General features: G+C 61.0%; 59 protein-coding genes (1 of these 59 running past the window's edge). 34 read left to right on the top strand and 25 right to left on the bottom strand.

The window, feature by feature from the left end; all coding sequences use genetic code 11:
* The 11 genes in view from AC1D2P_RS12510 to AC1D2P_RS12460 are tightly spaced (at most 52 nt apart) and all read right to left on the bottom strand, a layout consistent with a single transcriptional unit that may run on beyond the window.
* Positions 1-249 carry the 5' end (the start) of a cytochrome D1 domain-containing protein gene (locus tag AC1D2P_RS12510; protein WP_477757579.1) on the bottom strand. It extends 1,257 nt beyond the left edge of the window, so the window shows 249 of its 1,506 coding nt (coding positions 1-249); it begins with the start codon at positions 247-249; its stop codon lies off the left edge, out of view.
* Positions 246-1,085, bottom strand: coding sequence for a uroporphyrinogen-III C-methyltransferase (gene cobA, locus AC1D2P_RS12505; protein WP_477757578.1), 840 nt, complete (start codon positions 1,083-1,085; stop codon positions 246-248). Before cobA ends, AC1D2P_RS12510 begins: the two co-directional genes overlap by 4 nt.
* A gap of 52 nt (positions 1,086-1,137) precedes the next feature.
* A complete protein-coding gene (nirJ, locus tag AC1D2P_RS12500; RefSeq protein WP_477757577.1) occupies positions 1,138-2,316 on the bottom strand; it encodes a heme d1 biosynthesis radical SAM protein NirJ in 1,179 nt (392 codons plus the stop codon).
* 26 nt (positions 2,317-2,342) lie between these two features.
* Positions 2,343-2,846 carry a siroheme decarboxylase subunit beta gene (gene ahbB, locus AC1D2P_RS12495; protein ID WP_109787028.1) on the bottom strand — a complete coding sequence of 168 codons (504 nt, stop codon included), beginning with the start codon at positions 2,844-2,846 and terminating at the stop codon, positions 2,343-2,345.
* Complete coding sequence (locus AC1D2P_RS12490; RefSeq protein ID WP_109787027.1) at positions 2,821-3,264, bottom strand: Lrp/AsnC family transcriptional regulator; 444 nt, start codon at positions 3,262-3,264, stop codon at positions 2,821-2,823. The genes ahbB (AC1D2P_RS12495) and AC1D2P_RS12490 overlap by 26 nt, the downstream gene beginning before the upstream one ends.
* Complete coding sequence (gene ahbB, locus AC1D2P_RS12485; RefSeq protein WP_109787026.1) at positions 3,257-3,772, bottom strand: siroheme decarboxylase subunit beta; 516 nt, start codon at positions 3,770-3,772, stop codon at positions 3,257-3,259. The genes AC1D2P_RS12490 and ahbB (AC1D2P_RS12485) overlap by 8 nt, the downstream gene beginning before the upstream one ends.
* On the bottom strand, positions 3,757-4,227 hold the full coding sequence (locus AC1D2P_RS12480; RefSeq protein WP_477757576.1) for an Lrp/AsnC family transcriptional regulator: 471 nt from the start codon (positions 4,225-4,227) through the stop codon (positions 3,757-3,759). Before AC1D2P_RS12480 ends, ahbB (AC1D2P_RS12485) begins: the two co-directional genes overlap by 16 nt.
* 1 nt (position 4,228) lies before the next feature.
* Complete coding sequence (locus AC1D2P_RS12475; RefSeq protein WP_477757575.1) at positions 4,229-5,407, bottom strand: cytochrome D1 domain-containing protein; 1,179 nt, start codon at positions 5,405-5,407, stop codon at positions 4,229-4,231.
* The gene (locus AC1D2P_RS12470; RefSeq protein ID WP_046028104.1) at positions 5,404-5,730 is read right to left on the bottom strand and encodes a c-type cytochrome; all 327 of its coding nucleotides are present in this window, start codon (positions 5,728-5,730) and stop codon (positions 5,404-5,406) included. Before AC1D2P_RS12470 ends, AC1D2P_RS12475 begins: the two co-directional genes overlap by 4 nt.
* 16 nt (positions 5,731-5,746) lie before the next feature.
* Positions 5,747-6,061 (bottom strand): c-type cytochrome, encoded by a 315-nt coding sequence (locus AC1D2P_RS12465; RefSeq protein ID WP_046028102.1) that lies wholly within the window; start codon positions 6,059-6,061, stop codon positions 5,747-5,749.
* Between the two features lie 24 nt (positions 6,062-6,085).
* Entirely contained in the window at positions 6,086-7,777 is a 1,692-nt protein-coding gene (locus AC1D2P_RS12460; RefSeq protein ID WP_477757574.1) for a cytochrome D1 domain-containing protein, read from the bottom strand.
* Positions 7,778-7,976: 199 nt separating this feature from the next.
* Between AC1D2P_RS12460 and AC1D2P_RS12455 the strand changes: the two genes are divergently transcribed.
* From AC1D2P_RS12455 to AC1D2P_RS12430, 6 genes are all read left to right on the top strand, one after another.
* Positions 7,977-8,780 carry a CbbQ/NirQ/NorQ/GpvN family protein gene (locus AC1D2P_RS12455; protein ID WP_046028099.1) on the top strand — a complete coding sequence of 268 codons (804 nt, stop codon included), beginning with the start codon at positions 7,977-7,979 and terminating at the stop codon, positions 8,778-8,780.
* Positions 8,764-9,351, top strand: coding sequence for a cytochrome c oxidase subunit 3 family protein (locus tag AC1D2P_RS12450; RefSeq protein WP_046028098.1), 588 nt, complete (start codon positions 8,764-8,766; stop codon positions 9,349-9,351). The genes AC1D2P_RS12455 and AC1D2P_RS12450 overlap by 17 nt, the downstream gene beginning before the upstream one ends.
* A gap of 10 nt (positions 9,352-9,361) precedes the next feature.
* Entirely contained in the window at positions 9,362-9,619 is a 258-nt protein-coding gene (locus AC1D2P_RS12445; RefSeq protein ID WP_223523390.1) for a cytochrome C oxidase subunit IV family protein, read from the top strand.
* A 242-nt stretch (positions 9,620-9,861) separates the two neighbouring features.
* Positions 9,862-10,302, top strand: coding sequence for a c-type cytochrome (locus AC1D2P_RS12440; protein WP_046028094.1), 441 nt, complete (start codon positions 9,862-9,864; stop codon positions 10,300-10,302).
* A gap of 3 nt (positions 10,303-10,305) precedes the next feature.
* On the top strand, positions 10,306-11,733 hold the full coding sequence (locus AC1D2P_RS12435; RefSeq protein WP_046028092.1) for a cbb3-type cytochrome c oxidase subunit I: 1,428 nt from the start codon (positions 10,306-10,308) through the stop codon (positions 11,731-11,733).
* A gap of 78 nt (positions 11,734-11,811) precedes the next feature.
* Positions 11,812-13,653, top strand: coding sequence for a nitric oxide reductase activation protein NorD (locus AC1D2P_RS12430; RefSeq protein WP_109787021.1), 1,842 nt, complete (start codon positions 11,812-11,814; stop codon positions 13,651-13,653).
* 23 nt (positions 13,654-13,676) lie between these two features.
* On the opposite strand, the gene AC1D2P_RS12425 is transcribed toward AC1D2P_RS12430, so the two are convergent.
* Complete coding sequence (locus tag AC1D2P_RS12425; RefSeq protein ID WP_046028089.1) at positions 13,677-13,868, bottom strand: hypothetical protein; 192 nt, start codon at positions 13,866-13,868, stop codon at positions 13,677-13,679.
* 5 nt (positions 13,869-13,873) lie between these two features.
* Positions 13,874-14,557: a Crp/Fnr family transcriptional regulator gene (locus tag AC1D2P_RS12420; protein ID WP_046028087.1), complete on the bottom strand. Its 684-nt coding sequence runs from the start codon at positions 14,555-14,557 to the stop codon at positions 13,874-13,876.
* Positions 14,558-15,025: 468 nt separating this feature from the next.
* Here AC1D2P_RS12420 and AC1D2P_RS12415 point away from each other — a divergent pair, with 468 nt between their 5' ends.
* Both AC1D2P_RS12415 and AC1D2P_RS12410 read left to right on the top strand, forming a co-directional pair.
* On the top strand, positions 15,026-16,216 hold the full coding sequence (locus AC1D2P_RS12415; RefSeq protein ID WP_046028086.1) for an NnrS family protein: 1,191 nt from the start codon (positions 15,026-15,028) through the stop codon (positions 16,214-16,216).
* Positions 16,217-16,244: 28 nt separating this feature from the next.
* Entirely contained in the window at positions 16,245-16,679 is a 435-nt protein-coding gene (locus AC1D2P_RS12410; RefSeq protein ID WP_046028085.1) for a membrane protein, read from the top strand.
* A gap of 77 nt (positions 16,680-16,756) precedes the next feature.
* On the opposite strand, the gene ytfE is transcribed toward AC1D2P_RS12410, so the two are convergent.
* Positions 16,757-17,431: an iron-sulfur cluster repair protein YtfE gene (gene ytfE / locus AC1D2P_RS12405; protein ID WP_046028084.1), complete on the bottom strand. Its 675-nt coding sequence runs from the start codon at positions 17,429-17,431 to the stop codon at positions 16,757-16,759.
* Between the two features lie 155 nt (positions 17,432-17,586).
* Here ytfE and norR point away from each other — a divergent pair, with 155 nt between their 5' ends.
* The 7 genes from norR to ubiT all read left to right on the top strand — a co-directional run bounded on the left by norR (position 17,587) and on the right by ubiT (position 24,262).
* Complete coding sequence (norR, locus tag AC1D2P_RS12400; protein ID WP_223523414.1) at positions 17,587-19,116, top strand: nitric oxide reductase transcriptional regulator NorR; 1,530 nt, start codon at positions 17,587-17,589, stop codon at positions 19,114-19,116.
* A 99-nt stretch (positions 19,117-19,215) separates the two neighbouring features.
* Positions 19,216-19,863 (top strand): pyridoxamine 5'-phosphate oxidase, encoded by a 648-nt coding sequence (gene pdxH / locus AC1D2P_RS12395; protein ID WP_223523384.1) that lies wholly within the window; start codon positions 19,216-19,218, stop codon positions 19,861-19,863.
* 127 nt (positions 19,864-19,990) lie between these two features.
* Positions 19,991-20,545, top strand: a complete 555-nt coding sequence (gene moaB, locus AC1D2P_RS12390) for a molybdenum cofactor biosynthesis protein B (protein ID WP_046028081.1) — start codon at positions 19,991-19,993, stop codon at positions 20,543-20,545.
* Entirely contained in the window at positions 20,542-21,777 is a 1,236-nt protein-coding gene (locus AC1D2P_RS12385; protein WP_077430428.1) for a molybdopterin molybdotransferase MoeA, read from the top strand. Before moaB ends, AC1D2P_RS12385 begins: the two co-directional genes overlap by 4 nt.
* A 124-nt stretch (positions 21,778-21,901) precedes the next feature.
* Positions 21,902-22,897, top strand: coding sequence for a ubiquinone anaerobic biosynthesis protein UbiU (gene ubiU, locus AC1D2P_RS12380; protein ID WP_046028079.1), 996 nt, complete (start codon positions 21,902-21,904; stop codon positions 22,895-22,897).
* A 10-nt stretch (positions 22,898-22,907) separates the two neighbouring features.
* Entirely contained in the window at positions 22,908-23,798 is an 891-nt protein-coding gene (locus tag AC1D2P_RS12375) for a U32 family peptidase (RefSeq protein ID WP_477757573.1), read from the top strand.
* Complete coding sequence (ubiT, locus tag AC1D2P_RS12370; RefSeq protein ID WP_477811449.1) at positions 23,792-24,262, top strand: ubiquinone anaerobic biosynthesis accessory factor UbiT; 471 nt, start codon at positions 23,792-23,794, stop codon at positions 24,260-24,262. Before AC1D2P_RS12375 ends, ubiT begins: the two co-directional genes overlap by 7 nt.
* Before the next feature lie 67 nt (positions 24,263-24,329).
* On the opposite strand, the gene AC1D2P_RS12365 is transcribed toward ubiT, so the two are convergent.
* The 4 genes from AC1D2P_RS12365 to AC1D2P_RS12350 form a co-directional block, all read right to left on the bottom strand.
* Positions 24,330-24,728, bottom strand: a complete 399-nt coding sequence (locus AC1D2P_RS12365) for a putative zinc-binding protein (protein ID WP_046028075.1) — start codon at positions 24,726-24,728, stop codon at positions 24,330-24,332.
* 82 nt (positions 24,729-24,810) lie between these two features.
* The gene (locus tag AC1D2P_RS12360; protein ID WP_046028074.1) at positions 24,811-25,488 is read right to left on the bottom strand and encodes a Crp/Fnr family transcriptional regulator; all 678 of its coding nucleotides are present in this window, start codon (positions 25,486-25,488) and stop codon (positions 24,811-24,813) included.
* Positions 25,489-25,574: 86 nt separating this feature from the next.
* The gene (narL, locus tag AC1D2P_RS12355; RefSeq protein WP_109787015.1) at positions 25,575-26,222 is read right to left on the bottom strand and encodes a two-component system response regulator NarL; all 648 of its coding nucleotides are present in this window, start codon (positions 26,220-26,222) and stop codon (positions 25,575-25,577) included.
* Positions 26,219-28,021: a HAMP domain-containing protein gene (locus tag AC1D2P_RS12350; RefSeq protein ID WP_477757572.1), complete on the bottom strand. Its 1,803-nt coding sequence runs from the start codon at positions 28,019-28,021 to the stop codon at positions 26,219-26,221. The genes narL and AC1D2P_RS12350 overlap by 4 nt, the downstream gene beginning before the upstream one ends.
* A gap of 313 nt (positions 28,022-28,334) precedes the next feature.
* Here AC1D2P_RS12350 and AC1D2P_RS12345 point away from each other — a divergent pair, with 313 nt between their 5' ends.
* From AC1D2P_RS12345 to AC1D2P_RS12295, 11 genes are all read left to right on the top strand, one after another.
* Entirely contained in the window at positions 28,335-29,639 is a 1,305-nt protein-coding gene (locus tag AC1D2P_RS12345) for an MFS transporter (RefSeq protein WP_477811448.1), read from the top strand.
* Positions 29,617-31,014: a NarK family nitrate/nitrite MFS transporter gene (locus AC1D2P_RS12340; protein ID WP_046028069.1), complete on the top strand. Its 1,398-nt coding sequence runs from the start codon at positions 29,617-29,619 to the stop codon at positions 31,012-31,014. The genes AC1D2P_RS12345 and AC1D2P_RS12340 overlap by 23 nt, the downstream gene beginning before the upstream one ends.
* Before the next feature lie 69 nt (positions 31,015-31,083).
* Positions 31,084-34,851 carry a nitrate reductase subunit alpha gene (locus AC1D2P_RS12335; protein WP_477811447.1) on the top strand — a complete coding sequence of 1,256 codons (3,768 nt, stop codon included), beginning with the start codon at positions 31,084-31,086 and terminating at the stop codon, positions 34,849-34,851.
* A gap of 9 nt (positions 34,852-34,860) precedes the next feature.
* Positions 34,861-36,399 carry a nitrate reductase subunit beta gene (narH, locus tag AC1D2P_RS12330; RefSeq protein WP_046028064.1) on the top strand — a complete coding sequence of 513 codons (1,539 nt, stop codon included), beginning with the start codon at positions 34,861-34,863 and terminating at the stop codon, positions 36,397-36,399.
* 2 nt (positions 36,400-36,401) lie between these two features.
* A complete protein-coding gene (gene narJ / locus AC1D2P_RS12325; RefSeq protein ID WP_109787012.1) occupies positions 36,402-37,157 on the top strand; it encodes a nitrate reductase molybdenum cofactor assembly chaperone in 756 nt (251 codons plus the stop codon).
* Positions 37,150-37,830 carry a respiratory nitrate reductase subunit gamma gene (gene narI, locus AC1D2P_RS12320; RefSeq protein WP_046028062.1) on the top strand — a complete coding sequence of 227 codons (681 nt, stop codon included), beginning with the start codon at positions 37,150-37,152 and terminating at the stop codon, positions 37,828-37,830. The genes narJ and narI overlap by 8 nt, the downstream gene beginning before the upstream one ends.
* A 10-nt stretch (positions 37,831-37,840) precedes the next feature.
* Positions 37,841-38,803: a peptidylprolyl isomerase gene (locus tag AC1D2P_RS12315; protein WP_477757571.1), complete on the top strand. Its 963-nt coding sequence runs from the start codon at positions 37,841-37,843 to the stop codon at positions 38,801-38,803.
* Between the two features lie 22 nt (positions 38,804-38,825).
* Positions 38,826-39,818, top strand: a complete 993-nt coding sequence (moaA, locus tag AC1D2P_RS12310) for a GTP 3',8-cyclase MoaA (protein ID WP_109787011.1) — start codon at positions 38,826-38,828, stop codon at positions 39,816-39,818.
* Positions 39,819-39,981: 163 nt separating this feature from the next.
* Entirely contained in the window at positions 39,982-41,994 is a 2,013-nt protein-coding gene (locus tag AC1D2P_RS12305; RefSeq protein ID WP_477757570.1) for a ribonucleoside triphosphate reductase, read from the top strand.
* A gap of 32 nt (positions 41,995-42,026) precedes the next feature.
* The gene (gene nrdD, locus AC1D2P_RS12300) at positions 42,027-42,194 is read left to right on the top strand and encodes an anaerobic ribonucleoside-triphosphate reductase (RefSeq protein ID WP_046028058.1); all 168 of its coding nucleotides are present in this window, start codon (positions 42,027-42,029) and stop codon (positions 42,192-42,194) included.
* Positions 42,191-42,886, top strand: coding sequence for an anaerobic ribonucleoside-triphosphate reductase activating protein (locus tag AC1D2P_RS12295; RefSeq protein WP_477757569.1), 696 nt, complete (start codon positions 42,191-42,193; stop codon positions 42,884-42,886). The genes nrdD and AC1D2P_RS12295 overlap by 4 nt, the downstream gene beginning before the upstream one ends.
* Before the next feature lie 113 nt (positions 42,887-42,999).
* Here AC1D2P_RS12295 and AC1D2P_RS12290 read toward each other — a convergent pair whose 3' ends face one another.
* From AC1D2P_RS12290 to AC1D2P_RS12275, 4 genes are read right to left on the bottom strand one after another with little or no spacing between them, the layout of a single operon-like run.
* Positions 43,000-44,379: a 4Fe-4S binding protein gene (locus AC1D2P_RS12290; RefSeq protein ID WP_460163716.1), complete on the bottom strand. Its 1,380-nt coding sequence runs from the start codon at positions 44,377-44,379 to the stop codon at positions 43,000-43,002.
* Complete coding sequence (locus tag AC1D2P_RS12285; RefSeq protein WP_077430420.1) at positions 44,367-45,221, bottom strand: FTR1 family iron permease; 855 nt, start codon at positions 45,219-45,221, stop codon at positions 44,367-44,369. The genes AC1D2P_RS12290 and AC1D2P_RS12285 overlap by 13 nt, the downstream gene beginning before the upstream one ends.
* A 22-nt stretch (positions 45,222-45,243) precedes the next feature.
* Positions 45,244-45,621, bottom strand: coding sequence for a cupredoxin domain-containing protein (locus AC1D2P_RS12280; RefSeq protein WP_046028052.1), 378 nt, complete (start codon positions 45,619-45,621; stop codon positions 45,244-45,246).
* Positions 45,622-46,152, bottom strand: a complete 531-nt coding sequence (locus AC1D2P_RS12275) for an iron transporter (protein ID WP_046028051.1) — start codon at positions 46,150-46,152, stop codon at positions 45,622-45,624.
* Positions 46,153-46,373: 221 nt separating this feature from the next.
* On the opposite strand from AC1D2P_RS12275, the gene AC1D2P_RS12270 reads away from it, so the two are divergent.
* The 8 genes from AC1D2P_RS12270 (at position 46,374) to AC1D2P_RS12235 (ending at position 53,144) form a co-directional block, all read left to right on the top strand.
* On the top strand, positions 46,374-46,607 hold the full coding sequence (locus AC1D2P_RS12270) for a DUF3079 domain-containing protein (protein ID WP_477757568.1): 234 nt from the start codon (positions 46,374-46,376) through the stop codon (positions 46,605-46,607).
* A 142-nt stretch (positions 46,608-46,749) separates the two neighbouring features.
* Positions 46,750-47,730, top strand: coding sequence for a quinone oxidoreductase family protein (locus AC1D2P_RS12265; RefSeq protein WP_046028049.1), 981 nt, complete (start codon positions 46,750-46,752; stop codon positions 47,728-47,730).
* A 13-nt stretch (positions 47,731-47,743) separates the two neighbouring features.
* Entirely contained in the window at positions 47,744-48,592 is an 849-nt protein-coding gene (locus AC1D2P_RS12260; RefSeq protein WP_077430419.1) for a TauD/TfdA dioxygenase family protein, read from the top strand.
* An 81-nt stretch (positions 48,593-48,673) separates the two neighbouring features.
* A complete protein-coding gene (locus AC1D2P_RS12255) occupies positions 48,674-49,726 on the top strand; it encodes a beta-keto acid cleavage family enzyme (protein WP_477757567.1) in 1,053 nt (350 codons plus the stop codon).
* Positions 49,727-49,817: 91 nt separating this feature from the next.
* Entirely contained in the window at positions 49,818-51,152 is a 1,335-nt protein-coding gene (locus AC1D2P_RS12250; protein WP_077430418.1) for an MFS transporter, read from the top strand.
* The gene (locus AC1D2P_RS12245; protein ID WP_046028044.1) at positions 51,149-51,814 is read left to right on the top strand and encodes a DsbA family oxidoreductase; all 666 of its coding nucleotides are present in this window, start codon (positions 51,149-51,151) and stop codon (positions 51,812-51,814) included. Before AC1D2P_RS12250 ends, AC1D2P_RS12245 begins: the two co-directional genes overlap by 4 nt.
* Positions 51,811-52,137 (top strand): Rieske (2Fe-2S) protein, encoded by a 327-nt coding sequence (locus AC1D2P_RS12240; protein WP_046028042.1) that lies wholly within the window; start codon positions 51,811-51,813, stop codon positions 52,135-52,137. Before AC1D2P_RS12245 ends, AC1D2P_RS12240 begins: the two co-directional genes overlap by 4 nt.
* Positions 52,134-53,144 (top strand): YeiH family protein, encoded by a 1,011-nt coding sequence (locus tag AC1D2P_RS12235; protein WP_046028040.1) that lies wholly within the window; start codon positions 52,134-52,136, stop codon positions 53,142-53,144. Before AC1D2P_RS12240 ends, AC1D2P_RS12235 begins: the two co-directional genes overlap by 4 nt.
* Positions 53,145-53,297: 153 nt before the next feature.
* Here the strand turns inward: AC1D2P_RS12235 and AC1D2P_RS12230 are convergent, their stop codons facing one another.
* The 3 genes from AC1D2P_RS12230 to AC1D2P_RS12220 form a co-directional block, all read right to left on the bottom strand.
* Positions 53,298-53,552, bottom strand: a complete 255-nt coding sequence (locus tag AC1D2P_RS12230) for a colicin E3-like toxin immunity protein (RefSeq protein ID WP_109787005.1) — start codon at positions 53,550-53,552, stop codon at positions 53,298-53,300.
* Positions 53,553-53,803: 251 nt separating this feature from the next.
* On the bottom strand, positions 53,804-54,052 hold the full coding sequence (locus tag AC1D2P_RS12225) for a pyocin S6 family toxin immunity protein (protein WP_109787004.1): 249 nt from the start codon (positions 54,050-54,052) through the stop codon (positions 53,804-53,806).
* A 15-nt stretch (positions 54,053-54,067) separates the two neighbouring features.
* The coding region (locus tag AC1D2P_RS12220; protein ID WP_477811446.1) for an S-type pyocin domain-containing protein at positions 54,068-54,725 on the bottom strand (658 nt) is incomplete at its 5' end.

The raw sequence follows: 54,725 nt of genomic DNA, 5'->3' as shown, positions 1-54,725 counted from the left end.
CCCGGCCATTTGGCTGGCGGGGCGACCGTCGCGGATCACGTTGCGGATTTCGTCGGGTTTGATCCGGCTCAGACTCTCCGGTAGCAACGCCGGCCCCGTCGCGCCGAAACGGTTGGCGCCATGACAGCCTTGGCAATGCTGTTGGTAGTGGTCGGCGGCCTGTTCCAGTGTCCCCTCGACGGGCGCCACCGTAGCGCCTGCGTAAGCGGCGCCTGCCCACAACAACGGGACGAACAACGCGCGCCTCATACCGTCACCCTGGCATGGCGTTTCAGCGCTTGAACGGGGTAAAAACGCGCCGGATAGTCCCGTCGTTGGGTGGCGAACAAGTCGACGACCTGGCCAATGACGGTCAAAGTCGGAACACCCGGCGGGCAGTCCAGTGCCAGCGTCGGCAAGTGTTTCAGCACGCCTCGCGCGACATGCTGGTCGGGCCGCGTGCCATTGCTGATCAGCGCGGCGGGTGTGTCGGCTGCCATCCCGGCATTAATCAAGCGCTCGGCGATAATCCCGAGGTTCGATAACCCCATGTAAAACACCAAGGTCTGGCTGGTATCGGCCAGGTCGTGCCAGGGCAATATCAACTCGCCGTCGTGTTGCAGGTGGCCGGTGATGAACCGACAGGAGTTGACCAGGTTGCGGTGGGTCAGCGGGATGCCGGCGTAAGCGCTGCACCCGGACGCGGCGGTAATGCCCGGGACTACCTGGCAATCAATGTTGCGTTGCAACAGATACTCCAGCTCCTCGGCGCCGCGACCAAAAATGAACGGGTCACCTCCCTTCAGCCGCGCCACGCGCAGCCCTTGATCGGCGAGGTCGGCGAGCAGTTCGTTGATCTGGTCCTGGGGCAGGCTGTGGCAACCGCTGGCCTTGCCGACGTAATGCCGGGCGCAGTCGAGGGGGATCAGCGTCAGCAGTTCGGGGCTGATCAGGCGGTCATAGACGACGGCGTCGGCCTGCATCAACAGGCTCCAGGCACGCAGGGTCAGCAGGCGGGGATCGCCGGGACCCGCGCCGACCAGGGCCACTTCGCCCGGTCTGAAGGTGGACTCAAGTGCAGCCGGTAAAACAATCGAGGGGTGCATGGGACGTCCTTGGTTCTTCATCAGGTTGGCCGGGGCTGGCCAGGTGGATGCTTCAGTGCATGACGCAAGGGATTGTCGGTAAGGGCGGCACACCGATTTCTTCGTCGCTGAGGTGGCAACCGGGGTCCTGGCCCCAGAGATCGCCTTCGGCCCAGGCGCGAGTGCGGGTGTTGCCGTTGCAGATGTCCAGCCAGCGGCATTGGCCGCAGCGGCCACCGACGGCGCGCGGATGCTCGCGCAGTTGCTGCAATAAGGCGTCCGGGCGGTCCAGCCAGAGGGTGCGAAATGGCGTGTACCGCACGTTGCCTACCGAGTGCTGCCACCAATAAGTGTCCGGGTGGACGTCGCCGGTGTTGTCGATATTGGCGATGCCGCTGCCCGAAGCGTTGCCGCCCCAGGCGCGGAGCATGCGTTCCAGGCGCGAGGCGTGCTCGGGCAGGTGAAGGCTCACCCACTGCAGCAGCAGAATCGCGTCGGCGTCGTTGTTGCCACTGACAAAGTCGCTGTCGCGGCCCTGCGCGATATCGTCCCAGGCCTGTTCGAAGATCAACGTCATCGCCTCACGGCTCATCTGTTGCCGGGCGTCGAGCGTGCGACTGCGTTTGCCGCGACCGCTGTAGTTGAGGTGCGACAGGTAAAACTTCTGCACGTCGTACTCACGCATCAGCGTCAGCAGCTGAGGCAGTTGCCCATGGTTTTCCTGGGTGAGCGTGGTGCGCAAGCCAACACGAATACCCTGTTCGCGACAGAGCCGGATCGCGTGCATGGAACGGGCAAAACTGCCCTTGAGTTGGCGGAAGGCGTCATGGGTGGCTTGCAGGCCATCGATGCTGATACCGACATAGTCGAACTGCGCCGCGTGGATCTGCCCGATGTTGTGCTCAGTAATCAGCGTGCCGTTGGTGGACAACGCCACAAAGAACCCCTTGGCGCGGGCGTAGGCGCTGAGCACAAACAGGTCGTCGCGCAACAGGGGCTCACCGCCAGACAGAATCAGCACCTTCACGCCGGCGTCATGCAGGTCGTCGATCACCGTGAGTGCGGCCGGGGTATCCAGTTCATCGCGAAAGACACTGTCAGCGGACGTGGCGTAACAGTGTTTGCAGGTCAGGTTGCAACGCCTGAGCAGGTTCCAGATCACCACGGGTGGCCGTTGGCTGCCCGATGCGCCGGTTTTGGGGGCGGGCGCCTGGCCGGCCAGTGCGCGCAGGTATTGGCTGATCCTTAACATGCAACTCTCCTTGAGTCGGCGCGTGTTCAGTGCGAAGCGGGTGGCAGGCGCAGACCGGTTTTTTTCAGGATTCGGCTGCTCACCAACATCTCGTCGGCGGCGCAGGCATCTCCCAGCAAGTAGCGCAGGTGCTCGCGGTAGCTGTCGATTTCCTCACTGCTGCGACCGTGCACCATGGCAAACAGGTTGTAGCGCCACGCGGTACGGCGCGGGCGTCGATAACAATGGCTGACGAAGGGTTGCGCACCGATCAGCGCGCCGAGGCGGGGCATGTCTGCATCACGCACATCCCACACCGTCATGCCGTTGTGGCGGTAGCCCAGGCGATAGTGATTGGGGACGGCGGCGATGCGGCGGATGGCACCCTCTGCCTGTAATCGCTTGAGCAAGTCCAGGGTGGACTCGATGCTGAGGTCGAGCTGTTCGGCGAGCCAGGCCCAAGGGTCATCCAGCAGCGGCAAGCCGGCCTGGGTCAGCTCGATCAAGCGGTGAGCCAGGGTGTCTTCAGACCGGGAAATACAGACCGACATGGTAGGTCTCCTCTTTGGGCAGGTTGAGCAGCGACAGGCCGGTCAGGGTTTCGATGTGATGCAGGGTGTCGCTCAGTCGTTGTTGCGTGGCGCAACCGAGCACGAACCACATGTTCCAGGGGTGTTCGCGTCGATAGTTGTGCGCCACTTCAGGCAGGGCCTGTAGTTGTTCCGCGACGTCTTCGAAACGATCTTCCGGCACCGTCAGCGCCGCGAGGGTGAACGCGCCGCCCAAGCGCTCGATGTCGAACATCGGGCCGAAGCGCGTGAGCACGCCGTCTTCCAGCAAAAGGTGGAGGCGATCGAGCAATTCGTCGCTGCTGCTCTCCAGTTCCTCGGCCAGTACTTTCCAGGGTTGGCGCACCAGCGGCAGGCCCAGTTGCAAGCGATTGATCAGTCGACGGTCGAGGTCATCCACGGGGGGGAGCTCCTGTTGGCAGCGGGGCAAAGCGCCCGCCGCATTGTTTGAAGGCGTGGGTGCTGAACAGCAATTCGTGGGGCAGGTCGTCCAGCAAATGCTCCTTCAGCAGCGCCTGAATCTGCGCCTCGACCTGATCCCGTTGACGCCCGTGAACCATGCAGAACAGGTTGTAGTGCCATTGCGGCAAGCGTCGTGGTCGCTGATAGCAGAGCGTGATGCCGGGCGCCCGGCCCAGGCGCTGGCCGACTTCGTCGATCAACGCGTCCGGAACATCCAGCACCAGCATGGCGTTGGCGGTAAAACCCAGTGCGCGGTGGTTGAGCACCAGGCCGATGCGCCGGAACAGCCCTTGTTCGTGCCACTGATGCATTTGCGCGAGCACCTGGTTTTCGTCGGCGTTTATCCGTTCGGCGAGGGACTGATAGGGGCGCGGTACTCGCGGCAGGCCGCCTTCCAGGTGTCGACGCAGGGCCAGTGCCTGTTTAGCGTTCAATCCGGGTTGCATGGGCTTTCTCCCAGGGCAAAACCGAGGTCAATGCGGTAGGCAGTCAACATCGGCAGGTCCAGTGGTGTGAGACCGGTATCGTTCTCCAGCTCTTCGAGCACTCGCTCAATGTGCTGGCGATCGGGACCGGTCAACACAAACCACAGGTTGTAGTGATGCTCGCGCGCGTAGTTGTGATTGACCTCGGGGTATTGGCTGACGCGTTCGGCGACCTGATGCAGGCGCTCGGGAGGCACGGCAAGGGCGGCGAGGGTGCTGGCCCCGGCGCGGCTGTGTTCAAACACCGGGCCAACGCGCGACAAGGCGCCGGCCAATTGCAGGCGATGCAGACAGGCCATCACTTGCGGCTCGGTGCAACCCAGGATCCGGGCCATCTCTTGATAGGGTTCCGCGCACAGCGGCATGCCGTGCTGGAAGCGGTCGATCAACTGGCGGCTGAGCAGGTCGAGGTTCATTTCAATAGCCCATTTTTTGCGCGCGGCTGCTGAAGAAGATGCCGCTTGGCGCGGCAGCGGCAAGGGTGCTCAGTTGCTTCAGGCTGTACGGGTCCCAGACTTGAACCTGATCGCCATCGCGTAATGACAGCCATAGCTGATCACCGCGCGCGGTGAACTCCATGTGCAGCACCGCTGGCCCCGGTCGCAAATCGGCGACCACGGCGTGGGTTTCGGTGTCGATGACCTGAACCCGGTCATTGTCCGGGTAGGCGAAATTGACCCACAGTTGCCGACCGTCCGGGCGCGAGGTGACGAACACCGGTTGGCCGGCAACGGGAATGACGGCGGTTTGCTCCCAGGTGCGCGAATCCATCACCAGCACCTGGTGCCGGCCAACCGCAGGCACGAACGCCTGGTTGTCGGCGACGGCCCAGCCCTCCAGGTGCGGCATCTTGTAGACCGGCAGTTTCGCCTGGCCGCGTCCATAATCGCCGAGCACTCGCCGCACTCCGCGTTCGGGGTGCCAAAGGTCGAGTTGGGCCATGCCGTCTTCGCCGAACAACCCGGCCATGTAGTAGCGACCGTCCGGGGTAATCAGCGCGTCGTAGGGTTGCTGGCCGATGGCGGTGAAGCGGCTGATCTTCGGCGACGTTCCCTGGCTGAAGTCGGCCGTCCAGATCTCGCCGCTATCGAACAGGCTGAACACAAAGCGCTGGCCGGGTGCGTCGACCAGGCCGACCACCCGCGAGCGCTTGCTGCCATCGGCCAATGGGGTGGCAGGGATGTCAGCCACCAGTTGCAAGGTGACGGCATCGAAGACCTTGACCCCGCCGGGCACATAGTTGGACACGGCGATCAATTTGCCGTCCTGGCTGATGGCGCCACCGATACTGTTGCCGCCTTGTATCAGTCGATGGTCGATGCGCCGGGTCAGCAAGTCGATCTTGCTCAGGCCGCCGTCGCGACCGAACACATAGGCGTAGCGCTGGTCGCGGGAGAACACCACCGAGGCGTGGGACAGGTCACCCAGACCATCGAGTCGGGCCAGTGCCGAGCGGGTATCGCTTTCAATGATTTGCACACTGCCGCTGGCGCGCTCCACGACTACGCCGAGATCACCGGTGCCGCGCAACGGCGGTTGAGCACACGCGGACAACAACAGCCCGGTCGCCGCTGACAGCAGGATTGAACGGATCATGGTGCGGGGTATCCCTTGAGAAGAAGGTCGACCAGCCAACGAATATCGTCCGGGCCAAGCAGCGGGGCCCAGCCGGGCATCGCGGTGCCGGGTCGGCCTTGGGAGACGGTGGCAATCAGGCTGTCCCGGGACTTGCCGGCCAGTGCGGTGCGAGTAAGTTCGGGACCCAGCCCGCCGGTCATGTGCAGCCCATGGCAGGCGCCACAGTCCTGGGCCAGCAGGTGTTCGAGTTGTGCCTGACGCTTGGCGTCAGGGGTGGCAACTGCCGTTGCGCAAATGAGGAGGAGGGCCGTCAGAACTGCAGCGTGTCCATACACCATCATGACGCCCTCCGATTGGCTATTTCAGACTCAGGACCCAGGTCGCGAGTGTCTTGGCTTCTTCATCGGTCACCGGGTTGGCCGGCATCGGCATCGGGCCCCAGTTACCTTGCGTACCGTTTTTGATGTGACTGGCCAGGGTGTCCACCGCCCCGGCCACCCCCGCGTTCTTGGCCGCTACATCCTTGAGCGCCGGGCCGACAATCTTGGCGTCGATGGAGTGGCAGGCAGCGCAAGGTTTGCTTTTGAACAGTTCCAGCGCGTCTTGGGCCATGGCCGGTTGCACGCTCAGTGCAGCGGTCAGGGCAAACAGTGAAAGCAGCGTATTTTTCATGGTGTTTCCTTGCATTGATAACGCTCAATAAATGTCGTGTTGGGTGTTGTAGACGTTGAATTTTCCGGTGGGTGTGATCAGTCGTTTGTCCTTGATGACCGATTTGAGCTTCAGGGTTTTGTCGTCGATCACCACCAGCGCCGATTCGTCTGCCTGGCCGCTCCACACGGAGAACCAGACTTCATCGCCCGCCTTGTTGTATTCCGGCTGCACGACGCGCATCGCCCCTTGCTTGATTCCCGCGTACTCGGCAATGGGCAACACGGTGTAGCCGGCGTCGAGCTTGTCGATGTTGAACACCGCCACTGACTGACTGAGTTTCGCGTCGGGGTTGAGGGTGGTGTCGACATACAAATGACGGGAATTGGGGTGGGTTTTGATGAACAGAGAACCGCCGCCCTGGCCCTTGATCGAGGTGACCTGTTTCCAGGCGTATTGCGGGTGATTGACCGGGTCGGTGCCGATCAGCGAAATCCCCTCGTCGCCCAGGTGGCTGGTGGCCCAGACCGGTCCGTAGGTGGGGTGGTCAAAGTTGGCGCCGCGACCCGGGTGAGGGGTTTTGCCGACGTCCACCAGCGCGGTCAATTTGCGCTCTTTGGAGTCGATCACGGCGACTTTGTTGGAGTTGTTGGCGGCGGTCATGAAGTAACGGTGGGAGCTGTCCCAGCCACCGTCGTGCAGGAACGGAGCGGCATCGATATAAGTGATGGAGAGGTTTTTGATGTCCTGGTAATTGACCAGCATGACTTTGCCGGTTTCCTTGACGTTGACGATGAACTCCGGCCATTCGTGGGAAGCGATGATGGCCGCGACGCGGGGCTCGGGGTGATATTCCTGTTTGTCGACGGTCATGCCACGGGTCGAAACGATCTGTTTGGGCTCCAGGGTTTCGCCATCCATGAGGGTGAACTGTGGCGGCCAGTAGGAGCCGGCGATGGTGTATTTGTCTTCGTAGCCCTTGAACTTGGAGGTCTCCACCGAGCGCGCTTCGATCCCCACTTTGACTTCAGCAACCTTGGTGGGCTCCACCGGCCACAGGTCGATCATGTCGATCCGTGCGTCTCGGCCAATCACCAGCAAGTACCGGCCCGAGGCGGAAATACGCGAGATGTGCACCGCATAACCGGTCTCGATCAGCTTGACGATTTTCTTGCTGTCACCGTCGATCAGGGCGATCTTGCCGTCGTCGCGCAACGTCACCGAAAACAGGTTCGGCAGGTTGAGTTTGCTCAGCTGTTTCTTCGGCCGATCCTCGGGTTTGACCAGCACTTTCCAGGTTTTCAGCGTCTCGGCCATGCCCCATTCCGGCGGCGTTGGCGGTGTGTGCTGGATAAACCTGGCCATGGTCGTGATCTGATCCTTGGTCAACGCATTGGACGTCCCCCAGTTTGGCATCCCCGCCGGCGAGCCGTAGGTGATCAACGCTTCCAGATACGGTTGCCCGCGAGACTGGGTGATGTCCGGCGTCAGCGGTTTGCCGGTGGCACCTTTGCGCAACACACCGTGGCAACCGGCGCAGCGCTGGAAGTAAATTTCCTTGGACGCGTCGAAGTCGGCCTGGCTCATGTCGGGAGCGCCGGCCGTTTTGACCATGGACGGATTGGCCGCAGTGGCGGCGGGTGCCTCGGCACTGGTCGCTTGAGTCCCCGCGGCGGCCAGTGCCGAATACAGTGCGGCGACAGTCAGAGCAAACGTTTTTCTATTGCTGATCAGCATTCCATTTCTCCTCAGGCAAGACCTTTGCGATGCGCTGAAACCGCAGCGCAGGACGCAGGTTCTAAGTGCGCTGCAAGGCTATGCCCGAGCAGGCCAATGCTTGCTTGACGGCGATCAAGTTTGCCGGTCATCTCGCTTGCCAGGTTGTCGCAGGGACCCTTAGCGTGTTCCATGAATCCGCTGTTGAATCAGGTGCCCCATGGACCATATCCCGTCTCGCGAAAACAAGGTCGAACCCTTCTACCAACCGCTCAATAATGAGGAGGCGCTGTTCGAACAAGCCTGGCGACACGGCATGCCGGTGCTGATCAAAGGCCCCACGGGCTGTGGCAAGACCCGTTTCGTTCAGCACATGGCCCATCGATTGAACCTGCCGCTGCACACCGTGGCGTGCCATGACGACCTGAGTGCCGCCGACTTGATCGGCCGTCATCTGATTGGTGCGCAGGGCACCTGGTGGCAGGACGGACCGCTGACCCGCGCAGTGCGCGAAGGCGGCATCTGTTACCTCGACGAAGTGGTCGAGGCGCGCCAGGACACGGTGGTGGTCCTGCACCCGTTGGCCGATGATCGTCGGGAGTTGTTTCTGGAACGCACCGGCGAAGTGTTGCAGGCGCCACCGTCATTCATGTTGGTGGTGTCGTACAACCCCGGTTACCAGAACCTGCTCAAAGGCATGAAGCCGAGCACCCGTCAGCGCTTTGTGGCGATGCGTTTCGGCTATCCGCCCGTGGCTGAGGAAGAGCGCATTGTCGCCCGGGAAGCGCAGGTGGACAGTGCGCTGGCGGCGCAAGTGGTCAGGCTGGGGCAGGCCCTGCGCCGGCTCGATCAGCATGATCTGGAGGAGGTGGCCTCGACGCGGCTGCTGATTTTTACCGCGCGAATGATCCGCTCCGGGATGAGCCCGCGTGAGGCCTGCATGGCGTGCCTGGCCGAACCGTTGAGCGATGATCCGATGACGGTGGCCGCGTTGATGGGCGTGGTTGATGTCCACTTCGGCTGAGTCCGCAAACGCTTCGCCTGGCCACTTGCCGGGCGATCTGGCGATGTGGTTTTTTATCCTCGCCGAGCTCTCGGTGTTCGCCATTCTGATACTGGTGTTCGCCGTCACCCAAGCCATCAAGCCGCAGATGTTTGGCGAAAGCCGACTGTTGCTCAACACCTCAACCGGTCTGGCGATGACCCTGAGTCTGCTCACTGCCGGGCTGTTCGCCGCCCTGGCACAGGAGCAGGTCCGGCACTCGCGGTCACGCCGTGGCGCGATCTATCTGCTGGCCGCGTTGCTTGCCGCCAGTGTCTATGTGGTGTTGAAAGTCACCGAGTACCGGCACTTGCTGGCCTCGGGGCTGGGCCTTGAGCACAACACGTTTTTTACCCTCTACTGGATTCTCACCGGTTTTCATTTTCTCCATGTCCTGCTCGGCATGTTGATCCTTGGATGGCTGGCCGAGCGGTGCCGTCGTGGCCGCTATGACGCCAGCAACCGCAGTGGATTCGAATCCGGCGTGTTGTATTGGCACATGGTCGACCTGATCTGGGTCGTGCTGTTTCCGCTGGTCTACGTGCTGGGTTGATGAGGTGCCAATGTCTGCTACCAGGTGGTTGTTTGTCTGCTGGGTCGCACTGACCGCGTTAAGCCTGTGCACGGTGTTGCTGGCGCAGTCCGCGGCGGCGTGGTGGCTGTCCCTTGCGATTTTGCTGGTGGCTGTCGCCAAGGCGTGGCTGATTACGAATGGCTTCATGGAGATGCGCCACGCGCCGCGATTGTGGCGGCGATTGATGATGAGCTGGGCGTTGGTGCTGGCGTTGTTGGTGGGATTGACCTTGCTGGCCATCGTGTAACTCATGTAGCAGCTCGCGCAGCCTGCGTTCGGCTGCGCAGCCGTCGTAAATCCTGCCCCCCGCCTTTAACCTGAATCACTGCAGTGTCACCTCTCACGACTGCTTCGCAGCCGAACGCAGGCTGCGCCAGCTGCTACAGGTGTAATACCTGAGCAAAACCATCGGAGTTTCTTGATCGCCATCAAGCAGATTTCGACCCCTCGCTTCCTAAAATGGACGGGCCAAGCAAAGAGGAAGCGACCATGTCAGAGACCTTCACCAAAGGCATGGCCAGGAATATCTACTTCGGGGGAAGCGTTTTCTTCTTCCTGATATTCCTGGCCTTGACCTACCACACGGAACAAACCTTTCCAGCGCGCAGCAATGAAGCGCAACTCACTGAATCAGTGATCCGCGGCAAGACAGTCTGGGAGCAAAACAACTGCATCGGCTGCCACACGCTGCTGGGCGAGGGCGCCTACTTTGCGCCTGAGCTGGGCAATGTGTTCCAGCGACGCGGCGGGGAGGAGGGCTTCAAACCCTTCCTGCATGCCTGGATGAAAATGCAGCCGCTGAATGTGCCGGGCCGGCGAGCGATGCCGCAGTTCAAGTTGAGTGAGCAGGAGGTGGATGACATCGCCGAGTTCCTCAAATGGAGCTCGAAAATCAACACCAATGGCTGGCCGCCAAACAAGGAGGGCTAAGCGATGAGCATTGCTAATCCACATCTGAAATTCGCCTCGCAAGCCGTGGCCAAACCGTACTTCGTGTTTGCCCTGATGCTGTTTCTCGGTCAGGTGCTGTTCGGTTTGATCATGGGCCTGCAATACGTGGTAGGGGACTTTCTGTTCCCGATCATTCCCTTCAACGTGGCGCGGATGGTGCACACCAACCTGCTGATCGTCTGGCTGCTGTTCGGTTTCATGGGCGCGGCGTACTACCTGATACCGGAGGAGGCCGACCGCGAGCTGCACAGTCCGAAGCTGGCGATCATTCTGTTCTGGGTCTTCGCGGCGGCGGGTGTGCTGACGATTCTCGGCTACCTGCTGGTGCCCTATGCCGGCCTGGCCCGGCTGACCCACAACGAACTGCTGCCCACCATGGGCCGGGAGTTCCTGGAGCAACCGACCATCACCAAGATGGGCATTGTGGTGGTGTGCCTGGGGTTCCTCTACAACATCGGCATGACCCTGCTCAAAGGTCGCAAGACCACCGTCAGCATGGTCATGATGACGGGGTTGATCGGGCTCGCGGTGTTCTTCCTGTTCTCCTTCTACAACCCCGGTAACCTGGCCCGCGACAAGTTCTACTGGTGGTGGGTGGTGCATCTTTGGGTGGAAGGTGTGTGGGAATTGATCATGGGATCGATGCTCGCGTTTGTCCTGATCAAGATCACCGGGGTCGACCGCGAAGTCGTGGAGAAATGGCTCTATGTGATCATCGCCATGGCGCTGATTACCGGGATCATCGGCACCGGTCACCACTTCTTCTGGATTGGTGCGCCCGAGGTCTGGCTGTGGGTCGGTTCAATCTTCTCCGCCATGGAACCGCTGCCGTTCCTGGCCATGGTGGTCTTCGCCTTCAGCATGGTGAAGAACCGTCGCCGGCAACACCCGAATCGTGCCGCCACGTTGTGGGCCAAGGGCACCACGGTCACGGCGTTCTTCGGTGCGGGCGTCTGGGGTTTTCTGCACACCCTGGCACCGGTCAACTTCTACACCCACGGTTCGCAACTGACGGCCGCTCACGGTCACCTGGCCTTCTACGGTGCTTACGCCATGATCGTGATGACCTTGATCAGCTACGCCATGCCGCGCTTGCGCGGGTTGGGTGAAGCGGGCGACGAGCGTTCGCAGACACTTGAGATCTGGGGTTTCTGGTTGATGACCCTGTCGATGGTGATGATCACGCTGTTCCTCACCGCAGCGGGTGTCGTACAGGTCTACCTGCAACGCTGGCAGGCCGACGGGATTGCCTTGCCATTCATGGCCACCGTCGAACATCTGCAAGTGCTGTTCTGGGCACGTCTGGGTGCCGGTCTGGGGTTCTTCGCCGGGTTGCTCTGCTACTTGCTCAGCTTCAAGCAACGGGGCCGTGCCGCTTTGCGCGCTCCAGCAGCGGTCGTGCCTTCATGAGCCGGGGCAATCGCTAGAAAAGGTCGGCCCGGCTGATACAGCGGGCCGTTTTTTTTGTGTTCAAGAAGGGCAGCAATCATGGCCTTTACCGTCGAACTGGAAGAGTGGGCCGGCAGTGTCTGGCACCGTTTCATCACCCGGCACGCCAGCCCGGATTTCCCTGAAGCGCGCGTCGAACTGGATACCCGGCAACGCCCGCTGGCCCTGTTGTTTCGCGCCATGGGCGGCGCCAGTGGCATGGGGGTCGAGGCCGCCAGCGACCGCGACCTGCTGCTGCGGCGCAACTTGCTGCAACAGATCGCCGGCACCTGCAAGCAAGTGCCGTTGGCGTGGTGCGATGAGACACACCTTCGCCTGCCGTCGAGCCTCGCTGTCTTCCCGGATGCCGCACTGAACGAGGAACTCTATCGTTGGCTCACGTTGCTGGCGGCGCAGGCCGGTCGCATGCGGCATTGGGGGCGGGACAATCAACGCTGGACGCGATTGCTGTTGCAGCGCTACCCGGCGTTGCGCGCCCGGTACAAGCGACTGGTCGATGCGCACCTGCAATTGCGCCCCGATCCGGCGTCCTTGAACCGCAGCGAAGCGGCGCTGGAACGGGCGTTATGCCAGGCGCTACGCGAGCCGGGCAGTGTCGAGCATTTTCCTCGCAGCGAACGGGCCGCGTGGCCGCTGCCCCTGTGGTTGTACCCGCCACAGCATCTCGCCAGTCCACAGACTGCCGAGCTGGGCGATGAATCCGAAGAGTTCCTGGCGACCCCTCCCGGTGAGCAGAAAAGCGGACGCAAGCGCGCCACACGAATCGATGAAAACACCCGTGATGGCGGGCTGTTGATCGTCCGTCTGGAGAACCTGTTCAGCTGGACCGAACACGTTGACCTGGATCGCTGGTCGGACGACAGCGAAGACCCGGATGCGGCCCGAGTGGCGGACGATCTGGACGAATTGACCCTGTCGCGCACACGCCTGCGCAAGGGCGGTGGTCTCAAGCTGCACCTGGATTTGCCGCCGGCCGATGTCGACGATATTCCCCTGGGCGAGGGGATCCGGTTGCCGGAGTGGGACTACCGGAAAAAACGCCTGCAGGACGACTTCGTCAGCCTGCAAATGATGATCCCCCGCGACTGCGAAGCTCAACCGCTGCCGCCACGGCTCAAGGCCTCGGCGCATCGTTTGCGGCGCCAGTTCGAGCATCTGCGCAACGATCGCCAATGGTTGCGCCAGCAACCCCAGGGCTCGGAACTGGACATGCAGGCCTGGCTGGATTTTCACGTTGAGCGCGCCCATGGCCAGTGCGCCGAACGGGGGCTGTTCATGGAACACCGTCAAACCCGTCGCGACCTCGCGTGTCTGTTACTGGCCGATGTGTCGATGTCGACCGACGCTCATTTGAACGATGAACATCGCGTCATCGACGTGATCCGCGACAGCCTGCTGTTGTTCGGCGAAACCTTGTCGGCGTTGGGTGATGACTTTGCCCTGTACGGGTTTTCCTCGCTGCGTCGTCAGCAGGTGCGCATGCAGGAACTCAAGTCCTTCACACAACGCTATGACGACACCAGCCGGGGGCGCATTCAAGGGCTCAAACCGGGTTACTACACACGCATGGGCGCGGCGATTCGCCAGGCCACGCAGTTGCTCGGCAGCAGCAAGCGGCGCAGCAAACTGTTACTGCTGCTGACAGATGGCAAGCCCAATGATCTGGATTTGTATGAGGGGCGCTACGGTGTCGAAGACACCCGCGAGGCGGTGATGGAGGCGCGGCGCCAAGGGTTGACGCCGTTCTGTATCACGATTGACCGCGAGGCCGGGGATTACCTGCCGTACATGTTTGGTGCCAATGGCTACACCCTGATCCGCCAGCCCGAACAGCTGCCGCTGCGGTTACCGCAGTTGTATCGCCAACTGACTCAGGGTTGAAAGGGGGCCTGGACAGCGCAGCATCAAACGATGCTGCGCGGCAGCCAGAAAAACATCGTCACGCAAAAGAGTGTCAGGGCGATGCAGAACCACAGGAATCGACGCTGACGCCGCTCCCCGGCACGCTCGGCCAGTGCAGGCAGAGGCATGCCACATTGGCGGCAATCACTCTGGTGGGGTGGGTTGCCATGTTGGCAATACAGGCAGGCGGGCATGGCGTTTACTCGAACTGTTCCAGGCGCAGGCGATCAAGAATGGCGATATGGCGGCCGTCCTGAGCAATGATGTTTTCATCAATCAAGCGGCGGATAATCCGCGAAAACGTTTCTGGCTGGATCGAGAGATGACCGGCAATCAGTTGCTTGGCCATCGGCAGCTCGAATTGACTGTCAACGGTTTGCTGGCGCACCAGTTGTGTCAGCAGATAACGCACGACCCGGTGGGTGGCATTCTTCAGTGACAGGGTTTCGATTTCATTGACCCGTTGATGCAGGCGCACGCAGAGCTTGCCGAGCAGCGCAAACGTCAGCCGGCTGTTGCTCTGAAGCAGGCGCATGTAGGTGCTGTTGGATAACCGGTAGAGCTGGGTGGGGCAAACCGCTTCGGCCGAGGCCACATAATTCGGCGTGTCCATCAGCATCATCGCCTCGGCGAAGGTCTGCCGATCGCCGAGGACCTCAAACACTTTTTCCTGCCCGTCAGGTGTCAGGCGGTAGATCTTTACCGCCCCTGCAATCACAAAATAGAACGAGTCGGCCGGCTCGCCCTGACGAAACAACGGTTCGCCTTTGTCGATGCTCAGCAATTGGCTGGTACTCATCAATTCATCCAGCTGTTCTTCATTCAACGGCTCGAACAAATGATGACTGCGCAAAATCTGGTGGTGGACGCGATGAAGCACCATAAAAATTCATCCTGAAGGTTGTGCAGGGGTTGGCGAAAAAATCAGACGAGACCCAAAGACACGCCACTGGCGACGGCCACGACGGAGGTCAACACCACGAACCAGGCCAGTGGCTGGAGGATCTTTTTCATGAGGGCTCCCGGGGATCGAGCTTTCTTGGACTTGCTGGGGCTAGAGCAAGACGCGGGCCATCTCTGCGGGCCCTGATTTAGAGGGGTTTTTATGAGGCGGGGTATAAATGACCCTGAGCGTTAGGGTTATAAAAACCATTTAAGGGTTATTTTTACCCTATTGCTGATCCTTTTATGGTGAGGGCGCTTGCTCCGTCCCCGCAGGAACGGCGTTCGGACCTTGAACGGTACGCCCCTTGCACACTTGATCTGCGACAAAGGCAATTGATTAGTGATACCCGATGATGGCCCCCAGGATTGACCTCGCGGGCCAGCAACAAGGTAGAGGAGTGGCTTTATGCAAGTGCTTGACCGCCGTAAAGCGATGGCAATCGCGCCGCTGTTACGTCTGGCCTTTCGGCCATTTTTCCTCGCCGGTTGCGGCTTGGCAGTGCTGGTCATACCGCTCTGGCTGGCAGCCTTTAGCGGTTCGATTGCTGATTGGCAGCCGGCCGGTGGGTGGTTGGGCTGGCATCGCCATGAGTTGCTGTTCGGGTTTGGGCTGGCGATTATCGCGGGCTTTTTGCTGACTGCCGTGCAGACCTGGACCAGTCGCCCCGGTATCAGCGGCAAACCGCTGGCGGCTCTGGCGTTGTTGTGGTTGCTGGCGCGCGTGGCCTGGTTGGCCAATGCGCCGTGGCCATTACTGGCCGTGCTGGAAATGGCGTTTCCGTTAGCAGTGGCGGCACTCATGGGGTTCACCCTGTGGAAGGTGCGGCAGAAGCGCAATTACCCGATTGTCGTGGTCCTGTTGTTGCTGGCCGTGGCTGACGGATTGTCCCTGCTCGGACTGCTCGAAGGCCATGAAGGCTGGCAGCGCCAAGGCGTGCTGACCGGGATCTGGCTGGTGGCGGCGATGATGGGTTTGATTGGCGGGCGCGTCATTCCGTTCTTCACTCAGCGCGGGTTGGGTCGGGTCGAAGGCGTTGTTGCCTGGCCGTGGCTTGATTGGCTGCTGCTGATCGGTTCGCCCCTCGTGGCGTTGTTGTATGCCGCAGGGCCGGCGCTCAACCCCAATGTCTGGGTCGGCCTGTTGTTCGCGGTGCTGGGGGCGGGGCATCTGGTGCGCCTGGTTCGCTGGCATGACCGGGCACTGTGGCGCGTGCCCTTGTTGTGGTCGTTGCACCTGGCTTACGGCTGGTTGGCGGTGGCGTGCCTGGGAATGGCGCTGTGGCATTTCGGCGCGCCGTTGAGCCCGAGCCTGGCGGTGCATTGCCTGACGATAGGGGCGATGGGCGGCCTGGTGTTGGCGATGATTGCGCGAGTGAGTCTGGGGCATACCGGTCGTGCACTGGAACCGCCGTCGGGCATGACCCTGGCGTTCATTTTGCTCAACCTGGCGTGCCTGAGTCGGGTGGTGTTGATTGTGTTTCTGCCCCTGACCGCGTTGTGGCTGGCGGGGCTGTGCTGGACGCTGGCGTTCGCACTGTACGCCTGGCGCTATGGGCCGATGTTGCTGCGAGCCCGGGTGGATGGTCATCCGGGATAATCAGGCAAACGCAGGGAGGTAATCGGTGATGTATCCCTTTCTATTGGTGATCCACCTGTTGGCGGCCATCGCCTTCATCGGCACGCTGTTTTTCGAAGTGGTCATCTGGCACCGCGCGCGCCAGCAGTTGGCGGACACCGCACAAGTAACGGCGGATCAAGCCATTGCCGTGCGTTCGCGCAAAGTCCTGCATGGCGTGGTGGTGCTGTTGTATGGCGCCGGCATCAGCCTGGCGTGGCGTTACCGAGAAGTGTTGAGCCACCCGCTGGACAGCCGCTTTGGCACGTTGCTGAGCCTGAAGATTCTGCTGGCCCTGAGCATCATTGGTCATTACTTGTTGCTGGCGTACTGGCTCAAAAGCGCGCGGCTGACCACGCTCCGCGCCAGCTGGATTCGTCGCAGCATTCTCGCGCACATGGTGGTGATCGTGATCCTGGCCAAGGCGATGTTTTATTGGGGTTGATTGCACGCAGTCGTTCACAGACAAACCCCGCGTCAACCGATGGGTTGGCGCGGGGTTGGGTGTGACGGGTCAATCGATCAGTGGTGTGGGTTCAGGGCGTTAATGAACAACACGTTGTTTTCCAGATGGATGTGCTGCATCAGGTCGTCCTTGAATTCCAGCAGCCCGCGATAGAGTGCGCGCCAGGTGTTGCAGGCATCGGCGGGCGGGGTGATGTGGTGGGTCAGGGTGAGCATCTGCTCAAGGGCCTGGCCATGTTGATCATGTTCGAAGCGCAGTACCTGAATCGGTGGCGCGGCTTGAGCGCCGATGCCTTGTTGCAGCATCGGGAAGAGTACTTGTTCTTCCTTGAGCATGTGGCCTTCGAGTTCCTGCTGCATGTCGGCCAGCAGATCAGCCAGGCCGTTGGGGCAACTGGTGCGGGCGCCGTGCACCTGTTCTACACGGCGGGCCAGGCGGATCAGTTCCGGCAGTTGCTCGCGGTGGCGGGCGTGGTAGCGGGTCAGGAGGTGAGCGATCAACACATGCGAAGGCTCGTTGCGCCAATCGTGCTGGGTTTCGCCGGCGTCTTGCAGGTCCTGCAGGGCGTCAGCAATCAGCAGTGGATCGAGGCCCTTGCCAAGGGTCGCCTCGCGCAGGCTTTTATGCCCGCCGCAGCAGAAGTCCAGATTGAAGGTATGAAAAATCCGGGTGGCACCGGGAATGTCGCAGGCCAGTTGGCCGAGGCTTTGTTCCAGTAGGGTCTGGCTCATCAGGGTTCCTTTATTTGAGTTTCAACGGTTCCCCAGGCTCGTTGCATCCGGCATGCCATATTTAACTGATTGATAACCATGAATTAATTTTTAACTGTGGTGAAAAGTACCCTGACGCTTTAGGGTGAATCCAACCATAGAGGGTAATGACTACCATGTTGCGTGAAAGCCTGGCAGCCGACTTGATCGTCGAGTTGCCCAATGCGGTACGGTTGCAACGACTGGTCCAGACACTGCGTGAATACTTCAACAGCGGTGCCGTGGGGTTGCTGCGTCTGGACGATGACAGCCTCAGGCCGGTGGCGACCGTGGGGCTGGTTCACGAAGCGTTGGGGCGTCGTTTTGTCATCGCTCAGCACCCTCGACTGGCGGCGATCATGGCGTCGCGCGAGCCGGTCTGGTTCGAGCCTGACAGCCGCCTGCCGGACCCCTACGACGGCTTGCTCGACAACCACGTCGGCGAACCACTGCCGGTGCACGATTGCATGGGGGTGAGCCTCTATGTCGAAGGTCGAATCTGGGGGGCGATCACCCTGGATGCATTGCACGCTGGCACCTTCGACAGCCATGCGCACGAGGAACTCAAGCGTTGTACCTTGCAGATCGAAGCGGCCGTGCGGGTGACTCGACTGGAGCAGGAGATCCGCAGCCTGCGTTTGTCGCGCAGCGATCTCCAGGACCTGCGAGTGCCCGTCGAGGAAGGCGAGATTCTTGGGCAGAGCGAAGCCTTGCACCAATTGCTCAATGAGCTGGATGTCCTGGGCGACTCCGATTTGCCGGTGCTGTTGCTGGGCGAGACCGGCGTTGGCAAAGAACTGTTCGCCCGGCGCTTGCATCGACTGTCACGGCGTAGCCACAAGCCGCTGATTCAGGTCAATTGCGCGGCATTGCCCGAGTCGCTGGCAGAGAGCGAATTGTTCGGTCATGTCAAAGGCGCTTTCTCCGGCGCCACCAGTGACCGTGCCGGGCGCTTCGATGCCGCCAACGGGGGCACGCTGTTTCTCGATGAGGTCGGTGAGTTGCCTTTGAGCGTGCAAGCGAAACTGCTGCGCACCCTGCAGAACGGTGAGATCCAGCGCCTGGGCGCGGACAAGCCATTGCACGTCGATGTGCGAATCATCGCCGCCACCAACCGGCACCTGCCCGACAGCATCCGCGATGGCTTGTTTCGCGCGGACCTGTATCACCGGCTCTCGGTGTACCCGGTGCCGATTCCGGCCCTGCGCGAACGCGGTAACGACGTGCTGATGCTGGCCGGGCATTTCCTTGAACTCAATCGGGCGCGGCTTGGCTTGCGCGGCTTGCGATTGTCACCATCGGCCGAGCGGGCGTTGCTGGCTTATACCTGGCCGGGCAATGTGCGAGAGCTGGAGCATGTCATCAGTCGAGCTGCGTTGAAGCAACTCAGTCGCGGCACCAGTCGCACGCTGATCATGACGCTGGAGCCCGAAATCCTGGACCTCGACAGTGCGACCGGTGCCCTCGGGGCGGCTGTCGAGCCTGGCCCGGAAGTGACGTCGGACCTGCCTTTTCAGCCGCTGGGCGAAGCGGTCGACGATTACCAGCGACAAAAAATACGCCAGGCCCTGAGCCTGTCCGGGGAAAACTGGGCCAGTGCCGCGCGACTGCTGGAAGTCGACCCCAGCAACCTGCACAAACTGGCACGGCGTCTGGGGCTCAAGTAGGCAAGGGCGACGTGGCTTCGACGCTGAGTGTTGATGGTGGTCAAGGTGGGCGTGTGCAGTGCCTCGCACACTGGACAAAACCCTAAGGAGATCACGGTCATGCCTCTTTCCCTGGCACAAATGCGCCGGCAATACACCCACCATGGTCTGCAAGACGACGCGACGATGGACGACCCGCTGGTGATGTTTCGGCAATGGCTGCAACAGGCCCGCGACACCGAGTGTGCTCCTGTCGAAGCCAATAGCATGATGCTGTCGACGGTCGACAGTGATGGGCGCCCGCACTGCCGGGTCTTGCTGCTCAAGGGCTTGAGCGATGAAGGGTTCACTTTTTTCGGCCATTACCACAGCGACAAGGGGCAGCAACTGGCGGCCAACCCCTTTGCCGCCATGACATTTTTCTGGCCGGGACTGGAGCGGCAGGTGCGTATCGAAGGCCGGGTGTCCAGGCTTGCCCCCTCACTGTCGGATGCGTACTTCGATTCCCGTTCCATCGGCAGTCGCCTGGGGGCCTGGGCCTCGCCGCAAAGCCGTCCGCTGGCCGATCGGGCAGCGCTTGAAAGCTTGCTGGCGGACACCATCAAACGTTTTGTCGGCCAGACCGTGCCGAGGCCCGAGCATTGGGGCGGCTACTGTTTGCACCCTGATCGCATGGAGTTCTGGCAGGGGCGCGCCGATCGTTTGCACGACCGTCTGGATTACCGCCTGGTCGACGGTCTGTGGCAGCGCAATCGCCTGGCGCCCTGATGTGCATTGAACAGGACGTGTGGCAACGCACGTCTTGATCCTGACGAGGTACCTCCTTGGAGGAATAGGCTCGTTGGCCATTCCGGTTCAGGCTTGGTCATACCCTCATCTACGGGAAGGCTTGAACATGGCCCATCTGACGCAACGCACGTTTCAACCCTTGAACATTGCCGTGCTGACCATCAGCGACACACGAACTTTTGCCACCGACACCTCCGGGCAGACCCTGGCCGATTTGCTGCAAGCGGCCGGTCATGTGCTGATCGACCGAGGCCTGGTGCCGGACGATATCTATCAGATCCGCGCCAAGGTCTCGCACTGGATCGCCGACCCCGAGGTGCAAGTGGTGTTGATGACCGGAGGCACCGGTTTCACCGCTCGGGACAACACGCCGCAAGCGGTGCTGCCGCTGCTGGACAAGCATGTGGAAGGTTTCGGCGAGCTGTTCCGTCAGGTGTCCCTGGCGGAAATCGGCATGTCCAGTCTGCAGTCGCGCGCCCTGGCCGGGATGAGCAACGGGGTGTTGGTGTGCTGTGTTCCCGGCTCGCCGGGCGCCTGCCGCACCGCCTGGAACCAGATCCTGCTGGAGCAACTGGACAGCCGCACCGGCCCGTGCAATTTCGCCCCTCACCTCAAGCCTCAGGCGCAGCAGGTACTTGAGGCCTGTGAGGTGCGCTCATGACGGGGCGGGTCTGCGACAGCGGCCAGTTGATGCCGGTGGACGAGGCCATCAGTCATCTGCTCGACCAGGCACCACCGCCACCCTCGGTGCAGACGATCCCCCTGGAACACGCCTTGGGGCGAGTGCTGGCAGTCGACATTCACTCTGCGCTGAACCTGCCCGCCTGGGACAACAGCGCCATGGACGGTTTTGCCTTCAGGGCCGCCGACCTGCCTGCGGCGGGGGGCTGGCTACCGTTGACTGGACGCATCGCCGCCGGACAACAGGCGTTCTCGCCCTTGGCGGCGAAAACAGCGGTGCGGATTTTCACCGGGGCGCCGCTGCCGCCGGGTGCTGACACCGTGGTGCCGCAGGAGAGTTGTCAGGTCGAGGGCGACAAGGTCTGGTTGCCGCCGGCAACGGTGGGCGATCACGTGCGCAAGGAAGGCGAGGAAGTCCGCCAGGGGCATCTGTTGCTCATGGCCGGCAAGCGCTTGCGCGCCCAGGAATTGGGGCTACTGGCCGGTGCCGGGATTGCCCGGGTCGAGGTGTATCGGCCGTTGCGCGTGTGCCTGTTGAGCAGCGGTGACGAGTTGCGCGAACCGGGTGAATCACTGGCGCCGGGGCAGATTTACAACAGCAATCGGTATTGCCTGTCCGCCCTGTTGCGCGGCTGGGGCGTCGAAGTGCATGACTACGGGGTCATGGCCGATGAGTTGGCGGCCAGTCGGCATGCCTTGAGCCTGGCGTCGTCGGAGTGCGATCTGCTGCTAACCTCGGGCGGCGTGTCGGTCGGCGAGGAGGACCATCTCAAGCGGGCCATCGATGAATTGGGCAGCGTGGATTTCTGGCGGCTGGCGATTCAACCGGGCAAACCGCTGGCGTTCGGCGAAGTGGCCGGCAAGCCGTGGATTGGCATGCCGGGCAATCCTTCGGCCGCGTTGATCACCGCGTTGGTGGTGGTGCGTCCGTTCCTGCTCAGGGCTCAGGGCGTGAGTCAGGTGATGCCGCGCCCGATGGCGCTGCCGGCCGGTTTCGACTGGCTGCAAAGCAACAAACGCCGACAATACCTGCGAGCCAAACTGGTTCCCGATGCCGACGGGCAATTGCGCGTGGAACTGCATCCGCAGCAGAGCTCGGCCATGTTGACGGCGGCCTGCTGGGCCGATGGCCTGGCCGTCGTGGAGCGCGAGCATCGGGTGCACAAGCACGACAACGTGGCGTTCCTGTCTTTCGCCGACCTGATGCATTGAGGGCAATTGATTGCCGTCAAGGCCGTCGCCGCCGGTCTCGCTAGACTGGCGGCGCACTCGACACTGCGGGCCTGTCCGAAAGACAGGGCGCGGGTCCGGACGTGTTCCTAGATGAGGATTCCCCATGCAACTGGTCTGCCCGGCAGGCAACCTGCCTGCGCTCAAAGCGGCGGTGCGCCAAGGCGCCGACGCCGTCTATGTCGGTTTTCGTGATGACACCAACGCCCGCCATTTCGCCGGATTGAACATGGATGACAAGCAGTTCGATGCGGCGGTCGAACACATCCGCCAGCATCAACGCAAACTCTATGTCGCGGTCAATACTTACCCGCAGCCCAAGGGCTGGGAGCGCTGGCAGCGCGCGGTGGATCGCGCCGCCGATTTTGGCGTGGATGCGCTGATCGCTGCTGACCCCGGGGTCCTGGCGTATGCCTGTGAGCGCCACCCGCAACTGAACTTGCACCTGTCGGTCCAGGGCTCCGCGACCCATGCCGCGGCGCTGGCGTTTTATGCGCAGCGCTACAACATTCGTCGTGCAGTGCTGCCACGGGTGCTGTCGTTGGCCCAGGTGCGTCAGGTCGCGGCCAACAGTCCGGTGCCCATCGAAGTCTTCGGCTTCGGCAGTTTGTGCATCATGGCCGAGGGGCGCTGCCACCTGTCCTCCTACATTACCGGTGAGTCTCCCAATTTGTGCGGCGTCTGTTCGCCGGCCAAGGCCGTACGCTGGAGCGAAGATGCCGAAGGCCTGAGCGCACGGCTCAATGACGTGCTGATCGACCGCTACACCCCTGACGAATCCGCCGGCTATCCGACTTTGTGCAAGGGACGTTTTCTGGTCAACGGCAAGCGCTTCCATGCGCTGGAGGAACCCACCAGCCTCGACACCCTGGACCTGCTTCCGGAGCTCGCGGCCATCGGGGTTGAAGCGGTCAAGATCGAAGGCCGCCAGCGTAGCCCGGCGTATGTCGAGCAAGTCACCCGGGTCTGGCGCGCGGCCCTCGACACCCATCGCGCGTCACCCAAGAGCTTCAAGGTCAAAGACCAATGGCGCCAGGTGCTGGCCGGTTTGTCCGAAGGCAGCCAGACCACACTGGGTGCCTACCATCGATCATGGCAATAAGGGGCTGAACATGAAGCTGAGCCTGGGACCGGTCCTGTATTACTGGGACAAGGAACAATTGGGGCAATTTTACGCCGAGATGTCGAGCCTGCCCCTGGATGTGATTTACCTGGGAGAAACCGTGTGCTCGAAGCGTCGGGCATTCTCCCTGGATCAATGGCTGGGCCTGGGTCGCGAGTTGCAGGCGTGTAGCCAGGCGCAACTGGTGCTGTCCAGCCTGACCCTGATCGAAGCCGCGTCAGAACTCTCCAGCCTGCGTCGCCTGTGCGACAACGGCGAGTTGCTGGTGGAAGCCAATGACATGGGCGCGGTGCAACTGCTGGCCGAACGCAAGTTGCCGTTTGTGGGCGGGCCGGCGCTGAATCTGTACAACGGTCATGCCCTGACGCAACTGCAAGACAGCGGCATGGTCCGTTGGGTGCCGCCGGTGGAGTGTTCGGCAGCGCTGATTCGCGCAGTGCTTGAACAGGTGCGCGAGCTGGGCCGTGAAGTGCCGCAAGTGGAAGTCTTTGCCTATGGGCATTTACCCCTGGCCTATTCCGCTCGCTGCTTTACCGCCCGGGCAGAAAACCGGCCCAAGGATGACTGCCAGTTCTGTTGCATCAACTACCCCGATGGACTGGCGCTGAGCAGTCAGGCCGGGCAGGCGTTGTTCACCCTCAATGGTATTCAGACGATGTCGGCCGAGGTGACTAATTTGCTGTCCGATTACCCTGGGCTGGTGGCCAGCGGCGCCGACATCGTGCGCTTGAGCCCTCGGGCCCAGGGTATGGCCGAGGTGATTGAGGCCTGGCAACGGGTGCGCGAGGGTGAGGCGCCGCCGCTGTTTGTCGAAGGCTGCAATGGCTATTGGCATGGCCAGGCCGGGATGTTGCGTGTTGAGGAGGCTGGCCTGTGCTGAAGCGAAAAAAATGGCTGTTGTACGGTGCCGATCGAGTGCTTCCACTGGTTCGTCGGGTGCYCTTTGTGGTGCAGCGCCTGGCGTTGCAACAGGCGCTCAACCGCTGTCTCGCCGAGCCGTTGCGTGACGGTGAGTTCGACCTGTTGCGCGGTCGCTGGCTGTGCTTGCGCATCCCGGACCTCGGGCTTTGCTGGTACTTGAGTCGATCCCGTGACGGGCTACAGATTGCCGAGCGGGCCGAGGCCGATGTGACCATCAGTGGCAACTGGCGTGAGTTTCTGTTGCTGGCCAGTCGGCAGGAGGACCCGGACACCCTGTTTTTCCGTCGACGCCTGGTCATCGAGGGGGATACCGAATTGGGATTGACCCTGAAGAACCTGATCGACAGCCTCGACCCGGACGTATTGCCTGTCTGGCTGTGGCGCAATCTGGAGCGGGCGGGGAAGGGGTTGGCGGCAGGCTGACCGACACCCATCAACGGAGCGAGCCTGCTCGCTCCGACACGGGTTTTGTTTTGCCCGGCAGGCCTTTTCAGTGGGTTTCGGTTTGCCGGTTTTCAAGCGGCCGGGCATCACTGGCTATCAACTGTTTGATCCCTTCAAACAACTCATCACACTGCGCTTCGGTGCAGTCCTCGGCATAGCGTTTGCGCAGCCCGTAGTGGCTGAGAATCAGGTGTACGTCGGCGTGCAGGCCATGTTGCTTCAAACAGTTTTCGACGCACTGCAAGGGGCAGCCGTCCAGTGCCAGGATCCGGCGTCCCGAGCGTGCCTTGTTGACCAGCGCGCTGACATGCCCGCCGACCCCGGCAATGCAGGACATTTCGGCGAGCCCCTGGCGATCCAGGCGCACCGCCAGGGTGTTGGCCAGTTGGGCAACGTTGGAGCAGCCTGAGCAGGAGTAAACCAGAGGCAGGGTGGGTGAGGGCATGAAGGTTCTCCGCAGGTGGACCCGGTCAGTGTGCAAGGCTGTACGCCTTGCGCCTTGATGAGGGTCAAGTCCACCGGTTCAGTTACGGGTGATAAGTCGCCAGTTCGTCTTCCGCGAGGATGCGGATGTTGCGGCGCTCCATGGCGATCAGGCCGCTCTCTACCAGTCGATGCAAAATGCGCGAGAAGGTTTCCGGCTGGATGCCCAGCTTCGAGGCCACCAGGCGTTTGGAGACTTGCAGCACGATCTGGCCGTTGACCGGGTCGCGCTCCTGGAACAGAAAATTGATCACACGCCGGCTGGCGTTGGTCAGGGTCAGGGTGTCGATGTCCTTGAGGCGCTGATGCAAGTGAATGCTCATGCTCGCCAGGATCGCCAGGCAGACTTTCGGCTGATCTTCCAGGGCGTTGCGATAATGGCTGCCCTCGATGCTGACCAGCACGCAGTCCTTCAGGGCCGTGGCGCTCACCGGGTAAAAACGGATCTGGCTGAACAGCAGGGCCTCGGCAAAGGTTTGCCCGGGCTGGATGATTTCCACCAGGTTTTCCTGGCCTTCTCCAGTGATCCGATAGAGCTTGATCTGGCCGCTGATCAGCAGGAAAAAGCGCTTGGCCGGATCCCCTTGGTGCAGGAGCGTGCTGTGACAACTCAGGCGTTTGAGCGTGGCCAGGCCACAGACTTCTTCAAACACCTTGTCCGGCAATTGCTTGAACAGGTGATGACGACGCAACATTAAAACGGTGGAAGGGTGAGTCAGCATGGCGTACCTCCGCTACCGGTCATGGTAAAGCGTGCTGGCCCCATGGCCTATGCCTCCACCGGACTACCTCCAAAGGGGAATGGTGCTCAGCCTGTGTTGCGCAGATGCTCCATCGCCCACACAGCAGCCTCGACGCGCGAGCGCAGCCCCAGTTTGTGCAGCAGGTTCTTCACATGAACCTTGACCGTGCCTTCGGTGATGCCCAGCTTGTGGCCGATCACTTTGTTGCTCAAGCCGCTGGCGATGGTCTTGAGCACCTGACGCTCGCGTTCGGTCAGCTCGACCTCGGCCTGGCGCGGAGGTGAGCGCAGCGCCTGGGCCATGACCCGGGTCAGGCCCGGGCTGACGACCAGCGCGCCGTCCAGGGCATCGCGGATGTACTGAATCAGCAGTTCGGGCTCCATGTCCTTGAGCAGGTAGCCATCGGCGTCCAGGCGCAACGCATCGCGAATATCGTCTTCGGCATCGGATACGGTAAACAGCAGCACCTTGGCGGTGCAGTGCATGGCCCGCAAGCGTCGCAGGGTTTCAATGCCATTCATTTGCGGCATGTTGTTATCGAGCAGCAACAGGTCAGGTTGCAGCGGCTCGATCATGGCCAGGGCTTCCTCGCCGTGGCCGGCTTCGCCGACAATCAGGAAATCATCTTCAAGTTCGAGCATCTGGCGGATGCCGCGACGCATCATGGGGTGATCGTCGACCAACAGGATCCGGTATTGCGGGGACGGGTTCATGTGACGCTACCTTTTGTGGGTTGTCCGAGAAACTCCGGTCGGAATTCCATCTGGACGAGGGTGCCCTGAGGCTCCCTGGAAACGATCTGCAACTGCCCGTGCAAGCTGCGGGCACGTTCATTCATGATGGTCAGGCCGTGGTGCTCGCGCTGATCGCAACTGTCGCTGAAGCCCCGGCCATCGTCCTCGATCGACAGCCGCACGATTTCGCCGTCCTGGCGCAGTTGCAGCCAGGCGTTTTGCGCGTGGGCGTGGCGCAGGCAATTGGAGAGTGCCTCGCGTGTGATCTGGAGGATGTGGATCTGCTCACTGGCGGACATTTCGAACGCCAGGCTGTCGACCTGCAGGTGTACCTGGAACTCGCCCCGGCGGGAAAACTCCTCGGCCGTTTCCTTGAGTTCCGGAATCAGGCCGGCGTCGTGAATCTGYAAGCGGAAGGTGGTCAGCAATTCGCGTAACTGGCGGTAGGCATTGTTCAGCCCTTCGCGCAGTTCCGCGGTGACGTTTTCCAAGGTTGCCACGGGCTCGCCGCGACGCATCAGGGTCTGCATGCGGCTGACTTGCAGCTTCATGTACGACAGGGCCTGGGCCAGAGAATCGTGCAACTCGCGGGCAATGATGGTGCGCTCTTCGAGCAACAACAGGCGATGGTCCTGCTCGCGTTGACGCTTGAGCGAGAGCGAGGTGCCGATCAGGTTGGCCAGGGCCTGGATCAGTTGGGTTTCCCAGGCTTGTGGGGCGTGCCCATCGATGAAGTGGGCCTTGAGTTCGCCCAGTTCGCTGCCCTGGTTGCTGATGCTCAACGTGATCGGGTGGGGTTGAAGATGCTTCTGGCACGTGGCGCAATTGCTGCTGGCGCAGACCTCCCGGTTGCTGGCGCCATGCAGGGCGAGCAATTGCTGGGCCGGGGCCTGCAATTGGCCTTGCAGGCACAGCGACAGGCGCAACCCGGGCAGGCGCGTCTGGAAGCGCCGGATCAATTCGTCCAGGCCCTCGGCGTTGGCCAGGCGTGTGGCCAGGCTGCGACTGCTTTGATACAGCAATTCCAGGGCGGCGTTGGCCTGTTGCAGGTTCAGGGTCTTTTGCAGGACCTGTGTTTCCAGGGTGCGATGAGACTCCTCGATGGTTTCGGCCATGGCATTGAAGCTCATGGCTAACTGTCCCAGCTCGTCTTGAGACTGATGATTGACCCGGGCCTTGAAGTCGCCTCGGCGAAAGCGTTGGGTGGCCTCGACCAATTCCCCCAGCGGGGTCACCACGCTGCATTGCAGTTCGTACAGGCCAATCAGCAGGACGATCATGGTGGTAAACAGGGCCGCCCCCTGAATCACCTGCTGCCAGGTTTGCTTTTGCTCGCTTTGGCGCTGCAACAGGCTAACGAACCGGTTCAGTTGTTCAACGAAGGACTGGGCGCCGGCCTGAAATGTCGTCGCATCGCCGCGGATCAACGCCGGATGCAAGTCTTCGTTCCAGGTTTGYTGGAGCTGCTGGTAGCTGCGTTGCAAGTCGGGATTGGCGCCGTCGTCCAGCACGGTCTTGAGGGACTGGCTGGTGAGGCGCTGTTGCAGGCTCTGTGCAACGCGGGCGAGTTCTTTGGTGTCGGCCCCCGCGGTCAGTTTCCAGCTCAGGTGATAGGTCTCCATGCGCACCGAGCCTGCGGTGTTGATCGCCGCCGCGTCGCCTTGGCTGAACCAGGCAATCAGGCCAGCGCTCAGCGAACTGGCGAGGGCGAGCACGGCAATCAGGATGACCGCGAGCCCGGCGCGCGCGGGCAGGGAACTGCGCAACCAGCGGATCATTCGCGCAGGCCTCGGATAAACACGGGAAAACCGGCCATGCAGAACTCCAGGGAACAACAGTTGACGGTTTTGCCGCCGAACCCGGCGCACTACCTCTAAAGAGTTGTCGACCGATCGGTGCCAGCAACGCCGTTGAAACGAAACAGCAAGATGCTGATAAACAAAGGGTTTACAGGTTTTTGCGCACTACCTCCTTGGAGGTAGGCTGCGCAAGCATAGGCTTGTGGGCCTCGGGGCTTCGTTGATCCGGATCAAGTTTTTGCGGGGTTGGCCTCTCTAGTCTGCCGTCATGGCTAATTGACTGGAGAGTGAGATGACTCAACCGCGTGTACGACAAGGCCTGGTGCTGGGCATGAGCACGCTGGCTTTCACCGTGTGCTTCATGGTGTGGATGATGTTTGCCGTGCTCGGCGTGCCCATCAAGGAGTTGCTCCAGCTCAACGAAACCCAGTTCGGCCTGTTGGCCGCCACCCCGGTGCTGACCGGCTCGCTGGCACGCTTGCCACTGGGCCTTTTGACCGACCGCTTCGGCGGGCGCATCGTGTTTTTCCTGCTGATGCTGTCCTGCGTGTTGCCGCTGTACCTGATCAGCCATGCCACGGCGTACTGGCAGTTCCTGGTCCTGGGCCTGTTCGTCGGCCTGGCCGGGGGCTCGTTTTCCGTCGGTATTGCCTACGTCGCCAAGTGGTTCGACCAGGACAACCAAGGCTTTGCCATGGGCATCTTCGGCGCGGGGAATGCCGGGGCCGCCGTCACCAAGTTTCTCGCCCCGGCACTGATTGCCGCCGGTAGCTGGCAACTGGTGCCGAAAGTCTTCAGCGCAATTCTGTTTATCACTGCGCTGCTGTTCTGGTTCCTCAGTTCAGACAACAAGCAGCATCGCAGTGCCTCGGGCGCGAGTCTTCGCCAGCAGCTTGGCGCACTGAAAGACCCGGCGGTGTGGCGCTATTGCCAGTACTACTCGATCGTCTTCGGTGGCTATGTCGCCCTGGCGCTGTGGATGACGCGCTACTACGTGCAGGAATACGGTTTCAGCCTGCAAAGCGCTGCGCTGTTGGCCGCCTGCTTCTCCTTGCCGGGCGGCGTGCTGCGCGCCGTCGGTGGCTGGATGTCCGATCGTTGGGGCGMGCAAAGCGTGACCTGGTGGGTGTTGTGGGTGAGCTGGATCTGCCTGTTCCTGCTGTCCTATCCGCAGACCCAACTGCAAGTGCAAACCGTCAACGGCCCGCTGGATTTCCACATCGGCCTCAATCCCGCGCTGTTCACCGTGCTGCTGTTCGTCATGGGCATCGCCTTCGCGTTCGGCAAGGCCTCGGTCTTCAAATACATCGCCAACGACTACCCGAAAAACATGGGCGCGGTGTCCGGCATCGTCGGCCTGGCCGGTGGTTTGGGCGGCTTTGTCCTGCCCATTCTGTTCGGCGCGCTGATGGACCTGACCGGCGTGCGCTCCTCCTGCTTCATGTTGTTGTACGGCGTGGTCTGGGTGTCCCTGGCCTGGATGTACTTCAGCGAAATACGCCGCCGCCCGCTGCTCGGCAAGCCGCTCGTGGCAAACGCGACTCAGATTTCCAGCATTGCTCAAGGAGACAACCATGTCCGTACTGCAAAAGCCTGACAAGGGGCCGGTCATTCATGACTGGCGCCCGGAAGATCCCGAGTTCTGGGGCCGTAGCGGTAAACAGACGGCGACGCGCAACCTGTGGATTTCCATTCCCGCACTGCTGCTGGCGTTTGCCGTGTGGATGGTCTGGAGCACGGTGATCGTGCGCCTGAACGCCATCGGTTTCAGTTTCACCACTGACCAGTTGTTCTGGCTGGCCGCGTTGCCGGGGTTGTCCGGTGCGACCCTGCGGATTTTCTACTCGTTCATGGTGCCGATTTTCGGCGGCCGCCGCTGGACCGCCCTGAGCACGGCTTCGCTGGTGCTGCCGGCGTTGTGGATGGGGTTTGCCGTGCAGGACCCGAGCACGTCTTACAGCGTGTTTGTGTGGATTGCATTGCTGTGCGGTTTCGGCGGCGGCAACTTCGCGTCGAGCATGTCCAACATCAGCTTTTTCTACCCTAAATCCCAGCAGGGCACGGCCCTGGGCCTGAACGCCGGCCTGGGCAACCTGGGGGTTTCGGTCATGCAGTTCAGTGTGCCGCTGGTGATCACCTTCGGGGTGTTCGGCGTCCTCGGTGGCCAGCCGCAAACACTCGAAGACGGCAGTCAGCTGTGGCTGCAGAACGCGGGCTTCATCTGGGTGCCCTTCATCATTGCGGTGACCTTGCTGGCCTGGTTCTGCATGAACGATTTGTCCAGCGCACGGGCCTCGTTCAGCGAGCAGGCAGTGATTTTCAAGCGCAAGCACAACTGGCTGATGTGCTGGTTGTACCTGGCCACTTTCGGTTCGTTCATTGGTTTCTCCGCAGCCTTTCCGTTGCTGATCAAGACCGCGTTTCCCGAAGTCGTTGCGCTGAAATTTGCCTTCCTCGGCCCGTTGGTAGGCGCACTGGTGCGGCCATTGGGCGGTTGGCTGGCGGACAAGCTCGGCGGTGCGCGGGTCACCCTGTGGAACTTCGTGCTGATGATTGTGATGGTCTTCGGCGTCCTGCACTTCCTGCCGCAGAACGGCACCGGCGGCAACTTCTACGGCTACCTCGGCATGTTCATGCTGCTGTTCATCACCACTGGCGTGGGCAACGGCTCCACGTTCCGCATGATCCCGGTGATCTTCCGCACCCTGCATGAAAAAGCGGCTGCCGGGAAGGCGCCGGAGGTCCGTGAACAGGCCCTGAAAAATGCTGGCAAAGAGTCGGCCGCCGTCCTGGGCTTCAGCTCGGCCATGGGCGCCTTCGGGGCGTTCTTCATTCCCAAATCCTTCGGCACATCCATGGCCCAGACCGGCGGCCCGGAGATGGCCTTCTACATGTTCGTCGGCTTTTACCTGAGTTGCATTGTGGTGACCTGGTGGTGGTACGCCCGAAAAGGTGCTGCGACGCCCTGCTGACAGAAACCGAATCCAAACCTTGCACGGGCGGGGCATAGAACCCCGCAGCAAGCCTGAGAGGAAAGCACCATGAGTCATTTGTTGGATCAACTGCGGTTTTTCAATCGCAAGCAAAGCGAGTTTTCCGAGGGGCACGGGGAGACCCGCAAGGAGTCCCGCGACTGGGAGAATGTCTACCGCTCGCGCTGGCAGTACGACAAGATCGTGCGCTCCACCCACGGGGTGAACTGCACCGGTTCGTGCTCGTGGAAGATTTACGTGAAGAACGGCCTGATCACTTGGGAAACCCAGCAGACCGATTACCCGCGTACCCGCAACGACCTGCCCAATCATGAGCCACGCGGCTGTCCGCGCGGGGCCAGTTACAGCTGGTACATCTACAGCGCCAACCGGCTCAAGTACCCGAAAATCCGCAAGCCACTGCTCAAGTTGTGGCGCGAGGCGCGTCTGAAGCTGGCGCCGGTCGAAGCCTGGGCCAGCATTGTCGAGAACAAGGCCAAGGCCGACTCCTACAAGAGCAAGCGCGGCATGGGCGGCTTCATCCGTTCCAGCTGGGAGGAAGTCAACGAGATCATTGCCGCGGCCAACGTCTACACCATCAAGCAATACGGTCCTGACCGTGTGGTGGGCTTCTCGCCGATTCCGGCCATGTCGATGGTCAGCTACGCCGCAGGCGCCCGTTACCTGTCGCTGATCGGTGGCGCCTGCCTGAGTTTCTACGACTGGTACTGCGACTTGCCACCGGCCTCGCCGATGGTCTGGGGCGAGCAGACCGACGTGCCGGAATCGGCCGACTGGTACAACTCCAACTACATCATTGCCTGGGGTTCCAACGTTCCGCAGACCCGTACCCCCGACGCGCATTTCTTCACCGAAGTTCGCTACAAGGGCACCAAGACCGTGGCCATCACCCCCGACTATTCGGAAGTGGCCAAGCTCACCGACTTGTGGCTTAACCCCAAGCAGGGCACCGACGCGGCGCTGGCTCAAGCGTTCAACCATGTGATCTTCAAAGAATTCCACCTGGACAAGCCGAGCGCCTATTTCACCGACTACGCCAAACGCTTCACCGACCTGCCGGTGCTGGTGCTGCTCAAACCGATGCTCGGTGTTGCGCCGGGTGCCGGGTATCAACCGGATCGCTTCTTGCGGGCCTCGGACCTGACCGACAACCTCGGCCAGGAAAACAACCCGGAATGGAAAACCATCGCCCTCGACGCCAGCGGCGAACTGGTCTCGCCGCTAGGCTCGATCGGTTATCGCTGGGGCGAGCAGGGCAAGTGGAACATCCAGGCCCGTGAAGGCGGCGAGGGCCGTGAAGTCGATCTGACCCTGAGCCTGATCGGTGGTGAGGTCACGGAAGTGGCGTTCCCGTACTTCGCCGGTGAATCCCAGGAATACTTCCAGCACGTCGCCGGCGATGCCGTGCAGTACCGTCGTGTGCCGGTGCGCAGCCTGACCCTGGCGGATGGCAGCCAGGCCAAAGTGGCCACCRTGTTCGACCTGTCGGCCGCCAACCTGGCCATCGATCGCGGCCTGGGCGGCGCCAACGTGGCCAAGGACTACAACGACGCCAATGTGCCCGGCACCCCGGCCTGGCAAGAGCAGATCACTGGCGTGAGCCGTGAGAAGGCGATCCAGATTGCCCGTGAGTTTGCCGACAACGCCGACAAGACCCGTGGTCGCTCGATGATCATCGTCGGTGCGGCGATGAACCACTGGTACCACATGGACATGAACTACCGCGGGCTGATCAACATGCTCATGCTCTGCGGTTGCGTCGGCCAGACCGGTGGTGGCTGGGCGCACTACGTGGGCCAGGAAAAACTCCGTCCGCAATGCGGCTGGCTGCCCCTGGCGTTCGGCCTGGACTGGAGCCGTCCGCCACGCCAGATGAACGGCACCAGCTTCTTCTACGCCCACAGTTCCCAGTGGCGCCACGAGAAGATGAGCATGCACGACGTGCTCTCGCCGCTGGCAGACAAGAGCCAGTTCCCCGAGCATGCGCTGGACTACAACATCCGCGCCGAACGTGCTGGCTGGTTGCCGAGCGCGCCACAATTGAACACCAACCCGCTGCACATTTGCCGTGACGCTGCTGCGGCCGGCATGGCGCCCAAAGACTACGTGGTCAAGTCGTTGCACGAAGGTTCGCTGCGTTTTTCCTGCGAACAGCCCGACAGCCCGGTCAACTTCCCGCGCAACATGTTCATCTGGCGCTCCAACCTGTTGGGGTCGTCGGGCAAGGGCCACGAGTACATGCTCAAGTACTTGCTGGGCACCAAGAACGGGGTGATGAACGAGGACATCGGCAAGGTCGGCGACTGCAAACCGACCGAAGCCGAGTGGGTAGACGAGGGCGCCATCGGCAAGCTCGACCTGGTCACCACGCTGGACTTCCGCATGTCTTCGACCTGCGTCTATTCCGACATCGTGTTGCCGACGGCCACGTGGTACGAAAAAGACGACATGAACACCTCGGACATGCACCCCTTCATTCACCCGTTGTCGGCGGCCATTGACCCGGCCTGGGAATCGCGTTCCGACTGGGAAATCTACAAGGGCATCGCCAAGTCGTTTTCCGAGATGGCGGTCGGTCACCTGGGTGTCGAGCAGGACCTGGTCACCGTGCCGTTGATGCATGACAGCGTCGGCGAACTGGCCCAGCCTTTCGGCGGTACGGACTGGAAAAGTGAGGGCGTGGCGCCGCAACCCGGCAAAAACGCACCGAACCTGCAAGTGGTGGAGCGCGACTACCCGAACATCTACAAGCAGTTCACCTCCTTGGGGCCAATGCTTGAGAAGCATGGCAACGGCGGCAAGGGCATCAACTGGAACACCGAGGAAGAAGTGAAATTCCTGGGCGAACTCAATTACCGCGAGCGCGAGCCCGGGATCAGCCAAGGGCGGCCGAAAATTGAAACGGCCATCGATGCGGCCGAGGTGATTCTGTCCCTGGCCCCTGAAACCAATGGCCATGTTGCCGTCAAGGCGTGGGCCGCACTGTCGGAATTCACCGGCATCGACCACAGCCACCTGGCACTGCCCAAGGCGCACGAGGCGATTCGCTTCCGCGATATTCAGGCGCAGCCACGCAAGATCATTTCCAGCCCGACCTGGTCAGGCCTGGAAGACGATCACGTCAGCTATAACGCCGGCTACACCAACGTTCATGAAGCGATTCCATGGCGCACCATCACCGGCCGCCAGCAGTTCTACCAGGATCACCCGTGGATGCAGGCGTTCGGCGAGCAACTGATGAGTTACCGCCCACCCGTCAACACGCGGACCATCGAAGGGGTGAAGGGCAAGCGCAGCAATGGCGAAACCGAAATCGTCCTGAACTGGATCACGCCGCACCAGAAATGGGGCATCCACAGCACCTACAGCGACAACCTGCTGATGCTCACGCTGAGCCGTGGCGGACCGATTGTCTGGCTCTCGGAAATCGACGCAAAACGTGCCGGTATCGAGGACAACGACTGGATCGAATGCTTCAACGTCAACGGTGCCCTGACGGCCCGGGCGGTGGTCAGTCAGCGGGTCAAGGAAGGCATGGTGATGATGTACCACGCCCAGGAACGGATCGTGAACGTGCCGGGTTCGGAAACCACCAAGACCCGTGGCGGCCATCACAACTCGGTCACCCGGGTGGTGCTCAAGCCGACCCACATGATCGGCGGCTATGCCCAGCAAGCCTACGGTTTCAACTATTACGGCACGGTCGGTTGCAACCGCGACGAGTTCGTCGTGGTGCGCAAGATGGCCAAAGTCGACTGGCTCGATGGTTCGACCGGCGATGATCTGCCGCGTCCCCTGCCGACCGAGATGGATTGAGGAGTTGTCATGAAAATTCGTTCACAAATCGGCATGGTGCTGAACCTCGACAAATGCATCGGGTGCCACACGTGCTCGATCACCTGCAAGAACGTCTGGACCAGCCGTGAAGGCATGGAATACGCCTGGTTCAACAACGTTGAAAGCAAACCCGGCATCGGCTACCCGAAAGAATGGGAAAACCAGGACAAGTGGAAGGGCGGCTGGGTTCGCAATGCCAACGGCACGATCAACCCGCGCATCGGCGGCAAATTCCGCGTGTTGGCGAATATTTTTGCCAACCCGGACCTGCCGAGTCTCGACGACTATTACGAACCCTTCGACTTCGATTATCAGCACTTGCACACCGCGCCGCTGGGTGAGCACCAGCCCACCGCACGCCCGCGTTCGCTGGTTTCCGGCAAGCGCATGGAGAAAATCGAGTGGGGCCCGAACTGGGAGGAAATCCTCGGCACCGAGTTTGCCAAGCGGCGCAAGGACAAGAACTTCGACAAGATCCAGGCGGACATTTACGGCGAATACGAAAACACCTTCATGATGTATTTGCCGCGCCTGTGTGAGCACTGCTTGAACCCGGCGTGCGCGGCGTCCTGCCCGAGCGGGGCGATCTACAAGCGTGAGGAAGACGGGATTGTCCTGATCGACCAGGAGAAGTGCCGCGGCTGGCGGATGTGCATCAGTGGCTGCCCGTACAAGAAGATCTATTTCAACTGGAAAAGCGGCAAGTCCGAGAAGTGCATTTTCTGCTACCCGCGTATTGAAGCCGGGATGCCGACGGTCTGCGCGGAAACCTGTGTCGGGCGCATCCGTTACCTCGGTGTGCTGTTGTATGACGCCGACCGCATCAGCGAAGTGGCCAGCACCGCCAATGAGCAGGACCTCTACGAGAAGCAGCTGGAGATCTTCCTCGACCCTAACGACCCGGCCGTGATTCGCCAGGCGCTGGCCGACGGTGTGCCGCAGTCGGTGATCGACTCGGCGCAGCGTTCGCCGGTCTACAAAATGGCCGTGGACTGGAAGCTCGCGCTGCCATTGCACCCTGAATACCGCACCCTGCCGATGGTCTGGTATGTACCGCCACTGTCGCCGATCCAGAACGCGGCGGCCGCCGGCACCGTGGGCATGAACGGCGTCATCCCGGATGTCGACAGCCTGCGCATTCCCCTGCGTTACCTGGCCAACATGCTGACTGCCGGTGATGTCAAACCGGTCAAGCGTGCGCTCAAACGCATGCTGGCGATGCGTGCCTACAAGCGCTCCGAACAGGTGGACGGGGTTCAAGACCTGCAAGTGCTCAAGGATGTCGGGCTGAGCGTGAATCAGGTCGAGGAGATGTACCGCTACCTGGCGATCGCCAACTATGAAGACCGTTTTGTGGTGCCTAGCGCACACCGGGAAGACGCCATGAGCGACGCGTTCGCCGAGCGTTCCGGTTGCGGCTTCAGTTTCGGCAGCGGTTGCAGCGGCAGTTCCGACACCAACATGTTCGGGGCGAAGAAGGCCAACCGCCGCGACATCCTGAAAACCGTGCAGTTGTGGGAGGAATGAGCATGCGCATTCTCAAGGTTATTTCGTTGCTGCTCGATTACCCGACCCAAAGCCTGGTTTTCGGTCGCGATGAACTCGAGCAGGCCATCCACCAGTCACGGGAAATCAGCCCTCGGCAACGGGGGGCGTTGTTCGAATTGATGGAGCTGATTTGCGGCAACGACCTCATGGACGGACAGGAGCACTACGGTGCCTTGTTCGGTCGCGGTCGCTCGCTGTCACTGCTGCTGTTCGAGCATGTCCACGGTGAGTCCCGCGACCGTGGCCAGGCGATGGTCGACATGATGGCGCAGTACGAAGCCGCCGGTTTTGCCATCGGCGTCAAAGAGCTGCCGGACTATATCCCGCTGTACCTGGAGTTCCTGTCCACCCGTGACGACCTCGAAGCCCGCGAAGGGTTGGCCGATGTTTCGCACCTGTTGGCGTTGCTGGCGGCCCGTCTGGAGGAGCGCGAAAGCGCGTACGCCAGTTGCTTCCGGGCACTGCTGCAAATTGCCGGCGCCGAACCGCAGGAGGCGGTCGCGCAATTGCGTGCGCAGGTCGCCGCCGAATCCAGGGATGACTCGCTGGAGGCGCTGGACAAGGTGTGGGAAGAGGAGGCGGTGGACTTCCTCCAGGCCGAACAGCAAGACCGTTGTGGCTCGCAGCCAAGTGCGCCGGGCAAGGCCCGGGAAGAAAGCGCGGTACCGCTGCACTGGGTCGATTTTCAGCATGAAGGCGTGGCCAGCGTGCCCGCCGCGGAGGTACGCAATGTCTAAGTGGAACCTGTTGTTGTTCGGGGTTTATCCCTATGTCGCGCTGGCGATCTGTCTGCTGGGCAGTTGGGCACGCTTCGATCTTTCGCAGTACACCTGGAAGGCTGGCTCCAGCCAGATGCTGAACAATCGCGGGATGCGCGTGGCGAGCAATTTTTTCCACATCGGTGTGCTGTTTGTGCTGGCCGGACACTTCGTCGGCCTGCTGACCCCGGCGTCGGTCTATCACCATGTGATCAGCACCGAGCACAAGCAATTGCTGGCGATGGTCTCCGGCGGCTTTTTCGGCCTGTTGTGCCTGGTCGGTTTGCTGATGCTGGTGAAACGGCGCCTGAGCGACCCGCGCGTGCGCGCCACGTCCAGCACCTCGGACATCCTGGTGTTGCTGGTGCTGCTGGCGCAGTTGGTGCTCGGCTTGCTGACCATCGTGGCGTCCACTGAACACATGGACGGCTCGGTGATGGTGATGCTCGCGGACTGGGCACAGAACACCGTGCTCTTGCGTCCGGTGGAAGCCGCGACGGCGATGGCACCGGTTGGCCTGGTCTACAAGCTGCACGTGCTGCTCGGCCTGACCCTGTTCGTGCTGTTCCCGTTCACCCGTCTGGTACACATCATCAGTGCGCCGGTCTGGTACCTGGGACGTCGCTATCAAATCGTTCGGCAGAAAATCTGAGGAGGCAATCATGTCAGGTGGATGTGGATGTGGCGGCGGTAACGGTGGCAGCGGAGGTTGTGGTTCTTCCCGCCCCGCGGAACCGGTGATGCCCGAAATCGAGGAGGGTGGGGCGGTGATGTTTGAACCACCACACCCAGAACCCGCGCAGGCTGACGAAGCCCCTGCGCAACTGATCGCCAGCAGTGAGCAGGAATGGCCGATCATCAGCGTCAACGAGGTGTCGATTGCCCCGGAGGCCATGGCCCGGGAGCTGCAATATCATCCGGCGCCCAGCCGTGAAGAGGCGGTGTACCACGCCGCCCGGGCACTGGTGATCCGCGAATTGCTGCAGCAGCGCATCGCCGAGCTCGACTTGTCACTGGAGTTGGGTGCTGGCGAAAACGAAGAGGAGGCCGCCACGCGTTTGTTGCTTGAGCGCGAGGTGCAGGTGCCCGAGTGTGACGAGGCCACCTGTCAGCGTTACTACGACAGCAACCGTGCCCGCTTTCACAGTGCACCGTTGCTGGCGGTGCGGCACATCCTGCTCGAATGCGCGCCGGACGATGCCGAGGCGCGCAGCCTGGCGCACGTTCAGGCTGAACTCCTGCTGCAACGCCTGGCGGATTTGCCGGGCAGTTTCGCCGAGCTGGCGCAGAAATACTCGGCCTGCCCGTCGAAAGCCCAGGGCGGGTCGCTGGGGCAGATCAGCAAAGGCCAGACGGTGCCGGAACTGGAGCGGCAGTTGTTCACCCTGGCCCCGGGTTTGGCCAGCAAGCCATTGGAAAGCCGGTTTGGCTGGCACGTCGTCAGCGTCGATCAGCGGATCGAAGGCAAGGCCTTGCCCTATGAAGTGGTCTCGACGGCGATCCGCACCCAGTTGCAACAGGGTGTCTGGCAAAAGGCGCTGGTGCAGTACCTGCAAACCCTGATCGGTGCGGCAGATATTCGCGGTATTCACTTACAGGGCGCCGACTCGCCGCTGGTGCAGTGAGTGTGTGATCAAGGGGAATGTGATGGGCACGCTGATGCAGGATGGGTTTGGACGGCAGATCGACTATTTGCGGATGTCGGTGACGGACCGTTGTGATTTTCGCTGTGTGTATTGCATGGCTAAAAACATGACGTTTCTGCCGCGCCAGCAGGTGCTCACCCTGGAGGAGTTGCAGCGCCTGGCGACGCTGTTCGTCGGCCTGGGTGTGCGCAAGATCCGCCTGACAGGGGGCGAACCGTTGATTCGCCCCGGCATCGTCGACCTCTGCCGCCACATTGCCGCCTTGCCGGGTTTGCGCGAGCTGGTGATGACCAGCAATGGTTCACAACTGCAACGTTTGGCCCGGCCGCTGGTAGAGGCCGGTGTCAAGCGGATGAACATCAGCCTCGATAGCCTGGACCCGCAAAAGTTTCTCGCGATCACCCGCAACGGCGATCTCGATCAGGTCCTTGCTGGCATTGAGGCGGCGTGTGGTGCGGGGTTCGAGCGGGTCAAGCTCAACTGCGTGGTGATGAAAGGACGCAACTTCGATGAAGTGCTGCCACTGGTGCAATACGCCATTGATCAGCACATCGATATCAGTTTCATCGAGGAAATGCCGTTGGGCGATGTCGGCCGTGCCCGGGGCGAGTCGTTCTGTTCCAGCGACGAGGTCCGGGCGCTGATCGCCAGCCGTCATCCGTTGCTCGACAGCACGGAAAACAGCGGTGGCCCGGCGCGGTATGTGCGCCTGGCACAGCATCCCGACACCCGGATCGGTTTTATCTCGCCCAACAGCCACAACTTCTGTGGCACCTGCAACCGGGTGCGAATGACCGTTGAAGGGCGGCTGCTGCTGTGCCTTGGACAGGACGATGCGCTGGACTTGCGCGGCTTGTTGCGCCGCTATCCGCTGGACGATCAGCCCTTGATCAACGCGGTGCAACAGGCCTTGCGCCACAAGCCACTGCGTCACGATTTCAACCCCGAAGGGACGGTGCAGTTGGTGCGATTCATGAACATGAGCGGAGGGTGAAACGAACCGCCAGGCAACGGTTTTAATCAATCGCCTTCGGGCGATTTTTTTTGCCGGTGATTCTTGATGTCGGTCAATTGCAGGAACGTCCATTGTCCGTAGCCTGCACTGCATATTGTGTTTTCAAGCCAATTAAAACCTATATGTAGTGTCTGGAGTTCCAATGCATAGCACGCTGATCAGTGTAGGACGCAACCGGCTGCACAAACGCGATGGCAGTCTGGTTGCCTTCGATGCGGACAAGATCCGCCAGGCGTTGATTGCCGCGGGCAAGGCCACGGGCGAATACACCGAGGTCGAAGCCGAGGGGCTGCTCAAGGCGGTACTGGCCCAGCTGGAAGGACAGGCTCGACTGCATGTCGAGCAGATCCAGGATCGGGTTGAACGGGTGTTGATGGACGCCGGTTTTTTCTTCGCCATGCGCGCCTACATCGTCTATCGCGAGCAGCACGGCCGTCTGCGCCGTGATCGCAAGACGATGGTCGAGGTGGCAACTTCGATGAACGAGTACCTGGACCGTGAGGATTGGCGGGTGCAAGCCAACGCCAACCAGGGGTATTCACTGGGTGGGCTGGTGCTCAATGTGTCGGGCAAGGTCACCGCCAATTACTGGCTGGACGAGGTGTACAACGAGGCCATCGGCCAGGCCCACCGCGAGGCGGATCTGCATGTGCACGACCTCGATATGCTGGCCGGTTACTGCGCGGGCTGGTCGCTGCGCACGCTGTTGCACGAAGGCCTTAATGGCGTGCCCGGGCGGGTCGAAGCCGGTCCGCCGAAGCACTTGAGCAGTGCCTTGGGGCAGATGGTGAATTTCCTGGGCACCCTGCAAAACGAATGGGCCGGCGCCCAGGCGTTCAGTTCGTTCGACACCTACCTGGCGCCCTACGTGCGCAAGGACGGGTTGAGCTTTCAACAAGTGCGACAGGCGATTCAGGAGTTCATCTACAACCTGAACGTGCCCTCGCGCTGGGGCACCCAGACGCCCTTTACCAACCTGACGTTTGACTGGGTGTGCCCGGAAGATTTGCGCGAGCAGATCCCGGTGATCGGCGGTGAAGAAATGCCCTTTGCCTACGGTGACCTGCAGGTGGAAATGGACTTGCTCAACCGCGCCTACATCGAGGTGATGCAGGCGGGTGACGCCAAGGGAAGGGTGTTCACCTTTCCGATCCCGACCTACAACATCACCCATGATTTTCCCTGGGACAGCGAAAACGCTGACCGACTGTTCGAGATGACCGCCCGTTACGGGCTGCCGTATTTCCAGAACTTCCTCAATTCGGACATGCAGCCCAATCAAGTACGATCGATGTGTTGTCGTTTGCAACTGGATGTCCGCGAATTGCTCAAGCGCGGCGGTGGCCTGTTCGGCTCGGCCGAGCAAACCGGATCGCTGGGCGTGGTGACCATCAACTGCGCACGCCTGGGTTACCTGTTCAAAGGCAACGCCAGCGCCTTGCTGCAGCGGCTGGACAGGTTGATGGAGCTGGCGATGGAGAGCCTGGAGGTCAAGCGCAAGGTGATCCAGCACCATATGGACGCCGGTTTGTACCCTTACACCAAGCGCTACCTGGGAACCCTGCGCAATCACTTTTCCACCATCGGCCTTAATGGCCTGCATGAAATGCTGCGCAACTTCAGCGGTGACGAGCAGGGCATGCACACCGAGCAGGGGCGCACGTTTGCGTTGCAGTTGCTGGACCATGTTCGCGCGACCCTGGTGCGCTTCCAGGAAGAAACCGGCCATCTCTACAACCTCGAAGCGACCCCGGCCGAAGGCACCACTTACCGGTTTGCCAAGGAAGACCTCAAGCGTTACCCCTACATTCTCCAGGCCGGCAGCCGCGAGGCGCCGTATTACACCAACTCCTCGCAACTGCCGGCGGGCTTTACCGACGACCCCTTCGAAGCCCTGGAGTTGCAGGATGAACTGCAATGCAAATACACCGGCGGCACGGTGTTGCACTTGTACATGGCCGAGCGGATTTCCTCGGCCAAGGCCTGTAAGCAATTGGTGCGTAAAGCGCTCGGGCGCTTCCGCCTGCCGTACCTGACGGTGACCCCGACGTTCTCCATTTGCCCGGTCCACGGCTACCTCGATGGCGAACACGAGTTCTGCCCCAAATGCGACGAAGCCTTGTTGCGCAAGCAACACTTGAGCACGACCCATTGATTTCGTTTCACTCAACCGCAAGGAGCTACACCATGAATGCACTGCACACATTGCCCCAAGCCCAACGTCAACGTTGTGAAGTCTGGACCCGTGTGATGGGCTATCACCGCCCGGTCTCGGCGTTCAATCCGGGTAAACAGTCCGAGCACCGCGAGCGAGTCCACTTCACCGAATGCGCGGCCTCGGCCGATCGCCAATGAGTCGAACGCTCAGGGTCGGGGGCATGGTGCCCCTGACCACGCTCGACTATCCGGGCATGCTGGCCTGCGTATTGTTCTGCCAGGGTTGTGCCTGGCGTTGTCGTTACTGCCATAACCCGCAATTGATCCCGCCTCGCGGCAGCGAAGAGGTGGAGTGGAGCCGGGTGTTGGCGTTCCTGCAGCGCCGTGAGGACCTGCTCGATGCCGTGGTGTTCAGCGGTGGCGAACCCACGTTGCAGGATGGATTGCTGGCGGCCATGGATACCGTGCGCGCGATGGGTTTTCGTATCGGCCTGCACAGTGCCGGGATCAAGCCGGACGCGTTTGCCAGGGCTGTGGCCGTAGCTGATTGGGTCGGTTTTGACGTCAAGGCGCTGGCCGAGGATTGCCTGGCGGTCACCGGTGTCCGGGGCAGTGGCGTGGCCAACTGGAAAAGCCTGGAGCATCTGCTGGCCAGTGGCGTCGACTATGAGTGTCGCACCACGGTGCATTGGCACTTGCTCTCTCCCACCCGGCTGTTGACCCTCGCCCGACGTTTGAGCGAGCGCGGGGTCAAGCGTTTTGCCGTGCAATTGGTCCGGACCGAACGAATGCTCGATCCGCGCCTGTCGAGTGTTTCATTGCAGTTTGATCAGGTTGAATTGTGGGCGGCCCTGCGTGAGCTGTTTCCAGAATTCGTGTTGCGCGGTTAGTGATCGTTCCCACGCTCTGCGTGGGAATGCCTCAAGGGACGCTCTGCGTCCAGTGACGCGGAGCGTCACGGGCTGCATTCCCACGCAGAGCGTGGGAACGATCTAGAGGGGCCTCAGTTCCAGCCCCAGAATTGCAACCACCAGCCAAACCCCACCCATGCGTTTGCCAGCAGCAGGCAAACACCTGCGCCGCCGCGTCGAGGCAGGGTAATGCCCTGGCGGGCCATGCGTTTCCAGCCCAGGAACAGACTCCAACCGATGGCGCCCAGCAGTAAACAGGCCCTGGCCGGTTGTACCCATTCCAGCAGCAAGCCTTCATAGCGCAACAACTTCACGGTGGTTGCCGACAACCCGAGAAACAGTCCGGCCGCGCCCAAGGGGGTGAGTGTCAGGCTCAAGGGCAAGTACAGCGCCGGGTCACCGGCCAGACGGGCCGCCGCCCGTAGCAGGATCAGCAAACCACCCCCCAACACCAATGCGCTGGCCGTCAGGTACAGAACGATGCTGAAACCGTCGAGCCAGCTGAAACTGTCATTGAGTGTGGGGTAGTGGGTCAACAGCCACCAGGGTGCGTTGTCCTGCAAGGGCCAGAGCAGGTCGTGCCCGATCAGCCATTGCGCGAGGGACTGCTTGAGGGCGATGAACCAGGGGCTGACGGTCCATTGAAACGCCCCCATCGCCAGCCCGATCACGCCGAACAGCAACAAACGCGCATCCCACGGCGACAGGGTGCGTGCCGTCGCGTGGAGGATTTCATGATGGCTGGAACGGGCGATCAATTGCACTGCGTCACGTTGCCCGCTGCAACGTCCGCAGGCATGACAGTCGCTGGCGCCCTGCAGGCGGCGGATGTCCAGCAAGGGCGCGCAATTGGGTGGGGGAAGGCGAGGGCCGGCGTTGTCTTTCCAGCGCTGTTCATCGACTTGAAAGTGCACCGGGGCCAGGCGCGCAAGCAGGGAAAAGACGCCGCTGACCGGGCACAGGTAACGACACCAGACTCGTTTGCCCCTGGCAAACAGCAGGCCGACACCGACGGCGGCGACCGTTGAACCACCCAAAATCAGCAGGGCGGCCTGGGCGTAGTCATACACGCTGATCAGTTGCCCGTAGAGGGTGGTCAGGCAGAACGCCAGGGTTGGCCAGCCGCCCCAGCGCACCCAGCGCGGCACGCCCAAGCCTTTGCCGTACTGGCTGGCCCACTCGCTCAATGAACCTTCCGGGCACAACACACCGCACCAAACCCGGCCGAACAGCACCATCGACAGCAGCACGAACGGCCACCAGAGACCCCAGAACAAAAACTGTGCGAGCAGGGTCAGGTTGTTGATGATCCGGGCGTGGCTGTCCGGTGTCGGCAATAGCGCCGGCAGCACCAGCAGTACCGCATAGAACACAACAACCAGCCACTGCACCGCGCGAATCACCTTGGCGTGGCGCCGCATGCCATCGCCCAGGCGCTGCAACCAGCGACTGTGCCGACTCAGCCCGGGCATGGGACGGCCTTCGCGGTGCGTTGATGCAACCAGCTGCCGACCGCCAGCCAATAACCGCTCAACACCAGCACCGTCAGGCCGCTGGGGGCTGCGCGGTAACCGGTCAGGCTGGCCAGGAAACTGCCCAGGCCACGGCTATCATTGAGCACTGAACGACTGTCCCACAGTGCTTCGCCGATCAGCCCATAGGCCCAGTCCGGCAAATCCATGGCCTGCAACTGGCCGCCGATTCGCTCGGTGCCGCTGACCAGTAACGCTGCACCGAGCAGCAGCAAAACGACTTCGCTGACGGCAAAGAACCGTCGCCACGAAATGAGTCGACGCGTGCTGTGCAGCAACCCGATGGTGAGCCCCGACAGCGCCAGCCCGGCGCCTGCGCCGACGGCAAACAGACCCAGCGCCGGACCTTGCAGGCGGGCACCGGCACCGTACAGAAAAACCACGGTTTCGCTGCCTTCGCGGCTGACGGCGAGCATGGCCAGGAGCATCAGACCCACGCCACCCTGACGGGCCAGTTGGCTGTCGGCCCGATGGTGCAGGTCTGCCTTGAGCGTGCGTGCGTTGCGGTGCATCCAGCCGACCATTTGCACCATCAGCGCACTGGCCACCAGCGCCAGGGAAGCCTGGAACCACTCGTTGGCAGAACCGCTCATGGCGTCACCGGCAAACAGAATCAGCAACGCCAGCAGGCCCGAGAGCATCAACCCCAGGGTGACGCCCGCCCACACGTAGCGGGTCAGGCGACGGGCTTGTATTTGCTGGCTGGCCCAGGCCTGGAGGATGCCGATCACCAGTAGCGCTTCGACACTTTCACGCCAGACGATGAACATTGATTGATTCATGGACACTCCGTGGCTGAGCCAACTATTTCGCGAGAATGGCGCCTTCGGGCAACTGCGGATTGAAGTCGTCGAAGAACGGGTAACTGCCGGGCTTGAGGGGGTGAATGACAACGAACGTCGTCACCCCCGGTGACAGCACCTTCTCGACCCGCAGTGGCGTGCTTTCGAACTCCGCCGGACCTTCGCCGATGTTCTTCAGGATGATCTTGAAACGTTGTCCGGCCGGCACTTCCAGCAGGGCGGGGATGAAGTGCCCGTCACGCAGGCTCAACTCGATGCTGGGTAGTTGGGCCTGAGCCATGAGCGGCATGACCGAGCAGGCCAGAATCAACCCGGCCAGGCGTCGATGAACCGGGCCCGGGCGCCTCGGTTCAGGCTTCTGGTGTGTGTGGCGGCTCATTCAATAACCACCTTTTTTTCCGATCCCGGCATAGATGAATTCGTAGTGCAGCGCACACTGTTCGAACCAGGGTTCGACGCCGGTTTCCTTGTCGGTATGACGACCCAGGGAGCCATGTCCGCCGGGAGGCAGAAGGGTAAAGGTCAGCCGGTATTTGCCAGGGCCTTGCAACTTCACATTGTCACCATAGTGCGGGCCGTCGTTGGCGACCATGGCGTGAAAATCGCCAGTGATCGGTGGCTCGCTGCCCTGTTTTTGCAGACTGAAAGCCACGTTCAGGTAGGGCACGAAACTGCCTTCCTGAAAGCCCTGGCGATTGTCGGCCGTGGCGCGGATATCGGCTTCCAGGTGGATGTCGGAATCAGCGGTCGCGCGCATCATGCCGGCAGGCGCCATTTCGATCGGTTGCAAGTACACCGCGCCGACTTCCAGCCCCGGGCACAGCTGGGGTTCGCCAATCGGGTATTCCTTGGCGTGGGCTTGGGGGGCGAGCAACAGCAGGGAAAAGGACAGCGCGAGGGAGGTACGCATGAGAGTTTCCAGAAGGGCTGAGAAGTGAGAGCCCGAGTCTAAAAAACCTGAGTGAGAATAATAATGATTATGGTCAATTTTCGTAGCAATAGTCCGGGCGATGCCAGCGCACGCACGAGTAAAAAGGGCAGGGTGACTGAGCGTAATTGACCTGCATCAAGGGCGGTTGAGGCCGGGCGCGGTAGGTTACATACCTACCCTTCGATCATGCGGGTACCGCCATGGCCAAGCCCTTTCCCATCAGCCCAAAACATCCCGAACGTATTTGCTGGGGGTGCAACCGTTATTGTGCGGCGACCGCTCTGGCCTGCGGCAATGGTGCTGACCGCACGATGCATCCGGCCGAGATGATCGGTGACGATTGGTACCTGCATGGCGATTGGGGCATTGAGCTGCCCATTGTCACCGACAAGGCGGTGGACCCAGAGCCCATCGCGCCTGAAAACCCGCAATAGTCGAAACCCCCACCGACCCCTCTGTCATGAAATGAAAAGCCATTGTCGTCTGATGAGAAGCGGTTCATCAGGCGTCATCCTACAGTCCAATCAGCGCAATTCGACGCACAAGCCAACATTGCAGATTGGAGAATAAGAAATCATGGCCAAAGCCGTTCGCTTTTACGAAACCGGTGGTCCCGAAGTCCTTCGTTATGAAGAGGTCGAAGTCGGCGATCCTGGTCCAGGCCAGGTTCGTCTCCGTCATGTAGCCGTTGGCCTGAACTATGCCGACACCTACTTCCGCAATGGCACCTACCCGATTCCTATGCCCAACGGCATGGGGGTTGAAGCTTCCGGTGTGGTCCAGGCCGTCGGGGAAGGCGTGACCAATGTTCAAGTGGGGGATCGTGTCACGTACACCGGTTTTCTCAACACCTTGGGGGCTTACAGCACCGAGCGCCTGATCGCGGCTGCACCGCTGATCAAGTTGCCGGAAACCATCAGCTTCGAAACAGCCGCCGCCATGACCATGCGCGGCCTGACGTCGTCGTACCTGATGCGCCGCATCTACGACTTCAAACCCGGTGACAGCATTTTGCTGCACGCCGCCGCTGGCGGTGTCGGCCTGATCGTTTCGCAGTGGGCCAAGCTGCTCGGCCTGAATGTCATTGGCACCGTGTCCACCGACGTCAAAGGCGAAATCGCCAAGACCCACGGTTGCGACCATGTGATCAATTACAGCCATGAAGACGTCGCCGCACGCGTTCGTGAATTGACCGACGGCGTGGGCGTCAACGTGGTGTTCGACAGCGTTGGCAAGAACACCTTCGAGGGCTCGCTGGACTCGCTCAAGCGTCGTGGCCTGATGGTGTGTGTCGGTACTGCATCCGGTCCGATTCCGCCGTTCAATCCAGCGCTGCTGGCGATGAAAGGCTCGCTGTACATGACGCGCCCGGCCCTGGCCGACTACATCGCCGACCCGGCGGAAAAAGCCGAGCTGGCCGGCGAATTGTTCGACCACGTTGGCAGCGGTCGGATCAAGATCGAGATCAACCAGCACTACGCCTTGCAAGATGCCGTCCAGGCCCATCGCGACCTGGAGTCACGCAAGACCACCGGCTCTTCGATTTTCGTCATTTAAGGAGTTGCCAGCCATGAAAGTCGAACAATTGAGCTGCAACATCGGCGCCGAACTGATCGGCGTCAACCTCGCTGACGCGGTGCACGACGACGGTCTTTTTGCCGAGATTCGTGCCCAGTTGCTGAAGCATCGGGTGGTGTTCCTGCGCGATCAGGACATCAGCCGTGCCGAACACGTGGCCTTCGCCCGTCGTTTCGGCGAGCTGGAAGATCACCCGGTGGCCGGCAGCGACCCGGATCATCCGGGGCTGGTGCGCATCTACAAAAATCCGGACCAGCCAATGGACCGCTACGAAAACGCCTGGCACACCGACGCCACCTGGCGCGAGGCACCGCCGCTGGGTTGCGTGCTGCGCTGCGTGGAGTGCCCGCCGGTAGGCGGCGACACCATGTGGGCCAACATGGTCGTGGCCTATGAGAACTTGCCGGAAGACGTGAAGCTGAAGATCGCCGACCTGCGTGCCCGGCACAGCATCGAGGCGAGCTTTGGTGCGGCCATGCCGATCGAAAAGCGTCTGGCGCTCAAGGCGATGTACCCGGATGCCGAGCACCCGGTGGTGCGCACTCACCCGGAAACCGGGGAGAAGGTGCTGTTCGTCAACGCCTTCACCACTCACTTCAGCAACTACCACACCCCTGAGAGGGTGCGCTTTGGCCAGGACGCCAACCCTGGCGCCGGCGAGCTGCTGCGCTACCTGATCAGCCAGGCGTACATCCCTGAGTATCAAGTGCGCTGGCGCTGGAAGCCGAACAGCATCGCCATCTGGGACAACCGCAGTACCCAGCATTACGCCGTTATGGATTACCCGCCGTGCCATCGCAAGATGGAACGCGCCGGGATTATCGGTGACAAGACGTTCTGATCGAAGACCCACATTCATATTTGTAGATACGCCTGCCAGGCATGACCGGCAGGCGGACAATCATAAAAACTGGAGTTACTCATGCAATTTCTCGACGATTCGCTGCACCCGGAAAACATGGAAAAAGTGGTCATCACCGTGGCCCCGTACGGCCCTGAGTGGATGCCGGAAGACTTCCCGGAAGACATCCCGCTGACCATGGACGAACAAGTCCAGAAAGCGGTCGAGTGCTACGAAGCCGGTGCCACGGTTCTGCACCTGCACGTGCGTGAACTGGACGGCAAGGGCTCCAAGCGTCTGTCCAAGTTCAACGAATTGATTGCCGGCGTACGCGAAGCGGTGCCGGACATGATCATCCAGGTCGGCGGTTCGATTTCGTTCGCCCCTGAAAGCGATGGCGAAGCCGCCAAATGGCTGTCTGACGATACCCGTCACATGCTGGCCGAGCTGACGCCAAAACCGGATCAGGTCACGGTGGCGATCAACACCACCCAGATGAACATCATGGAATTGCTGTACCCGGAATACCTGGAAGGTACTTCCCTGGCCAACCCTGCCTATCAGGCTGCCTACAGCGAAATGACCGTGCCGGCCGGCCCAGCCTGGGTTATCGAGCACCTTAAGCGTCTGATGGACAATGACATCCAGCCGCACTTCCAGCTGACCGGCATGCACGCTTTGGAAACTCTGCAGCGTCTGGTGCGCAAGGGCCTTTACAAAGGTCCATTGAACCTGACCTGGATCGGCATCGGCGGCGGTTTCGACGGTCCTAATCCGTTCAACTTCTTCAACTTCATCCACCGCGTACCGGACGGCTGCACCCTGACGTCCGAGTCGCTGCTCAAGAACGTGCTGCCGTTCAATACCATGGCGATGGCCATGGGCATGCATCCGCGCGTTGGCAACGAAGACACTATCATTGATCACAAGGGCGAGCGTTTTGGTTCGGTCGCACAGATCAAGCAAACCGTGCGCATCGCTCATGAGCTGGGTCGCGAAATCGCTACCGGCAAAGAAGCCCGTGAGATTTATCGCATCGGCATGAAGTACGACACTATCGAAGAAACCCTGTTGGCCAACGGCATGGCCCCCAACCGCAAGGCTGGGCAAAAAGGTGTGCCGCAACGCGGCTGACCGACAGCGGGAGCGGGGGGCCTTGGCCTCCCGCTCGCTGCAGTGAAATACGCTCGATAACAAAAATAATAGAAAGTTTCGAGGAGGCTGCATGGCCTTTCACCCAATCGCCGATGGCGATGACGACACCAGTGGTGTCGGCGTTGCGCGCAAATATGCCTGGATCGTCTTCGCACTGACGTTCGGCTTGTTGATTTCCGATTACATGTCACGCCAAGTGCTGAACGCAGTATTCCCGATGCTCAAGGGCGAGTGGGCCTTGACTGACGGCCAGCTCGGCTTGCTCAGCGGCATTGTTGCCTTGATGGTCGGCCTGCTGACCTTTCCTTTGTCGTTGATGGCTGACCGCTTCGGACGCGTTAAAAGTCTGGCGCTGATGGCGCTGTTGTGGAGTATCGCCACGCTGGGTTGCGCGTTGGCGCAGGACTACCAGCAAATGTTTATCGCCCGCTTCATGGTGGGTGTAGGTGAGGCCGCCTATGGCAGCGTCGGTATTGCCGTGGTGATTTCGGTGTTTCCGAAACACATGCGCGCAACGCTGGCCAGTGCCTTTATGGCGGGCGGTATGTTCGGTTCGGTGTTGGGCATGGCTTTGGGCGGCGCTATTGCGGCCAAGCTGGGCTGGCGCTGGTCGTTTGCCGGCATGGCCTTGTTTGGTCTGCTGCTGGCGGTGCTTTACCCGATCATCGTCAAGGAAGCGCGCATCGCCCCCCAGCGTGCCGTACAAGCCGGCAAAAAAGTCAGCGCGGTGGTCAAGCGTCCTCTGCGCACGTTGTGTTCCAGCCCTTCGGTGATTGCGGCTTACATCGGCAGTGGCTTGCAGCTGTTCGTCGGCGGCACCGTAATCGTATGGATGCCCAGCTACCTCAACCGTTACTACGACATGCCGACCGACAAGGCTGGCGGCATGGCGGCAATTATTGTCCTGTGCAGCGGCGCCGGGATGATCCTGTGCGGCATGCTCAGCGATCGCATGTGCCGCCAGTCGGCGGAGCGCAAGGTCGCGCTGGCCATCGCCTATTGCCTGGGCAGTTGCCTGCTGTTGTCCGCGGCATTCGCCTTGCCGCCGGGGCCTGCGCAATTGCTGTTGATTTGCCTGGGCATGTTGATTGCTGCCGGTACGACCGGGCCTGCCGGTGCAATGGTTGCCAACCTGACCCATTACTCGGTCCACGGTACGGCGTTTGCCACGCTCACCCTGGCCAACAACTTGCTCGGCCTGGCGCCGGGGCCGTTCATCACCGGCAAGGTGTCCGACATGATCGGCTTGCAGGGGGCGTTCCAGTTGGTGCCGCTGGTGAGCATCGCGGCAGCGGCCGTGTTCTTTTTTGCCAAGTGCCATTACCAAAAAGACATTGCCCGGTTGGCGGGTGAGCAGGTCAACGATTCAGTGAGTAACAAAGCGGTGTTAGAGGTGAAGGTGTGAGTGGTCGTTTACGTATAGATGTGTTTTTCGATTTCATCTGCCCATGGTGTTTGATCGGAAAGCGCCAACTGGAACGCGCACAGGAGTTGCTGCGCTTGCAGCACCCCGACGTGCTGATTACCACCGTGTGGCATGGGGTGCAGTTGCTGCCTCATCTGCCGGTACAGGGTGAGCCGTTCGCACAGTTCTACCTCAACCGTCTGGGCAGTGCCGAAGCCGTAGCGATGCGTCAGGCCCAGGTGAAACAGGCCGCGAACTCGGTAGGGGTGGCGATCGATTTGGGTCGCATTGCCACGATGCCCAACACGGCAGATGCCCATCGTCTGCTGGCGCATGCCAACACACGGGGGAGCAGGGCCCAGCGCGATCTGTTGCTTGAACGTCTGTTCGCCGCGTACTTCCAGAACGGCGAAGACCTGGGTTGCCGCGAGACCTTGATCGCTATCGCCCAGTCGTGTGGTTACGACGCTGACGCGGTAAAGAATTACCTGCAAGACGAATCCGGTCCCTTTGTCGGTAATGAAGTGGGGGGCTCCAGCGGTGTGCCGAGCTTTCAGTTCGACCGCCGGATAACCATGGTCGGCGCGCAGCCGCCCGAGGCGCTGCTTGGCGCCATGATCGACGCCTTGCACGAAAGCCAGCGCGAGCGGTCACCGTCATGACCATTCGTGTCCCCGTACCTGCGGGAAAACTGCCGCAGGCGGGTGGTCGTGCGCTGTTCGAATTCGATAGCAAAAGCCTGGCGTTATTCAACGTCGAGGGCGAGTTGTTTGCCATCGATGACAGTTGCCCGCATCAGGGCGCCTCGCTGTGTGGCGGGCGTCTGGATGGCCGGGTGATCCAATGCTGTGCCCATGGCCTGCGCTTCGATCTGCGCAGTGGCTACCTGCTTAATTCCACCGCGCTCAAGGTCAACAACTACCCGGTCGAAGTCATCGACGGCCAGGCTTTTATCGTCATCGTTTCTGAGGAGTCCGCGCCATGAGCGCCATCGCTCTCACCCGTATCCATAGCCGAACACGCGAACTGGCCCCGGGGTTTATCGTTAGTCTGATCGTGGCGGCAGCCGCTTCGTTTTTGTCCGAGCACTACGGTGCACCGGTGATGCTGTTTGCCTTGCTGCTGGGCATGGCGCTGAATTTCCTCGCCGGTGAAGGCGTGTGCAAAGCGGGTATCGAATTTACCGCGCGCACCGTGTTGCGCATCGGCGTGGCCCTGCTGGGTATGCGCATTACCCTTGAGCAGATTGCCGGGCTGGGCTGGAAGCCTGTAGCGCTGGTGGTGACTCTGGTGGTGGTGACCATTGGCGTTTCGGTGATCGCGGCCAAGCTGCTGGGATTCCAGCGTTTGTTCGGCATGCTCACCGGTGGCGCGACGGCGATTTGCGGCGCTTCGGCTGCGTTGGCGCTGGCGGCGGCTTTGCCCAATCATCCGCAGAAGGAACGCGCCACACTGTTTACCGTCATTGGTGTGTCGGCCCTGTCGACCATGGCAATGATTGTTTATCCAATGATTGCCAACTGGTTTTCATTGTCACCGCAAATGGCGGGTATTTTCCTCGGCGCCACCATCCACGATGTGGCCCAGGTGGTCGGTGCCGGTTACAGCATGTCGACCGAAACGGGCGATACGGCCACGGTGGTCAAGCTGATGCGGGTTGCGATGCTCCTGCCGGTGATCGTCTGTGCGGCCATGGTAACGCGCATGCAGGGCGTCGAAACCGGAGGCAAGCGACCGCCTCTGCTGCCGTGGTTCGCCGTCGGTTTTCTGCTGCTGGCTTGCATCAACAGCACAGGCTGGGTGGTCCCAGCCGTGCAAGGCACGGTCAATGAACTGTCGCGCTGGTGCCTGGTGGTGTCCATCAGTGCCCTGGGCATGAAGACTCAGCTCAAGGAACTGGCCGCCGTCGGCATCAAGCCCATCCTCCTGATGATAGGGGAGACGGTGTTCCTCGTTGTCCTGGTGCTGCTGTTGCTGCGCTGGGGGTTCTGAGCCCGGTCTGAATCCGTTTTATGGCAGGGCCGCATTGCGTTTGACTCCTCAGCGCTTTGCGGTTCTCGGTCGGTGTCACAAACATCGGCTTTTGGCGGCGACTGTACAGCAGTCGCCGTTTTTTTCGTTGAACGGACCAGCGTACTTGTTCGACTACCAATTTTCTCGGTAGTCAAAAGAGATTTGGTAGTCAGAATCGGTGATTTCAATGGTGTGGCGAAAGTAAGGTTGGATAATGGCGACCCATTGTCTATCAACATTAAAACCTCCGTTGTTAATGTTGTTCTCCAGGGGGATTCCGAGAGCATCAAGTACTGATTCATCATCGCCCAGATCATCAGAGAACTCTTCGCCCTCAAAACTTTCCGTTTGCTTGTCAAACCATTCCAGCCTTAGTTTTAATCCCATCGTCGTCTCACAAGTATTTTTTAGGAATATTTCGTTCAGATTTCTGATCGTTCCCACGCTCCTGCGTGGGAATGCATCCAGTGACGCTCCGCGTCACCGTTGCGTAGAACTTAGGCTTGGAGTCGTGGACGGAAAGCGAAGCGTCCACGGCGGCATTCCACACGGAGAGTGGGACCGATCAAGAACCCCGACAGGTGACTGGTCGGGGTTTTTAGTGCCTGGTGTGGTCAAATATCCCAAATTCGATATTGTTAGTCGTTGCTACAGAGTCCCATGTAATACATCAGGTCTTTTCTTAAGGGGTCACCCACCAAGCCCATAATCACACTGGCTTGATCGGGAGAGAGTGTGTACTCACCCATAGGTACATCCCACAAGGTTGACCAGCCCATGACGTTCAACACGGCATCCTCTAAGGCTTGCGGCACATCCTTTTCATATTGCAATGAATTGTCGGGATTCGACTCGGGGAAAAATCCGCTGATTGCGATAAATGTCATTTTTGTCCCTCGTCATTACTTCGTTGATGTCCGTCTTTCAGGTTTTGCTTTTCCGGTCTGTTTGCCAGTTTTTGCATCAAATTCCCCTAAGTGATCCCCTGCCCAGTTGTACACTTCGACGGCGCCATGTTGGTAATCCCACTCATAAATGCGCTTCTTACTTTCCCAGCGTTTTCGATTTCCTTTAGTCCGAACCGGATTCGCGTCGGGGAATGCCGGTAGAGTTTTTGGTGGAGGATGATAGCTGTGGTCACCACTGATAGGCCTTGCCACCACCACGTATAACGGCTTCACCCCCGACCCCACCGGAAACACAAGAATGAAGTCCTTGTACTCAGGCGGATACACCGGGTTGACGATAATGCTGTCCGCCGCCGGCGTAGGCGGATACACCCAAATGTGCGGCGCTTGCGGTGCGGCCTCCAGCGCAGGAATGCCAAGGATGTCTGAACCATCCACAGCCGGTGTCCAGATCAGCTCAACACCGTCCCCGAGATCCGCCACCTGCTGACTGCCGCGCGCTGTGAACTGCACGACATCCACCATTTCCCAATCGCGATTTTTCCCGGTGTAGAACCCGTAGCCCTTGAGACTGCCATCAGCCTGTTGCTCGACCTGCAATCGAACGCGGGTTCTGGCCTGTTTCAGGGCACGCAGTTGGTCTTCGGTATAC

This window comes from Pseudomonas sp. P1_F1_2, from assembly GCF_056405815.1.
The sequence above is the reverse complement of the archived record's forward strand: the minus strand, read 5'-3'. Positions and strand labels throughout refer to the sequence as shown.

Excerpts from the sequence above, each read along its gene's own strand:
- AC1D2P_RS12470 (WP_046028104.1), bottom strand. The coding sequence starts at position 5,730 with ATGATGGTGTATGGACACGCTGCAGTTCTGACGGCCCTCCTCCTCATT.
- narI (WP_046028062.1), top strand. The coding sequence starts at position 37,150 with ATGTCTAAGTGGAACCTGTTGTTGTTCGGGGTTTATCCCTATGTCGCG.
- ytfE (WP_046028084.1), bottom strand. The coding sequence starts at position 17,431 with ATGAGCCAGACCCTACTGGAACAAAGCCTCGGCCAACTGGCCTGCGAC.
- ahbB (WP_109787028.1), bottom strand. The coding sequence starts at position 2,846 with ATGTCGGTCTGTATTTCCCGGTCTGAAGACACCCTGGCTCACCGCTTG.
- AC1D2P_RS12375 (WP_477757573.1), top strand. The coding sequence starts at position 22,908 with ATGAAGCTGAGCCTGGGACCGGTCCTGTATTACTGGGACAAGGAACAA.
- AC1D2P_RS12295 (WP_477757569.1), top strand. The coding sequence starts at position 42,191 with ATGAGTCGAACGCTCAGGGTCGGGGGCATGGTGCCCCTGACCACGCTC.
- nrdD (WP_046028058.1), top strand. The coding sequence starts at position 42,027 with ATGAATGCACTGCACACATTGCCCCAAGCCCAACGTCAACGTTGTGAA.
- AC1D2P_RS12450 (WP_046028098.1), top strand. The coding sequence starts at position 8,764 with ATGTCCACTTCGGCTGAGTCCGCAAACGCTTCGCCTGGCCACTTGCCG.
- pdxH (WP_223523384.1), top strand. The coding sequence starts at position 19,216 with ATGCCTCTTTCCCTGGCACAAATGCGCCGGCAATACACCCACCATGGT.
- AC1D2P_RS12410 (WP_046028085.1), top strand. The coding sequence starts at position 16,245 with ATGTATCCCTTTCTATTGGTGATCCACCTGTTGGCGGCCATCGCCTTC.
- AC1D2P_RS12235 (WP_046028040.1), top strand. The coding sequence starts at position 52,134 with ATGAGCGCCATCGCTCTCACCCGTATCCATAGCCGAACACGCGAACTG.
- AC1D2P_RS12480 (WP_477757576.1), bottom strand. The coding sequence starts at position 4,227 with ATGAACCTCGACCTGCTCAGCCGCCAGTTGATCGACCGCTTCCAGCAC.
- AC1D2P_RS12265 (WP_046028049.1), top strand. The coding sequence starts at position 46,750 with ATGGCCAAAGCCGTTCGCTTTTACGAAACCGGTGGTCCCGAAGTCCTT.
- AC1D2P_RS12440 (WP_046028094.1), top strand. The coding sequence starts at position 9,862 with ATGTCAGAGACCTTCACCAAAGGCATGGCCAGGAATATCTACTTCGGG.
- AC1D2P_RS12415 (WP_046028086.1), top strand. The coding sequence starts at position 15,026 with ATGCAAGTGCTTGACCGCCGTAAAGCGATGGCAATCGCGCCGCTGTTA.
- AC1D2P_RS12225 (WP_109787004.1), bottom strand. The coding sequence starts at position 54,052 with ATGACATTTATCGCAATCAGCGGATTTTTCCCCGAGTCGAATCCCGAC.
- AC1D2P_RS12475 (WP_477757575.1), bottom strand. The coding sequence starts at position 5,407 with ATGATCCGTTCAATCCTGCTGTCAGCGGCGACCGGGCTGTTGTTGTCC.
- AC1D2P_RS12260 (WP_077430419.1), top strand. The coding sequence starts at position 47,744 with ATGAAAGTCGAACAATTGAGCTGCAACATCGGCGCCGAACTGATCGGC.
- AC1D2P_RS12270 (WP_477757568.1), top strand. The coding sequence starts at position 46,374 with ATGGCCAAGCCCTTTCCCATCAGCCCAAAACATCCCGAACGTATTTGC.
- ubiU (WP_046028079.1), top strand. The coding sequence starts at position 21,902 with ATGCAACTGGTCTGCCCGGCAGGCAACCTGCCTGCGCTCAAAGCGGCG.
- norR (WP_223523414.1), top strand. The coding sequence starts at position 17,587 with ATGTTGCGTGAAAGCCTGGCAGCCGACTTGATCGTCGAGTTGCCCAAT.
- AC1D2P_RS12460 (WP_477757574.1), bottom strand. The coding sequence starts at position 7,777 with ATGCTGATCAGCAATAGAAAAACGTTTGCTCTGACTGTCGCCGCACTG.
- AC1D2P_RS12365 (WP_046028075.1), bottom strand. The coding sequence starts at position 24,728 with ATGCCCTCACCCACCCTGCCTCTGGTTTACTCCTGCTCAGGCTGCTCC.
- ahbB (WP_109787026.1), bottom strand. The coding sequence starts at position 3,772 with ATGCAACCCGGATTGAACGCTAAACAGGCACTGGCCCTGCGTCGACAC.
- AC1D2P_RS12455 (WP_046028099.1), top strand. The coding sequence starts at position 7,977 with ATGGACCATATCCCGTCTCGCGAAAACAAGGTCGAACCCTTCTACCAA.
- AC1D2P_RS12255 (WP_477757567.1), top strand. The coding sequence starts at position 48,674 with ATGCAATTTCTCGACGATTCGCTGCACCCGGAAAACATGGAAAAAGTG.
- AC1D2P_RS12230 (WP_109787005.1), bottom strand. The coding sequence starts at position 53,552 with ATGGGATTAAAACTAAGGCTGGAATGGTTTGACAAGCAAACGGAAAGT.
- AC1D2P_RS12360 (WP_046028074.1), bottom strand. The coding sequence starts at position 25,488 with ATGCTGACTCACCCTTCCACCGTTTTAATGTTGCGTCGTCATCACCTG.
- nirJ (WP_477757577.1), bottom strand. The coding sequence starts at position 2,316 with ATGTTAAGGATCAGCCAATACCTGCGCGCACTGGCCGGCCAGGCGCCC.
- AC1D2P_RS12305 (WP_477757570.1), top strand. The coding sequence starts at position 39,982 with ATGCATAGCACGCTGATCAGTGTAGGACGCAACCGGCTGCACAAACGC.
- AC1D2P_RS12465 (WP_046028102.1), bottom strand. The coding sequence starts at position 6,061 with ATGAAAAATACGCTGCTTTCACTGTTTGCCCTGACCGCTGCACTGAGC.
- AC1D2P_RS12280 (WP_046028052.1), bottom strand. The coding sequence starts at position 45,621 with ATGAGCCGCCACACACACCAGAAGCCTGAACCGAGGCGCCCGGGCCCG.
- moaB (WP_046028081.1), top strand. The coding sequence starts at position 19,991 with ATGGCCCATCTGACGCAACGCACGTTTCAACCCTTGAACATTGCCGTG.
- AC1D2P_RS12315 (WP_477757571.1), top strand. The coding sequence starts at position 37,841 with ATGTCAGGTGGATGTGGATGTGGCGGCGGTAACGGTGGCAGCGGAGGT.
- narL (WP_109787015.1), bottom strand. The coding sequence starts at position 26,222 with ATGAACCCGTCCCCGCAATACCGGATCCTGTTGGTCGACGATCACCCC.
- AC1D2P_RS12445 (WP_223523390.1), top strand. The coding sequence starts at position 9,362 with ATGTCTGCTACCAGGTGGTTGTTTGTCTGCTGGGTCGCACTGACCGCG.
- AC1D2P_RS12385 (WP_077430428.1), top strand. The coding sequence starts at position 20,542 with ATGACGGGGCGGGTCTGCGACAGCGGCCAGTTGATGCCGGTGGACGAG.
- AC1D2P_RS12425 (WP_046028089.1), bottom strand. The coding sequence starts at position 13,868 with ATGCCCGCCTGCCTGTATTGCCAACATGGCAACCCACCCCACCAGAGT.
- cobA (WP_477757578.1), bottom strand. The coding sequence starts at position 1,085 with ATGCACCCCTCGATTGTTTTACCGGCTGCACTTGAGTCCACCTTCAGA.
- AC1D2P_RS12420 (WP_046028087.1), bottom strand. The coding sequence starts at position 14,557 with ATGGTGCTTCATCGCGTCCACCACCAGATTTTGCGCAGTCATCATTTG.
- AC1D2P_RS12240 (WP_046028042.1), top strand. The coding sequence starts at position 51,811 with ATGACCATTCGTGTCCCCGTACCTGCGGGAAAACTGCCGCAGGCGGGT.
- moaA (WP_109787011.1), top strand. The coding sequence starts at position 38,826 with ATGGGCACGCTGATGCAGGATGGGTTTGGACGGCAGATCGACTATTTG.
- AC1D2P_RS12275 (WP_046028051.1), bottom strand. The coding sequence starts at position 46,152 with ATGCGTACCTCCCTCGCGCTGTCCTTTTCCCTGCTGTTGCTCGCCCCC.
- narJ (WP_109787012.1), top strand. The coding sequence starts at position 36,402 with ATGCGCATTCTCAAGGTTATTTCGTTGCTGCTCGATTACCCGACCCAA.
- AC1D2P_RS12430 (WP_109787021.1), top strand. The coding sequence starts at position 11,812 with ATGGCCTTTACCGTCGAACTGGAAGAGTGGGCCGGCAGTGTCTGGCAC.
- AC1D2P_RS12290 (WP_460163716.1), bottom strand. The coding sequence starts at position 44,379 with ATGCCCGGGCTGAGTCGGCACAGTCGCTGGTTGCAGCGCCTGGGCGAT.
- AC1D2P_RS12340 (WP_046028069.1), top strand. The coding sequence starts at position 29,617 with ATGTCCGTACTGCAAAAGCCTGACAAGGGGCCGGTCATTCATGACTGG.
- AC1D2P_RS12285 (WP_077430420.1), bottom strand. The coding sequence starts at position 45,221 with ATGAATCAATCAATGTTCATCGTCTGGCGTGAAAGTGTCGAAGCGCTA.
- AC1D2P_RS12250 (WP_077430418.1), top strand. The coding sequence starts at position 49,818 with ATGGCCTTTCACCCAATCGCCGATGGCGATGACGACACCAGTGGTGTC.
- narH (WP_046028064.1), top strand. The coding sequence starts at position 34,861 with ATGAAAATTCGTTCACAAATCGGCATGGTGCTGAACCTCGACAAATGC.
- AC1D2P_RS12435 (WP_046028092.1), top strand. The coding sequence starts at position 10,306 with ATGAGCATTGCTAATCCACATCTGAAATTCGCCTCGCAAGCCGTGGCC.